This is a genomic window from Variovorax sp. CF313 (assembly GCF_000282635.1).
GTDB lineage: Bacteria > Pseudomonadota > Gammaproteobacteria > Burkholderiales > Burkholderiaceae_C > Variovorax.
The window spans coordinates 1-50762 of record NZ_AKIW01000093.1; the positions used below are offsets into that span (position 1 = coordinate 1).

General features: G+C 65.5%; 45 protein-coding genes, 1 tRNA gene and 1 riboswitch. Of the genes, 16 read left to right on the plus strand and 30 right to left on the minus strand.

Annotation, left to right across the window (positions count from 1 at the left end; all coding sequences use genetic code 11):
• Window positions 1-83: 83 nt before the first annotated feature.
• Complete coding sequence (locus PMI12_RS21945; protein ID WP_007836847.1) at window positions 84-1043, minus strand: tripartite tricarboxylate transporter substrate binding protein; 960 nt, start codon at window positions 1041-1043, stop codon at window positions 84-86.
• 136 nt (window positions 1044-1179) lie between these two features.
• Between PMI12_RS21945 and PMI12_RS21950 the strand changes: the two genes are divergently transcribed.
• The 4 genes from PMI12_RS21950 to PMI12_RS21965 are packed head-to-tail and all read left to right on the plus strand — an operon-like array spanning window position 1180 to window position 4601.
• Complete coding sequence (locus PMI12_RS21950) at window positions 1180-1863, plus strand: response regulator transcription factor (RefSeq protein ID WP_007836848.1); 684 nt, start codon at window positions 1180-1182, stop codon at window positions 1861-1863.
• The gene (locus PMI12_RS21955) at window positions 1860-3290 is read left to right on the plus strand and encodes a sensor histidine kinase (protein WP_007836849.1); all 1431 of its coding nucleotides are present in this window, start codon (window positions 1860-1862) and stop codon (window positions 3288-3290) included. Before PMI12_RS21950 ends, PMI12_RS21955 begins: the two co-directional genes overlap by 4 nt.
• Before the next feature lie 19 nt (window positions 3291-3309).
• Window positions 3310-3747, plus strand: a complete 438-nt coding sequence (locus PMI12_RS21960) for an RNA-binding S4 domain-containing protein (protein ID WP_007836851.1) — start codon at window positions 3310-3312, stop codon at window positions 3745-3747.
• A 47-nt stretch (window positions 3748-3794) separates the two neighbouring features.
• Window positions 3795-4601, plus strand: coding sequence for a PPK2 family polyphosphate kinase (locus tag PMI12_RS21965; protein ID WP_007836853.1), 807 nt, complete (start codon window positions 3795-3797; stop codon window positions 4599-4601).
• 31 nt (window positions 4602-4632) lie between these two features.
• Here the strand turns inward: PMI12_RS21965 and PMI12_RS21970 are convergent, their stop codons facing one another.
• Entirely contained in the window at window positions 4633-5301 is a 669-nt protein-coding gene (locus tag PMI12_RS21970; protein WP_007836854.1) for a hypothetical protein, read from the minus strand.
• Window positions 5302-5476: 175 nt separating this feature from the next.
• Between PMI12_RS21970 and PMI12_RS21975 the strand changes: the two genes are divergently transcribed.
• Window positions 5477-7420, plus strand: a complete 1944-nt coding sequence (locus PMI12_RS21975; RefSeq protein WP_007836857.1) for a sensor histidine kinase — start codon at window positions 5477-5479, stop codon at window positions 7418-7420.
• 34 nt (window positions 7421-7454) lie between these two features.
• On the opposite strand, the gene PMI12_RS21980 is transcribed toward PMI12_RS21975, so the two are convergent.
• The 6 genes from PMI12_RS21980 to PMI12_RS22005 all read right to left on the minus strand — a co-directional run bounded on the left by PMI12_RS21980 (window position 7455) and on the right by PMI12_RS22005 (window position 14667).
• Entirely contained in the window at window positions 7455-7802 is a 348-nt protein-coding gene (locus PMI12_RS21980) for a hypothetical protein (RefSeq protein ID WP_007836859.1), read from the minus strand.
• A 164-nt stretch (window positions 7803-7966) separates the two neighbouring features.
• A complete protein-coding gene (locus PMI12_RS21985; RefSeq protein ID WP_007836861.1) occupies window positions 7967-8872 on the minus strand; it encodes a LysR family transcriptional regulator in 906 nt (301 codons plus the stop codon).
• 65 nt (window positions 8873-8937) lie between these two features.
• On the minus strand, window positions 8938-9744 hold the full coding sequence (locus PMI12_RS21990) for an oxidoreductase (RefSeq protein WP_007836863.1): 807 nt from the start codon (window positions 9742-9744) through the stop codon (window positions 8938-8940).
• A 39-nt stretch (window positions 9745-9783) separates the two neighbouring features.
• Window positions 9784-12861 (minus strand): efflux RND transporter permease subunit, encoded by a 3078-nt coding sequence (locus tag PMI12_RS21995; protein ID WP_007836866.1) that lies wholly within the window; start codon window positions 12859-12861, stop codon window positions 9784-9786.
• Window positions 12858-13967, minus strand: a complete 1110-nt coding sequence (locus tag PMI12_RS22000; protein ID WP_007836868.1) for an efflux RND transporter periplasmic adaptor subunit — start codon at window positions 13965-13967, stop codon at window positions 12858-12860. The genes PMI12_RS21995 and PMI12_RS22000 overlap by 4 nt, the downstream gene beginning before the upstream one ends.
• An 82-nt stretch (window positions 13968-14049) precedes the next feature.
• A complete protein-coding gene (locus PMI12_RS22005; RefSeq protein ID WP_007836870.1) occupies window positions 14050-14667 on the minus strand; it encodes a TetR/AcrR family transcriptional regulator in 618 nt (205 codons plus the stop codon).
• A 104-nt stretch (window positions 14668-14771) separates the two neighbouring features.
• Here PMI12_RS22005 and PMI12_RS22010 point away from each other — a divergent pair, with 104 nt between their 5' ends.
• The gene (locus PMI12_RS22010; RefSeq protein WP_007836871.1) at window positions 14772-16232 is read left to right on the plus strand and encodes an efflux transporter outer membrane subunit; all 1461 of its coding nucleotides are present in this window, start codon (window positions 14772-14774) and stop codon (window positions 16230-16232) included.
• 10 nt (window positions 16233-16242) lie between these two features.
• On the opposite strand, the gene PMI12_RS22015 is transcribed toward PMI12_RS22010, so the two are convergent.
• Window positions 16243-16938: a Crp/Fnr family transcriptional regulator gene (locus PMI12_RS22015; protein WP_007836872.1), complete on the minus strand. Its 696-nt coding sequence runs from the start codon at window positions 16936-16938 to the stop codon at window positions 16243-16245.
• Window positions 16939-17039: 101 nt separating this feature from the next.
• Here PMI12_RS22015 and PMI12_RS22020 point away from each other — a divergent pair, with 101 nt between their 5' ends.
• Window positions 17040-18626: a tannase/feruloyl esterase family alpha/beta hydrolase gene (locus PMI12_RS22020; protein ID WP_007836873.1), complete on the plus strand. Its 1587-nt coding sequence runs from the start codon at window positions 17040-17042 to the stop codon at window positions 18624-18626.
• Between the two features lie 169 nt (window positions 18627-18795).
• Here PMI12_RS22020 and PMI12_RS22025 read toward each other — a convergent pair whose 3' ends face one another.
• From PMI12_RS22025 to PMI12_RS22065, 10 genes are all read right to left on the minus strand, one after another.
• A complete protein-coding gene (locus tag PMI12_RS22025; RefSeq protein ID WP_042674005.1) occupies window positions 18796-19371 on the minus strand; it encodes a recombinase family protein in 576 nt (191 codons plus the stop codon).
• 84 nt (window positions 19372-19455) lie between these two features.
• Entirely contained in the window at window positions 19456-19851 is a 396-nt protein-coding gene (locus tag PMI12_RS22030) for a hypothetical protein (protein ID WP_157632266.1), read from the minus strand.
• 41 nt (window positions 19852-19892) lie between these two features.
• Entirely contained in the window at window positions 19893-20771 is an 879-nt protein-coding gene (locus tag PMI12_RS22035; RefSeq protein ID WP_007836875.1) for a rolling circle replication-associated protein, read from the minus strand.
• A gap of 604 nt (window positions 20772-21375) precedes the next feature.
• Window positions 21376-22617: a zonula occludens toxin gene (locus PMI12_RS22040; protein WP_007836878.1), complete on the minus strand. Its 1242-nt coding sequence runs from the start codon at window positions 22615-22617 to the stop codon at window positions 21376-21378.
• Window positions 22614-22922 (minus strand): DUF2523 domain-containing protein, encoded by a 309-nt coding sequence (locus tag PMI12_RS22045; RefSeq protein ID WP_007836880.1) that lies wholly within the window; start codon window positions 22920-22922, stop codon window positions 22614-22616. The genes PMI12_RS22040 and PMI12_RS22045 overlap by 4 nt, the downstream gene beginning before the upstream one ends.
• Window positions 22923-22925: 3 nt before the next feature.
• Window positions 22926-24284 (minus strand): virulence factor TspB C-terminal domain-related protein, encoded by a 1359-nt coding sequence (locus PMI12_RS28935; protein ID WP_157632267.1) that lies wholly within the window; start codon window positions 24282-24284, stop codon window positions 22926-22928.
• Window positions 24285-24513: 229 nt separating this feature from the next.
• Window positions 24514-24717 (minus strand): major capsid protein, encoded by a 204-nt coding sequence (locus PMI12_RS22055; protein ID WP_007836884.1) that lies wholly within the window; start codon window positions 24715-24717, stop codon window positions 24514-24516.
• Window positions 24718-24729: 12 nt separating this feature from the next.
• Complete coding sequence (locus PMI12_RS28940; protein WP_157632268.1) at window positions 24730-24927, minus strand: hypothetical protein; 198 nt, start codon at window positions 24925-24927, stop codon at window positions 24730-24732.
• Entirely contained in the window at window positions 24920-25189 is a 270-nt protein-coding gene (locus PMI12_RS22060) for a hypothetical protein (RefSeq protein WP_007836886.1), read from the minus strand. Before PMI12_RS22060 ends, PMI12_RS28940 begins: the two co-directional genes overlap by 8 nt.
• Before the next feature lie 2 nt (window positions 25190-25191).
• Window positions 25192-25512: a hypothetical protein gene (locus PMI12_RS22065; protein ID WP_007836887.1), complete on the minus strand. Its 321-nt coding sequence runs from the start codon at window positions 25510-25512 to the stop codon at window positions 25192-25194.
• Between the two features lie 882 nt (window positions 25513-26394).
• On the opposite strand from PMI12_RS22065, the gene PMI12_RS28945 reads away from it, so the two are divergent.
• Complete coding sequence (locus PMI12_RS28945; RefSeq protein WP_157632269.1) at window positions 26395-26742, plus strand: hypothetical protein; 348 nt, start codon at window positions 26395-26397, stop codon at window positions 26740-26742.
• Here the strand turns inward: PMI12_RS28945 and PMI12_RS22080 are convergent.
• From PMI12_RS22080 to cysS, 6 genes are all read right to left on the minus strand, one after another.
• A tRNA-Ser gene (locus PMI12_RS22080) sits at window positions 26710-26802 on the minus strand. The genes PMI12_RS28945 and PMI12_RS22080 overlap by 33 nt on opposite strands.
• Window positions 26803-26829: 27 nt before the next feature.
• Complete coding sequence (locus PMI12_RS22085) at window positions 26830-28098, minus strand: aspartate kinase (protein WP_007836888.1); 1269 nt, start codon at window positions 28096-28098, stop codon at window positions 26830-26832.
• Window positions 28099-28153: 55 nt separating this feature from the next.
• Window positions 28154-29131, minus strand: a complete 978-nt coding sequence (gene tilS, locus PMI12_RS22090; RefSeq protein WP_007836890.1) for a tRNA lysidine(34) synthetase TilS — start codon at window positions 29129-29131, stop codon at window positions 28154-28156.
• A 15-nt stretch (window positions 29132-29146) separates the two neighbouring features.
• On the minus strand, window positions 29147-30127 hold the full coding sequence (locus PMI12_RS22095; RefSeq protein ID WP_007836892.1) for an acetyl-CoA carboxylase carboxyltransferase subunit alpha: 981 nt from the start codon (window positions 30125-30127) through the stop codon (window positions 29147-29149).
• Window positions 30128-30143: 16 nt separating this feature from the next.
• Window positions 30144-30794, minus strand: a complete 651-nt coding sequence (locus PMI12_RS22100; protein WP_007836894.1) for a DNA-3-methyladenine glycosylase family protein — start codon at window positions 30792-30794, stop codon at window positions 30144-30146.
• A gap of 17 nt (window positions 30795-30811) precedes the next feature.
• Window positions 30812-32188, minus strand: a complete 1377-nt coding sequence (gene cysS / locus PMI12_RS22105; RefSeq protein ID WP_007836896.1) for a cysteine--tRNA ligase — start codon at window positions 32186-32188, stop codon at window positions 30812-30814.
• Between the two features lie 203 nt (window positions 32189-32391).
• On the opposite strand from cysS, the gene PMI12_RS22110 reads away from it, so the two are divergent.
• From PMI12_RS22110 to PMI12_RS22130, 5 genes are all read left to right on the plus strand, one after another.
• A complete protein-coding gene (locus PMI12_RS22110) occupies window positions 32392-32982 on the plus strand; it encodes a tetratricopeptide repeat protein (protein WP_007836897.1) in 591 nt (196 codons plus the stop codon).
• Window positions 32983-33058: 76 nt separating this feature from the next.
• Window positions 33059-33655 carry a peptidylprolyl isomerase gene (locus PMI12_RS22115; RefSeq protein ID WP_007836898.1) on the plus strand — a complete coding sequence of 199 codons (597 nt, stop codon included), beginning with the start codon at window positions 33059-33061 and terminating at the stop codon, window positions 33653-33655.
• A 26-nt stretch (window positions 33656-33681) separates the two neighbouring features.
• Complete coding sequence (locus tag PMI12_RS22120) at window positions 33682-34194, plus strand: peptidylprolyl isomerase (RefSeq protein WP_007836899.1); 513 nt, start codon at window positions 33682-33684, stop codon at window positions 34192-34194.
• Window positions 34191-34979 (plus strand): UDP-2,3-diacylglucosamine diphosphatase, encoded by a 789-nt coding sequence (locus PMI12_RS22125; RefSeq protein ID WP_007836900.1) that lies wholly within the window; start codon window positions 34191-34193, stop codon window positions 34977-34979. Before PMI12_RS22120 ends, PMI12_RS22125 begins: the two co-directional genes overlap by 4 nt.
• Before the next feature lie 14 nt (window positions 34980-34993).
• Window positions 34994-35785, plus strand: a complete 792-nt coding sequence (locus PMI12_RS22130; protein WP_007836901.1) for a zinc-dependent peptidase — start codon at window positions 34994-34996, stop codon at window positions 35783-35785.
• Between the two features lie 88 nt (window positions 35786-35873).
• On the opposite strand, the gene PMI12_RS22135 is transcribed toward PMI12_RS22130, so the two are convergent.
• Window positions 35874-38735: a DUF349 domain-containing protein gene (locus PMI12_RS22135; RefSeq protein WP_007836903.1), complete on the minus strand. Its 2862-nt coding sequence runs from the start codon at window positions 38733-38735 to the stop codon at window positions 35874-35876.
• Between the two features lie 201 nt (window positions 38736-38936).
• Window positions 38937-42752: a DUF748 domain-containing protein gene (locus PMI12_RS22140; RefSeq protein WP_007836905.1), complete on the minus strand. Its 3816-nt coding sequence runs from the start codon at window positions 42750-42752 to the stop codon at window positions 38937-38939.
• A 599-nt stretch (window positions 42753-43351) separates the two neighbouring features.
• On the opposite strand from PMI12_RS22140, the gene PMI12_RS22145 reads away from it, so the two are divergent.
• From PMI12_RS22145 to nrdR, 3 genes are all read left to right on the plus strand, one after another.
• A complete protein-coding gene (locus tag PMI12_RS22145) occupies window positions 43352-44188 on the plus strand; it encodes a lytic transglycosylase domain-containing protein (RefSeq protein ID WP_007836916.1) in 837 nt (278 codons plus the stop codon).
• 28 nt (window positions 44189-44216) lie between these two features.
• Window positions 44217-44340, plus strand: a riboswitch (ZMP/ZTP riboswitch).
• A gap of 41 nt (window positions 44341-44381) precedes the next feature.
• A complete protein-coding gene (gene glyA / locus PMI12_RS22150; protein ID WP_007836917.1) occupies window positions 44382-45626 on the plus strand; it encodes a serine hydroxymethyltransferase in 1245 nt (414 codons plus the stop codon).
• Window positions 45627-45647: 21 nt separating this feature from the next.
• Window positions 45648-46091 carry a transcriptional regulator NrdR gene (gene nrdR / locus PMI12_RS22155; protein WP_007836918.1) on the plus strand — a complete coding sequence of 148 codons (444 nt, stop codon included), beginning with the start codon at window positions 45648-45650 and terminating at the stop codon, window positions 46089-46091.
• A 24-nt stretch (window positions 46092-46115) separates the two neighbouring features.
• Here the strand turns inward: nrdR and PMI12_RS22160 are convergent, their stop codons facing one another.
• The 3 genes from PMI12_RS22160 to PMI12_RS22170 are packed head-to-tail and all read right to left on the minus strand — an operon-like array spanning window position 46116 to window position 50648.
• Window positions 46116-46580 carry a type IV pilin protein gene (locus PMI12_RS22160; protein ID WP_007836919.1) on the minus strand — a complete coding sequence of 155 codons (465 nt, stop codon included), beginning with the start codon at window positions 46578-46580 and terminating at the stop codon, window positions 46116-46118.
• Window positions 46581-46600: 20 nt separating this feature from the next.
• Entirely contained in the window at window positions 46601-49990 is a 3390-nt protein-coding gene (locus PMI12_RS22165; protein WP_007836920.1) for a pilus assembly protein, read from the minus strand.
• 25 nt (window positions 49991-50015) lie between these two features.
• Window positions 50016-50648, minus strand: a complete 633-nt coding sequence (locus PMI12_RS22170) for a PilX N-terminal domain-containing pilus assembly protein (RefSeq protein WP_042674004.1) — start codon at window positions 50646-50648, stop codon at window positions 50016-50018.
• Window positions 50649-50762 lie beyond the last annotated feature (114 nt).

Below are 50762 nucleotides of genomic sequence, written 5' to 3' on the forward strand. Positions count from 1 at the left end.
CTTTGCCGGGCCTCAGGTGTTACCCCCGGCAGGGGGAAGGCGCGCGCGACACGAAGTGCGCGCAGCCTGGGGGTGAACCTTGTTCAGACCATGCCGGACTTCGCCATGATGGCCCGGAGGCTCGCGAAGTCGTCATCGACGAACTTGGCGAAGGCGTCGCCCGAGAGCACCGCCGGCGTCCAGTCGTTCTTCTTGAGCGACTCGGCCCACGACGGGCTCTTCATCGCGGCCAGCACCATGTCGGTCAGCGCCTTGCGCTGCTCGGCCGAGATGCCGGGCGCGCCGTACACGCCGCGCCAGTTGCCGATCTCGACGTCGATGCCCTGCTCCTTCAGCGTGGGCACATTGATGCCCGGCAGGCGCTGCGCGGAGGTGACGGCAATGGCCTTCATCTTGCCAGCGGCGATGTATTCGGCGAATTCGCTGTAGCCGCTGCCGCCGACGGTGACGTTGCCGCCCAGGACAGCGGCGGTGGCTTCACCGCCGCCACGGAAGGCGACGTAGTTGATCTTGGACGGATCGGCGCCCACCTTCTGCGCGATCATGGCCGCGGCGATGTGCTCGGTGGAGCCGCGCGAACCGCCGCCCCACTTGACGCTGCCCGGGTCCTTCTTGAGCTGGTCGACCACGTCCTTCATGCTCTTGAGCGGCGAGTTGGCCGGCAGCACGAACACGTTGTACTCGGTCGTCAGGCGGGCGATGGGCGTGGCCTGCGACAGGTTGACCGGCGGCTTGCCGGTGATGATGCCGCCCAGCATGACCGAGCCCATGACCATCAGCGCGTTGGCATCGCCCTTGGAGCCGTTCACGAACTGGGCCAGGCCCAGCGCGCCGGCGGCGCCGCCCTTGTTGTCGTAGGTGACGGTGTCGGCCACCTTGGCTTCGGTCATGGCCTTGCCCAGCGCGCGGCCGGTGGTGTCCCAGCCGCCGCCGGGGTTGGCGGGAATCATCATCTTGACGTTGGCGGCGGCCAGGGCCGACAGTGGCAGGGCACCGGTGGCGGCCAGCGCGGCCAATGACTTCAGAAAGGTGTCGCGACGCATGCGTGTCTCCTGGAATTGGAAGGAACTTGAAAGGAAGCTGACTTTTAGCTGAGCGCTATCATGCGCCGCCCCGCTGTCAGTTGGCTGTCCGCCAGACTGGGGAAAACACCAAAGTACCCATCCCTGCCGCCACCGTATGAAGCTGCTGCTGGTCGAAGACGATCCCTCGATGCAAATCACCCTGCAGCGCACCCTCGGGCGCCGCCGGATCGATGTGCGCGTCTGCGGCGACGGGGCCGAGGCCGTCGCCCAGTGGCGCGCCATCGAGCCCGACGTGGTCGCCCTCGACCTGAGCCTGCCCAACCTCGACGGCCTGCAGGTGCTGGCCCAGGCCCGCGCCGAAGGCTTGCGCACGCCGGTGCTGCTGCTGACCGCGCGCGGCACGGTCGGCGACCGCATCGTCGGCCTCAACGCCGGCGCCGACGACTACCTGCCCAAGCCCTTCGACCTCGACGAGCTGGAAGCCCGCATCCGCGCGCTGCGCCGGCGCAGCCACGGCGTCGCGGGGCAGGACGCCGGACTCAACCCGCAGGAGATCGGCGGGCTGCGCTTCGAGCCCGACAACGGCGCCATCTACAACCGCGCCGAGCTGCTCGAACTCACACCGCGCGAGCTGGCGCTGCTGAAGGCGCTGATGATGAAGCCGGGCCACGCCGTGACCAAGGAGCGCCTGTTCGAGCTGGTGTTTCCGGGCGAGGCCGACGTGCAGTACGAAGCCATCGAGGTGGTGGTGTACCGCCTGCGCAAGAAGCTCGTGGGCACCGGCGCCGTGCTGATGACCATGCGCGGGCTGGGCTACCTGCTGCGCCCGGAAACATGACCCGCGTTTCCTCGCTTCGCGCGCGGCTGCTGCTCGGCATCCTCGCGCCGATTGCGGTGTTCATCGTGATCAACAGCGTGAGCCTGTACCGCCAGAGCCTCGCGGCCGCCACCACGGCCTATGACCGCACATTGCTCGCGTCCGCCAAGACCATCGGCGAACAGCTCGACGTGGAGGGCTACGAAGACATGGCGCGGCTGCGGGCCATCGTGCCCTACTCCGCACTGGAGGCCTTCGAGGCCGACAACCGCAGCCGGCTGTTCTACCGAGTCTCGGCGCTCGACGGCAAGCTGATCTCGGGTTTTGCGGAACTGCCCTTCTGGCGCGGCCGCATTCCGGACCGCGGCGCGTATGCGGCGCTGGTCGACTTCTACGACGCGCAATTCCGCAACCAGCCGGTGCGGGTCGCCGTGCTGCTGCAGCCGGTGGCGAGCGCCACCGGCCGCGGCATGGCCGTGGTGCAGGTGGCCGAGACGCTGGAGCTGCGCGAAACCCTGGTGCGCAAGCTGCTGCTCGACATGCTGTGGCGCCAGCTGCTGCTGATGGGCGTGATCGCGCTGGTCACGGTGTTCGTCGTGCAGCGCGCCACGCGGCCGGTGCGCGAGCTGGGCGAAGCCATCGAGAAGCGCCCGGCCGACGACCTCTCGCCCATCGACGCGCCCGATGCCCCGCGCGAGCTGCGCCCGCTGATCGACGCCACCACGCAAGTGATGGGCCGGCTGCAGCGGCTGCTCGACCACCAGAAGCGCTTCGTGCGCGACAGCGCCCACCAGCTGCGCACGCCGCTGGCCGTGCTGAAGGCCCAGGTGCAGTCGGCGCGGCGCGGCGACGTCGCTCCCGAGCAGGCGTTCGGCGAGATCAGCCACACGGTGGAGCGTGCGACCACGCTTGCCAACCAGATGCTGTCGCTTGCCAAGGTGGAGCAGCTGCGCCAGCAGCCGGAATCGGTGACGCTCGACTTCGGCGAGGTAGCCCGGCAGATCGCGCTCGACCTGTCGCCGCTGGTGGCCGACAAGGCGCTCGACTTCGAGCTCGCCATCGACGAGCCAGTGCCGGTGCGCGCCCACCACTGGATGCTGCAGGAACTCACGCGCAACCTGCTGCACAACGCGATCAAGCAGAGCCCCGTGGGCGCTGCACTGTCGGTCTCGGTGCGCGCCGAGGGCGAGGACGCGGTGCTCACCGTGCGCGATTGCGGCCCCGGCATCTCGTCCGAGCTGCGGCAGCGCCTGTTCGCGCCCTTCTCCGCCGGCAGCGCGTCGAGCGGCTCGGGGCTGGGCCTGGCGATCTGCCGCGAGATCGTGCTGGCGCTCGGCGGACGCATCAGCCTCGACAACCGCAGCGAGCCGGACGCGCAGAGCGGGGCCGAACAGGTGATCGGGCTGGACGCGGTCGTGCATCTGCCGCTGTCGGGGCACAATTCCTGACACCCACTCTTCGACATCCATGGACCGTCTGCGCATCGACAAATGGCTCTGGGCCGCCCGCTTCTTCAAGACGCGCTCGCTGGCCGCGGAGGAAATCGGCAAGAACCGCGTGCAGGTGAACGGCGACGTCGCCAAGGCCTCGCGCGAAGTCAAGCCCGGCGACACCGTGGCCATGCGCATGGGCCCGCTGACGCGGACCGTGACGGTGCGCGGCCTCAGTGGCCAGCGCGGGCCGGCGCCGGTGGCGCAGCAGCTCTACGAGGAAACCGCCGAGAGCCTTGCGGCGCAGGCCGCCTTCCGGGAGCAGCGCCGCGCGGGCACCGAGCCGGCCCTGGCCATCGAACAGGGCCGCCCCACCAAGCGCGACCGGCGCGAACTCGACGGCGCCGCGCGCCAGCATGCCGAATGGGACGACCGCTGGAGCGCCTCCCTGCCCCCCGAAGACGACGAGCGCTGATCGATCGCGTACGCTGTCGGCTCTTTTTCTTCACGGAGTCCCGCTTCATGGCCAGCTTCAAGAAATACCGCGCCGGCGGCAAGTTCAGGCTCTCGCACATCGACCCCGACGACACGTCGTTCTGCCATGGGGACGAGGCCTTGCAGCGCGCGGAACTCGACGCACTGGCCGTCGAGCTCGACGAGTTGCAGGACGTGCTGCACGCCGAGGGGCGGCGCAAGCTGCTGCTGGTGCTGCAGGGCATGGACACCAGCGGCAAGGACGGCACCGTGCGCTGGGTGTTCTCGCGCACCTCGCCGCTGGGCGTGCGCGTGACGGCCTTCAAGGCACCGAACGACGAGGAACGCGCACACGACTACCTCTGGCGCTGCCATGCCGCCGTGCCGCGCATCGGCGAGATCATGGTGTGGAACCGCAGCCACTACGAAGACGTGCTGGTGCCCGTGGTCGAGGGCTGGATCGACAAGGCCGAGGCGAAACGCCGCTACGCTCAGATCAACGACTTCGAGCGGCTGCTCACCGAAACCGGCACGGTGATTGTCAAGTGCATGCTGCACATCGACAAGGACGAGCAACGGGAGCGCCTGCAGGCCCGGATCGATACGCTCGGCAAGCAATGGAAGTTCAGCATGGACGACCTCGCGGTGCGCACCAAGTGGAGCGCCTACCAGCAGGCCTACGAGACCGCGCTGGGCGCCACATCGACCGATCACGCGCCTTGGTACGTGGTGCCCGCCAACAGCAAGCGGCATCGCAACGTGATGATCGCGCAGCTGCTGGTGAAGACGATGCGGCAGATGAAGCTCAAGCCGCCGCCGCCGGACCCGGCGCTCAAGGGAATGATCGTCAAGTGAGCTTGCCGGCCCGGCGCGGGGCCGTCGAAGCTCAGGAGCGGCGGGTGGGTGCCTGCGCCAGCACGCGGCACTGGCCGAACTCGCAACGCACGGCCCAGGTTCCGCCGTTGTCGCAGGGCACGTTGTAGTTCTCGTAGCCGGGGCCCTTGGCCGTGAGCTCCGCGCGCGGCTGCAGGTTGCAGCGGCCGGCCTTGGCGAGCGTCTCGACGTTATAGGTGTCGACGCCGGTACGGCGGGGCTTCGCAATGACGCCCGGGGTAAAGGTGTTGCCGTAGAACGATTCGCGCACGTTGGGGTCGAGGTTGCGATAGCCGCGCTTGGCCATGCAATGCACGATGGCGACCTGCTGGTGCTCGGCGATCAGTTCTGCATCGGGGCGGCCGTTCCAGTCGATGACGGCGGCGGTGATGCCGGTGTAGGAGGCTGCGGCGACGATGCCCTGCCCGTACACCGTGATCAGCCCGACGCCCAGCGCACCCCACATGGCGTCGCCGGTTTCGCTGCGGGCCGTGATGCGGGTCGATGCCGTGCGGCATGCCGCCACGTCGTTGTCGTAGCGCGCCTTGTCCACGCCCTCCATGGCGACCATGGGCACATAGGAAGTGCCTGTGCCCGTTCCGGGTTCGGTGGGTGTGGGCGGTGCGCTGGCGCAACCGGCCAGGCTCACGGCGGCGAACACAATGCTCAGCAGCAGCTTCATGCAATCCCTCGTCTTCTTCGCGATAGTTGCGGGGATTTAACCATACATATAGTTACTCCTGAATCACCTTGTCGTGAATGCACGACGGCGCACGTCTCGAAGTTGGATTACAAAATGAGAAAATAGGTTACATCTCGTTCGCGTCGGTTCTGAACGCTGCCCATCCGAACTCCCCTTGACCTACCGTCCCGCGCCCTTCTTCGCCAACGTGGTGCTCGTCGTTTCGATGGCATTGCTGGGCGTCATTGGTGTCTTGCTGGCCGGAACGGTCGGCTCGCAGCAGTCCGATGCGCTGTTGCACCTCACGCGGGCCGACTGGCAGGTCGACGACGCGCCTGGCTTCAGCAATCCAGCGCCTCTTCAGGACAGCAGCGCCCTGCCGAACACCTGGAAGCAGGTCGAACTGCCCCTCGCCCTCCCCATCGCGCTGCTGCGACAGGCAGAGGCCACTTCCACAAGGACGACGCGAACGACCTGGATCAGGCTGTCCGTGCGCGGCCTGCCGCCCAACCCCGGGCCGCTTGCGCTGTATGGCATCCGGATCAAGACCGACGGCACCATCGCGGTCTACGCCGATGGCCATCTGGTCCACCGGGCGCAGCAGTCGGGTCCGCTATGGAACAGCACCCGCACACCGCTGTGGGTCCAGCTGGACGACGGCGCCGGCAGCAAGCCGCCCAGCGAGATCCTCCTGCGCCTGGAGCACACCCGGGGCGCCCAGGTGGCGCTGTCGTCGCTGTGGATCGGCCCCATCGACGCGCTGAGAGGCCGCTACGGCATGCGCCAGTGGCTGCAGCAGGAGCTGCCGGCACTGCTCAGTGCGGCCTTCATGGCCGTGGGCGTGTTCGCACTGTTCGTGTGGTTCAGGCGCCGCGACGAAACGGGCTACCTGCTGTTCTTCAACCTCTCGGCCACCTCTTTCATGCGGGGGCTGCATTTCTACGTAAGCCTGCCGATCGCGAACGACTGGTTCGCCTGGCTGACCGTCAACTCGCTTTTCTGGCTGGTGATGATCGTGCACTTCTTCCTGCGCCAATTGCACGGCCGGCAGCTCAAGGGGCTGACCTGCGGCGTGGTCGTGACAACCACCGCCATCGGCATCGCCACGATGCCCGGCCTGTCCATCGTGCAGAACACTCCCCGCGTGACGCCGCTGATCTACGCGGTCGCGGCACTGCTGGGCGCGGCGGTCTGCCTTGTGGGCGGCGTCAGCGCATGGCGCCGCTCCAACGAAGGCCGGCTGGTGGCGGTAGGGATCGGCATCTGCGTGCTGCTGGGCCTGACCGACTGGCTGCTGCAGAACAACTTCATCAGCCCCGAAGGCTGGTACATGGGGGCGTACACCAACGCCGTCACCTTCAGCGTATTCGGCGTGCTGATGTACCGCCGCTACATGCATGCCATCGGCGAAGTCGAGCAGCTCAACGCGAGCCTTGCGCAGCGCCTGCAGAAGCGCGAGGCCGAACTCGAGCTGAGCCACCAGCGGCTGCGCGAGGTCGAGCGCCTGCAGACCATCAGCGATGAGCGCCAGCGCCTGATGCAGGACATGCACGACGGGCTCGGCTCTTCGCTGATCAGCGCGATCCGCTCGGTCGAGAGCGGCGGCATGAGCGACGACAAGGTCTCGCAGATCCTCAAAAGCTGCCTGGACGACCTGAGGCTCGCGCTCGACTCCCTGGAGCCGGTCGAGGCCGACCTGCTGCTGCTGCTGGCCACGCTGCGCTACCGGCTGGAGCCGCGGCTCGAAGGCACCGGTGTTTCGCTGCGATGGGAAGTGCAGGAGTTGCCGGCCCTGGGCTGGCTCGATCCCTCGAGCGCGCTGCACATCCTGCGCATCGTGCAGGAAAGCATCTCGAACATCCTGCGGCACACGCGCGCTACGGAAATACGCGTTGGCACCTCGCTGGAGGGCGCGGGTGTGCAGGTGACGATCGAGGACAACGGTCAGGGCTTCGACGTCCAGAAGGTGATGGCCAATCCGTCCGCATCCGGACGGGGCCTGCAGAACCAGCGGCGGCGGGCGCAGGCGATCAAGGCCGTGGTCCGTTGGGAATCGAAGCCGACGGGAACGCGGTTCGTGCTGTGGCTGCCGCTGCAGCGGGAGCCACACGCGGCATGACGTTTCAGGACAACGGAATCCACTGACCACACTCCTACTTCGCCGCGTTCACCAGCTGCGGCCGACTCTGGTACTGGGAGGGAATGGCGTCCCTGTAGTAGGCCTTGCCGGTGAGATTCTGGTTGGCGGAATGGGCCTCCTTGACTGCTTCGGCATTGACGACATCCCGGGACTTCGAAGACCCGAGCGGTGCGATGACTCCGCTCGATGCCGATTCCCTGTAAAGATCTTCCTTCTGCGCGACGGTTGCGGCCTCTGCGTCGACGTCTGCCCGGGAGCGAACGCTGGAACTTTGAAGCACGCCGTCATAGGTTTCCGCCTGGGCGGCTGAAGCGAAAATAAGCGCAAGAATGGCGCCTTGAACAATTTGAATTTTCTTCATATCGGTCCTTGAGAGTTGAGTGTCGATCCTTGCTCGGCTCAAACTTTCATTGCTCTGAAATTTGTTGCCGCGTATGCGATTTTCTGGCGCCTTCCCGCCATCTTGATACGCGCATGCAGCAACGTCGTGTCTTCAAGGCGGAAACTTCGCTCCCTCGTCTTGGCTCAAGCTCTGTGCGGAGACCGCAGAGGATTGATCCGGTCCTCGAGAAAGCTCAGAAAGGCGCGCTGGACCGCGGTACTGTGTCGCCGCTGCAGATAGACCGCCGAGAGCCACATGTCGCTGCGAACGAACTCCGTCAATGCCGGGACGAGGCGACCGCTCTCGATGTACGGCCTCAGCATCACCGACGGCAGGTACAGGACGCCCGCGCCCCGCAACGCGGCCTGAATCAACGGCCCGGCTTCCGTCGCGTCCAGTCGGCCGCGCACCGCAACCTCCAATGGTTCTCCGTCCACTTGAAATCGCCACTTCGATAGGGGGTTCAGATGGATGCTTACCAGCGCATCGTGATTCGCAAGATCGCCGGGGTGCATTGGAATTCCCCGGTTTTTCCAGTACATCGGAGACGCGCACACCGCCAAATCCATCAGAAGCAACTTGCGGACGATGAGGTTCTCGTTCGCAGTCGGCCCGAAACGCAAGGCTATGTCGATCCCTTCCGCCGCCAGATCGACCTGGCGATTGGTCAGAACAAGGCTTACGCTGACCTCCGGATAGTGGCCCAGGAAAGTATTGACCAGCGCCGGAAGCTCCGTCTGATCGATACCATGCGGTGCGGAGATACGCAGGCGCCCGCTGGGCGTCAGCGCTCGTTCCTGGAGTTCCGCGCGCGTTATGTCGGCCAGCTCCAACATGGGCTTGCTTCTTTCGAGCAGCAACACGCCGGCATCTGTAAGACTGACAGCGTGGCTGTTCCTGTTCAGCAGCCGGACACCGAAACGCCCCTCGAGTGTCGCGATGTATTTGCTCACGGTTCCTCTCGACATCTCCAGATGCTCGGCGGCGCGCGAGAAGCTGCCTGAAACTGCAACCTCGCTGAAGGTTCGCAAAAGATCCAAGCTATCCAAAGCATCTCCTTTCTTGCAAGACTTTGCGTGGGATCGGCCGTTGGCCGATCCGCCTCGTCGATGCTTCAGGCGAGTCCGAGTTTCTTTCTCAAGCTCGCATCGACAGGACCAGCCGGCATGAAGCGGCGCAATTTGCTCAGCACGGATGCCTGGCCCGGTGGAGTCCAGCGCATGCGCCACGCGCCAAGCGCCGCTTCGACGATCGTGTTTGCCACGCCATCGGGTTCGGGTGCACCGTTGACGCTGCTGGCGATGGAGCGCGCTACGAGGTCGCGTTCGCGGCCATAGGCCGCGATCTTTGACTTTGCATGCGGCGAATTGATATCCAGGTTGGTCTTGGTGTAAGACGGCTCGACCAGCGTGACGCGCACGCCGAACTGGCGAACCTCATGGTCCAGCGTTTCGGACAGCCCCTCCACGGCATGCTTGGACGCCGAGTAGAGCCCCATGTACGGAGCTGGAAGAAAGCCGAGCACCGAACTGATGTTGACGATCCTTCCGCGATGCTGTGCCCGCATGTGCGGGAGCACGGCCTGGGCCGTGCGCAGGATGCCGAGCACATTGGTATCGAGCAGCGCTGCGGCCTCGGCCGTCGCGGTCTCCTCCACCGCGCCGATCATCGTCGTTCCCGCGCTGTTGACGAGCACGTCGATGCGCGCGATCCGGTCGATGATGGATCGGACCGCACCCTGGACAGAAGCTTCGTCGCGCACATCCATCTCGACAAGCTCGACGCCGGGCAATGCGGGCGCTTTCGCGAGGTTGCGCACGGTACCGAATACCTGGCAACCCCGCTCGGCAAACTTCTGTGCGGCGGCACGTCCGATGCCCGACGACACGCCGGTGACCACGACCACTGTTGAATTCGACATTGCAGTTCCTCGATACAGGTGAATGGGATGAAGAGCGGATCAGTGCGCAGGCCGGCTGCCGTGGCCGGGTCTGATCCTGAACCAGATGGAATACATGGCCGGCAGGAACACCAGCGTCAACACCGTTCCCGCCAAGGTGCCGCCGATCAGCGTGTAGGCGAGCGCTCCCCAGAACACCGAGTGCGTCAGGGGGATGAAGGCCAGGATCGCGGCGAGCGCCGTCAGGATCACCGGCCGTGCACGCTGCACGGTGGCTTCGACGACCGAACGGAAGGGGTCCAGCCCCTCCTGCTCATTGTGGTGAATCTGCCCGATCAGGATCAGCGTGTTGCGCATCAGGATGCCCGACAACGCGACAAGTCCGACGAGCGCATTGATGCCGAACGGCGCCCGGAAAAGAATCAGCATCGGCACCACGCCGATCAGGCCCAGCGGACTCGTCAGGAAGACCATGACCATCGCCGAGATGGAGCGCACCTGGAAGATGATGATGAGCAGCGTGATCGCCAGCATGATCGGGAACAACGGCAGCATGGCCTTGGTTGCCTTTTCCGACTCCTCGATGGAGCCGGCCTGATCGATGCGATAGCCGGGCGGCAGCTTGTCCACGAGGGGCTGAAGCTGATGGGTGATGGCCGTCGATACGTCCGGCGGCTGCAGGCCATCGGCGATGTCGCCATGCACGGTGATCGTCGGCATGCGGTCGCGCCGGCGCATGACCGGTTCTTCCATGCGTACGTCGACCTCGCCCACCTGCGACAGCGGGATGCGTTGCCCGTTGGCGCCGGACAGCGTGAAGTCCGCAATTCGCGCCGGGTCAAGGCGGGTGGCGCCGGCCGAACGGGCCACGACCTGCACCGTGCGGATGTCCTCGCGCACGGCGGTGACAGGCACGCCACTCAGGAAGAACTGCAGCTGCTGCGCCACCGCGCTGGAGGTCAGCCCCACGGCCTGCAACCGGTCCTGGTGCAAGGTGAAGTGCAGCGTGGGCGTGCGCGTACCCCAGTCTGTGTTGACCGTGCGCATCATCGGACTCGCATCCATGACCTGCTGCACCTCGGCCGCAATATTGCGCAGCTTGTCGGGGTCCGGGCCCGTGACCCGGTAGGCGACGGGGAACGGCGAATACGGGCCGAACACGAGCTGGGTGACGCGCACGCGCGCCTCGGAGGCAAGACCGTCGGCGATCGCCTGGCGCAGCCGGTGCTTCAAGGCATCACGCTCTTCCTGGCTGGCGGTGCGCACCACGATCTTGGCGAAGGACGGATCGGGCAGCTCCGGACCCATCGCGAAGTAGAAGCGCGGCGCGCCCTGCCCGATGTAGGCCGTGACGATTTGCGCTTCTTTCTGCCTGGCCAACCATGCCTCCACCCTCGCCGCGGCGTCGCTGGTCTGCGTGATCGACGTGCCATAGGGCATTTGCACCTCGACCAGGACCTCGGGCCGGTCGGAGATGGGGAAGAACTGCTTCTTGACCAGTCCCATGCCGAGGATGGCCGCGACGAAGAGGCCCACCACCGCGCCGGCGACCAGCCACTTGCGCGCAATGACGCGCCCGAGCACCGCGCGCAGGCGGTTGTAGCGCGGCGTGTCGTAGATGGTGGCATGGCCGCCCTCGACCTTCTTGAAATCGGGCAGCAGCTTGACACCCAGGTAGGGCGTGAAAACCACGGCGACGACCCAGGACGCGATCAGCGCGATGCCGACGATCCAGAACATGTTGCTGGTGTATTCGCCCGCGGTCGATGGCGCGAAGCCGTTGGGCATGAAGCCGACGGCCGTGACCAGCGTGCCCGAGAGCATCGGCGCCGCGGTATGGCTCCAGGCATAGGCGGACGCGGCGACGCGGCTGTAGCCCTCCTCCATCTTCACCACCATCATCTCGATGGCGATGATCGCGTCGTCCACCAGCAGGCCCAGCGCCAGGATCAGCGACCCCAGCGTGATGCGGTCGAAGTTCTTGGCGGTAGCGGCCATCACCACGAAGACGATCGCCAATGTCAGCGGCACGGCCGCGGCCACCACCAGGCCCGCGCGCCAGCCCATGCTCAGGAAGCTCACCAGCATCACCACCAGCAGCGCGGCAAAGAACTTGACCATGAACTCATCAACCGAGGCGCTGATGTTGACGGCCTGGTCCGTGACCTTGCTCAGGCTCATGCCCAGCGGCTGCTCGGCGTTGATGGCACCGACCTCGTGATCCAGCGCCTTGCCCAGGTCGAGCCCGTTCCAGCCTTCGCGCATGACAACGCCCAGCAGAAGGGCAGGCTCGCCGCCGTTGCGGATCATGAAGGTCGCCGGGTCTTCATAGCCGCGCTTGACGGTGGCGATGTCCGACAGCTTCAGGGTGCGGCCCTGCGCCACGACTGGCGTGTCGCGGATCTTCTGCAGCTCGTCGAAAGACCCATCCAGGCGGATGAACACCTGGGGCCCCTTGGTTTCGACGGAGCCCGCCGGCGTCAGGGCATTCTGGCCATTGAGCGCGCCGAACACGTCCTGCGGACCGATACCCAAGGTTGCCAGGCGCTCGTGCGAGAACTCGACAAAGATGCGTTCGGATTGCTCGCCGGCGATGTTGACCTTCTTTACGCCCGGCACATGCAGGAGGCGCTGGCGCAGCGTCTCCGCGTCGCGCACCAGCAGGCGCTGCGCTTCGCCCTTGGCCTTGAGCGCGTACAGCGCGAAGGTGACGTCCGCATATTCGTCGTTGACCATCGGCCCGATCACGCCGGACGGAAGATTGCCCGCCTCGTCGCCGACCTTCTTGCGGGCCTGGTAGAACTGCTCCTGCACCTGCGAAGGCGGCGTGCTGTCGAGCAGGGTCAAGGTCGTGAAGGCCAGGCCGGGCCGGGTGTAGGTCTCGGAGCGGTCGTACCAGCGCAGCTCCTGCAGGCGCTTCTCGATCTTCTCGGCCACCTGGTCCTGCATTTCCTGTGCGGTGGCGCCGGGCCAGGCGGTGATGATGGTCATCACCTTGACGGTGAAGGCAGGGTCTTCCGCGCGGCCCAGCTTGAAGAATGAGACAAGACCCGCGAGCGAGATCAGGAAGATCAGGAACAGGGTGACCGAGCGCTCGCGCACTGCGAGCGCCGACAGGTTGAAGCGGCCTTCGCTCACGGACGGGCTCCCTCCGCCGCGGCGGCCTGGCCCGCCACACGCACCTGCTCGCCTTCGCGCAGCAGGTGCGCGCCGAGCGCAACGATCCGGTCGCCTTGCTTGAGCGAGCCGGCAACGCGCGCACCATCGTCATCGAGGTGCTCGACCACGACGGGCCGCCAGCTGACCTTCGCCGGTTCGCCGCTGATGACCCACACGCCCGGCCCCTTGCCCGCGTCGAACAGGGCGCCGATCGGCACCTGCAGGCCGCCTTGCGCGGCGGGAAGCCCGTCCGGGATCCGGATGGTGACCGTGGCCCCCAGCGGTGCATTGGCGAGCTCGCCCTTGAGCACATAACGCGCCTCGAAGGTGCGGGTCAGCCGGTCCGCGGCGTCCGAGAGTTGCCGCAGCGTGGTCGGCACCGTCACGCCCTCCTTGCCGAAGAGCGTGGCCTGCCCGGCGGAACCGACCGCCGGCCGCAGGGTTTCGGGCAACTGGACCACGGCTTCGCGCGGACCGGCGCGGGCCACGCGCACCACGGCCTGCCCAGCGCTCACGACCTGGCCGGGTTCGGCCAGCGTTTCCATGACGACGCCATCGCCGTCTGCCATGAGCTCGGTATAGCGGCTCGCGTTGCGGGCCACGTCGGCCTGGGCCTCGGCCGCGCTGAGCTGGGCTTTGGCGGCGTCCGCGGCCGCCTTGATCTGGTCGTAGGCCGAGGCCGAGATCGCGCCGGTGCCGCGCAGGTCGCGGTAGCGGGCTTCGTCCTCCGCCGTCTGCCGCGAGCGCGCCCGCGCGGCGGCGACCGCCTCCTGCTGCGCATGGGCCGCCAGGTTCAGATCGGCGGGGTCGATGCGCATCAGCAACTGACCGCGTTTGACGGCCTGCCCCGCGTCCACGAGCCGCTCCAGCACCTTGCCGGAGACGCGAAAACCCAGGTCGCTCTGGACCCGGGCGGCTACGGTGCCGGTGAAGGCGCGCGATGCAGCGCCGGCCCCCCGGACGGAGGTGACGCGCACCTGCGGCGCCTGCGTGCGTGGATCGGAGGGCGTTGTTTCGCCGCAAGCGACCAACGCCAACGGCAATGCGCAGATGACTGCAGAAGTGGCAAGGCGGCGCCAGAGCATGAGAGTCCCAGTGACGAAGTGATCGGGACCGTCATTCTGATACTAGTGACCAATTTAGTCAATGGTCACATCTCCTTTTTTCTCAAGGCGACAGGCTGCGCAGTACCAGGCCCGACAGTTGTGCCGGCGCTTCGGCCGTGTGGTCGAAGCTGTGCTGCAGAAGCAGCGGATTGATGTAGGGGTGCATGACGAGATAGATGGCCCCCGCCGCCTCGTCCAGTGGCGTCTTGCGCTCGAACTCCCCCATTTCACGGCCTTCACGCAGGATGTCGTGGAGCAACTGCCGAATGCGCTCTTCATGCGTGAGCGCCGACTGCCAGCGCTCGGTCGCCGCAGAAATCGCGATCTCGTAGAGCTTGCGATCCTGGGAGAACAGGCGAAGGCTGGCTTCGACCACCGACTTGAACATCCGGCGCAGCTTCTCGGGAGGGCGATCGGCGCCTTCGACGGCCGCCCGGATCTCGGCTTCGATCTCGCGCAGGCAGTTCGCACAGATCATCTCGCCGATGGCCTGCTTGGACTCGAAGAACTTGTAGATGTAAGCCTTGGAGAAACCAATGGCTTTGGCGAGGTCGGAAACAGTGGTCTTCTCGTAGCCATACCGGCTGAAGTGCTCCGTGGCCGCGAGAACGATCTGGTCCCGCACGTCGTGGTCGGCCGGGCCGCGTGCAGAAACGGAAGAAAGGGTGGCTTTGCTCATGCCCGAAGCTTAGCGCCTCCCCTGAAAATCAACAACGAGTGACCATATTGAATTATAGTCACTTCATTCATCACGCTTTTCTTGACCATCTTCCGGAAGAAGCCATGCTCCAACGCACCCTTGCCACGCTCTTCGTTGCCAGCCTCGCTGCAGGATGCGCAGTCGGCCCCGACTATGTCCGGCCTGAGGCGCCCTTGCCCGAACGGTACATGGGCCAAGCCGCCGTCGATCGACGCCCTGCCACCTCCAATGCCGATCTCACCGCTTGGTGGATGGGTTTCGGCGACCCGCAACTGGCCCGGTTCGTCGCGCTGGCGCTGGCGCAGAACCTTGACCTCGCGCAGGCGTCCGCGCGCGTGGCCCAGGCTCGCGCAGGACTCGGGGCGGCGAATGCTGCCTTGCTGCCGTCAGCAAATGTCAGCGGTCAGGCGGCCAGGGCCTACCAGTCAGTTGAAACGCCCCAGGGACAGGTGTTGAACTCGAGGCCCGGTTTCGATCGTTACGGCAGCGCCTACGAGGCCAATCTCGGTGCGAGCTGGGAACTGGACGTGTTCGGCGGCCTGCGCCGTGGACGCGAGGCGGCGCAGGCGGACTACCGGGCTTCGGAAGCAGGCGCGGCCGCCACCCGGTTGGCGGTGGCGGCACAGACCGCCGATATCTACATCAGCATCCGGGGGCTGCAGACCCGGCTCGACGTGGCGCGCCGGCAGGTGCGCACGCAGCAGGACTTGCTCTCCACGGTCAACCTTCTCTATGGCAAAGGGCTGGCGGCTGAACTTCAGGTGCGGCAGGCCGAAGGTGCACTTGCCCAGGTTGGAGCCTCCGTCCCGGTCCTGGAGGCGGGCCTGGACGCGGCCATGAACGCGCTGGATGTGATGCTGGGCTCGCCGCCGGGTACGCATCGGGCGGAACTGGCCGAGGCCAGTGCCATACCGGTCGCCCCGCAGATCAGGGACGCGGGATCGCCGGGCGAATTGCTCAGGCGACGGCCCGACCTGATCGCGGCCGAGCGCCGCCTCGCCGCATCGAACGCCCGGATCGGGGTCGCCGTCGCGGAGTACTACCCCAAGTTCTCGCTGAGCGGGCTGATCGGCAGTGCGACGTCGGTGTCCGGCGGTCACCTGTTCACCGGCAGTGCCAGCCAGGCCGCCGGGGTGCTGGGCCTGCGCTGGCGCCTGTTCGACTTTGGCCGCATCGACGCGCAGATCGACCTCGCCAAGGGACAGGATGCGGAGATGCTCGCCGCGTACCGGCTGGCCGTGCTGCGCGCCACCGAGGACGTGGAAAACGCCTTCTCGGCGCTGGTCAAGCGCGAGGAGCAGGCCAGCACGCTCGCGCAGGGCGTGGATTCGCTCGGCCGCGCGCGAGGCGCTTCATTCGCGGCCTACCAGAAAGGCGTGGTCAGCCTGATCGAAGTGCTGCAGGCAGACGAGAACCTGCTGCGCGCCTCCGATGCACGGGCCCAGGCGCAAACCGAATCGGCACGCGCCGCGGTGACTGCCTTCAAGGCACTGGGCGGGGGTTGGCAACCCGGCAGCAAGTCCGAGGTGGCGGCCATCGAATAGCCCAAGGCCCTCACTCCGCGTGTTCGCGCGCATACAGCCGCAGGCCGTCGACATCCAGCACGTCGATGCTGCCGTAGCGGATGTGAAGCAGGCCCGCGTCCTCGAGTTCGTGCAGCGCGCGGTGGGCGATCTGGCGCGAGATGCCGGCCAGCCGGCCGATCTCTTCCTGCGATATGTGCAGCACAGGATTGGTCTGAGGGTTGAGCTGCGGGTTGAAGAGTTCGGCCAGGCAGTGTGCCACTCGCGAGTTGATGTCGTGCATCCGATAGCCTTCAGCGAGGGCGATGAACTGGCCAAGCCTTGCGTTGAGCTGGTTGATCATGAAATGGCAGAAGGTCAAGCTGTTGGCGACCAGGTAGTGGAAGGTCGAGCTCGGCATCAATGCAATGCGGCTGTCTCGCAGCGTCGCGACACCGTAGGGACGCGACTCTCCCTTCAGAACGGATCCTTCTCCGAGCCACCCTCCATCGGATACCCCGGTCAAAGTGGTGCTTCTGCCATCCGCCGAAAGAACATCCACCTTGACCATGCCTTCGACGACCCCGATCCAGTGCGTGGCCGGGCTCGATTTCTGACAGACGATTTCGCCGGCCGAATAGAAACGATCCTGCGTTTCCTGCTCGACGCGCTGAAGCTGTTCTTGCGACAAGCCCCGAGCCCAGGCAGCCGCTCGCAGCATGGCAATGGTCTGCACGTGCTTTGTCATTGGAAAGACTTTCTTCCTCGACCGTAGTGCCTAGCATGCGCTGCGCAGGCGATGGTCCGGGCCGCCTGAGTTTATGTGGCAGTACGAACAGGAGACAAATCATGAAAAACCCTCTCTCGATGGCGCGCTGCGCTCTTGCGTGCATCCCCATCATGCTGGCGGCTTGCGGCGGCGGCGGGAGCAACCTGCCGGTGTTGTTCCCCACGCCTGCGCCGACATCGACCCCGCCGCCAGCGCCCGCGCCAGCCCCAGTCGCGTCAGCGCAGGAGAAGTGCACGGCCTTCGCCGGCGCCTCGCTCGCCGGTGCGTCGCTGAAAGACGCCAAGCTCGTCGCCGCAACGGCGGACTCCGCGGAGTACTGCAAGGTCACGGGCACTCTTCATGGCACGCTCAACTTCGAGGTGCACCTCCCCACCGCGTGGAACAACAAGCTCCTGTATGCCGGCGGTGGTGGCTGGGACGGCAGCATCAACATCACGCCCATCTCGCCCAGCGGGTCCACCGCAGGCTACGTGCTCGTGGCCTCGGACGGAGGGCGCCAGGGAGACGCCTTGGACGCCTCGGTCTTCCTGAACAATTCCACGGCACAAGCGGACTTCGGCTATCTCTCGATCCACTCGGTCAATGAGGTCACCAAGGAGATCGTTCGCCAGCGCTACGGCTCGGATGCCACGTTCAGCTACTTCGAAGGCTGCTCCAATGGCGGCAGAGAGGCGCTGATCCAGGCCACGCGCTTCCCGAACGACTTCGACGGCATCGTCGTGCGTGCGCCGGCCTACTCTTTCACCGAACTGTTCCAGGCCTTCGTTGCGAACGGAAAGGCTCTCGCGGCACCGGGTGGACAGCTCAGCGATGCAAAGGCCTCGCTTATCGGCAAGACCGTCACCGCGCAGTGCGATGCGCTTGACGGCATTGCGGACGGCATCGTGAGCAACCAGGCCGCCTGCACCTTCGACCCGGCGGTGTTGCGCTGCACGGCAGGAGATGCGGAAACCTGCCTGACCGACCAGCAGATAGCGACGGCCAACACGATCTATTCCGAACTCAAGCGTGCGGACAGCACGAGCGTCTATCCCGGCTGGGGCCCCGGCGGCGAGAACCTGGGCTGGCCCCTGTGGGTGACCGGCTCCGCCATCGGCGGCACCGGCCTCCAGTTCATGTTCGGCAGCGGCTTGGTGAAGTACTGGGTCACGGGCGACCCGGCCTTCAACGTGCTGGGCTTCGATCCGGAGCTCTACTCTGCGGGACTGCGCCTCGCGGCCACAACACTCGATGCGACGCCCGACCTCCGCTCCTTCTTTGGACAGGGCGGCAAGATGATCCTTGCTCACGGAACGAATGACTGGGCGATCAGCTACAAGGGCTCGATCAAGTACTTCAACGATGTCGCGACCGCGGTTGGTGGCGCGTCCACGCGGGATGCCTCGATGGAGTTCTTCCTCCAGCCGGGCGTCCAGCATTGCTCTGGCGGGGTCGGCCCTGACACCGTCGATCTTGTGGACGCTGTCGTGAAATGGCGAGAAGGTGGTGCCAAGCCTTCCGCGCAGAGCATCGTGGCGAAGAAGCTCGATCCGGCGACCAAGGCCGCCACGCTGGCGCGCCCCTTGTGCCAGTACCCGACCTTCCCGAAATACAAGGGCAGCGGCGACGCGAACTCAGCCGACAGCTACAGCTGCCAAGGTTCTTGAGGACTGAGGAAAGCCGCGAGACTTGGCTCCGTCGGAAAACGAAGACGAACAACGCGCCGGCGAGAGCTTCAGGGCGATGCTCGCCGCTTTCCCGGAGCATGAAAAAAGCCCCGCCGATCACACGATCAACGGGGCTTCATCAACTTGGCGGAACCGGAAGGTTTCGCCCCTAGTTCAAGCTCGAATGTCCAGGCTTTTTCGCTCGATACACAGCGCGCTTCACAACCGAATCAGAGACCTCGAACATCACAGCAAGCGCATGCATCGTGTACTCACCAGCGCCATACAACCGCACAACCTCGGCTTCGTCCTCTGACGATAGCGCTCGCGTTCGCCCCGGCAGATTCCCACGGTCACGCGCCGCACGCTGGCCCGCGATTGACCTCTCCCGAATGATGCCGCGCTCCAGCTGTGCAACGGCACCCAGGATCTGAATAACGAACGACCCCATCGCAGTAGTCGTATCGAGCGGCTCAGTCAGGCTCTTCACCAGTGCGCCAGCAATCCGAATCTCCTCCAAGATCGCCAGTAGATCGGGCAACGACCGCGCTACACGATCCAGCTTGTAGACCATGAAAACATCGCCCGGCCGAAGCTCCCGCAGACACCGCCTCAACTCCACTCGCTCACCAACGCTAGACGTCTTCTCCTGAAAGATGACCTCAGCACCAGCAGCCCGCAATGCATCGATCTGCAAATGCGTCTCTTGCTCGCGAGTCGAAACCCGCGCATACCCAATCAGCATAAACACCCCTACGAGGCGGGATCAAAAGCGCGACCTCCCTCCGTTAGAAACGCCCAATCCCCACGCGCTTAGGCCCGTGCGCTGCTACTCGCGGTAAGTACCCTCGAACTGGGTTTTTGCCCTCATGTACGCGTTCGCACATTCCATCGTTGAGCGATCCGCCTGACACGCTGGCGAAGGCTGATAGAACTTCTTCCACGCAGCATCCTTCGCAGCACGAGCGCGCTCACGTTCAACCCCAGCAGCCGCAGCAGCACGCTCCATTTCTGCATCGCGAGCACGCTGTGCTGCCTCCTCATCAGCCCGTTGCTGTGCCGCCGCCGCATCACGCTTTCGCTGGTCTCGAATCGACTGCTTCAACGCCTCGTTCGCCTCCATCACCGCATATCGAGCAGCCACAACATGCAGACCCTCCCACGCAAATATGGCCGCGAGACTCCCAATGAAAACGCCAACCGCAATTTTTAGAATCAGCTCCATCACACCCCCCCAATAAAGCAAGGAGTGATTTGTAACCGAATTCAGTGCAGCAACGGCGGCGGCCCCGACTCTTTGCAGAACCACAGCCGGTCATTGAACCGATTCGCCCGCAGTGCGATGGTCGTATCACCGGGCAGGTATTCGTAGCAGAGGCCGACCAGCTCCGCATAGCTGCACTCGACGTCCATCGTATGGACCTCGCCGATCTGCACACCATCGCTGCGGCTGTAGCGATTCGACTCTTCCGGCGCGTCAGCGTAGTCCTTGGTGATGTACTTCGAGACGTACGCCGCCATCTTCGCGAGGGTCCACTTCCGGTGCCACTTGCCACGTTTCTTTCCGCCGACGAAGCACAGGCCGTTGTCCGTGCCGACGATGGAACGCCAGACCTTCGTGCCTAGCTCGAATGCCTTGATGCGGACACCCTCGTACAGCGGATTCTTCGGCAGCTTGTGCGTGGCCATGTGGACATGCATCGAGCCGCGATCCTGTTTTTCGAAGGCGGCGCAGTAGCGGAACTGACCACCGAGCGCACGCTTCATGCGACGCACCCATTCCTTGAAATGCCGCTTGCACAGTTCGCGATCCGGTTGGTTCTCGCGATACGTGAGGGTCAGAAGCTCATTGAAGCCCTCGGTGATGATGACCCTGCGGCAAGTCGTTTTGGCGCGCCTAGCGGCCGATGCGAGGGCCTTCTGACGACGTTCCTCAATGAGCTCGGCATCCTCGACCGGATCGACGGGCCGGATCGGCGTCCAGCCATCGCGCTTGAAGCCGAAATCGTGGACCTCGCGCCACATGACGTAGGGCGCAGCGCTGCGCTCCATGACGCCATTGGCCTCCCAGGTGCGGATCGTCCACTTGTCGGGGACGACTACCCCTTCGAACCAAAGACCATTAACATATCGCTCCATTGGCATGGTTTCCTCCTAAGTTTCTCTGCCAACCAGACCCGGAACGTTGACGCGTTGCCGGGTCTTTTTTTGGTCAACTCAACGTCGACCAGATGATTCACTGACTGCAGGGCCGCAATGACACGGCCCCGTACACAACCCTGACGGACATACCAGCGCACGCATCGGCAGTTGATTCAACTCCTCGAGCCGTTGAATCGCCTGTCCCAACAACCACGCGGCCGTGGCATCCCGGGACCAAGGCCTCGCCGAGTACCAGCCACCGCCTTTGCCCTTGAGAAAAGCAACCTCATCGATGCGGGCCAAAAGAGCCTCAGAGACAGCTACGGAAAAGCGCGGCATTTGTGTTGTGTTCCAAAGTGTTTTAAGAACAAGTTAGCGGCGGGCTCCGCCCGCCGCTCCGGCCAGCGTCGCAAGCTCCTCGGCCTGCGCTGCGCGCGTCCCCTGCCGCCCATCAAGCGCCACGCACAACCCAACGACGCAAGCCATCTGGCCGGCCAGAGACAAGGCAGGGGCACGTAACACACGCGGCACCAGAGACGAGATGCCTCCGCCACAAGGGCTACGGCGTTTTGCTTTGCAGTAGCGCGAGCGCTGGCGCAGGGGCACGTTATTGGCCCCCTGCCTGAAACGACCACTTCGAGCCCGGCTGTACATGCGGCTGCTGCGCGGACAAGCCCACAGGCGCTACAGCGGCCGTTGGCGTTGGACGCGGGCCATCTATCAACGTGAGGCCGGAAGGCGCCTCAGCGCGATCCTGACGCACCTGAGGCACATCCGCAGCCCGAGCGACCACAGCCGTTGTCGCGGCTTTCTCGCCCTCGGGCAGGAAGGCAAAGAACGAGCCATGCGCCACGAGCTGGCGACACATCGACAGATCTACCGGATACGGCGTGGCGTCCTGCGTGTAACACTTGCAGCCGAAGGGCTCGCCCAACCGTGTCTTCGGAATCTCAATGCATGCCGCAGGGACCGGGACGCGCCGCGGCTCGGTGAGCTTGTCGTAGGCCGGAGCGGTGTGCATCAGCGAAGGAATGCGCGGGCGATAGTCCGCGATGTATTCGCTGGCCGTGCGGACCCGACCGCTGGCAACCTGTTGACCAGATCCAGCCTGGGCAGGCGCAGCAACTGCAGCCGCTTCCTTGGGCGCAGTGGACTTGCGCAGGAACTGGAATGTCAGGTAGATGCACACCGGAATGACCACCAAGGTCGCCAGGAAGATCCACACCTGACGCGGGATCTTGATCTTCGCTGTATGCAGCTCGGCGGACTTGTACCAGCCGAACACGTCCTTCGGCAGGGCCTTCATGCTGACGGTGCCGGCCTTGCCCGCGCCGGGTTTCTCCGGACGATCGCACACAGCGAGGTAGTCGATGTGGCTGATCAGCGAGGAACCGAAGTTGCGCTTCAGGTGCCGGTGCCAGCCCGGGCTGGCGATGATCTTGCGTATGAACGGATCGATGTTGCCCGGGTGCTGGGTGAGCAGAAAGAAATCGAAACCGCGCCTGCGATGCTCGCCCAGCATCCTGACGTGCTCGGGCACTTTGGCGCCAGAGCTGCGATCCGGGAAGTCGTTGTGGCATTCGTCGAAAAAGAAGATCGCGCCATCGGGCACGGTCTGCCATTTGTCGGCCTCGATCTTGATCCAGCCGAACTCTTTCTGCTTTTCCTCGGTGAGGTCGAAGCGACCGTTCCAGTAGACGGGACGATTCTCTTTGACCTGCATCTCGCGCACGGCCTTGAGCGTAAACGCGGTCTTGCCGGTGCCGTTGGCGCCGGTCGTGAGATAAATGAACCCGAGCTTCGGAACCGTCAGCAGCGGGCGCCAGAACGAGAGCAAGGCGCTGATCATTTCTTGGTCCAGGACTTGAGCGTGCCGCCTGCCGCTGCCTGCATGCCCTTGCGTGCCATGCGCGACACGAGTGCGCCGAACAGCATCGAGACACACACACCGACTTTCATCAAGCCCAGCATTTGCACAGAAGCCGCAGGCAGACCGTGCAGGGCCGAAAGCATTTGCGACTTGAAAGCACCGATGCCGGCATTGACGCCCACAGTGGTGATGACACCGATACCGAGCGCCAAGAGCGCTTGACCAGCGAGCGAGGGCAGCATGGCCCTGAAGGCCGTCCAGATTGCAGCAATGAGCCAGGGCATAGGTCAGTCCTTGAACACGATGAAAGCACACGCAATCGCTGTCGCAGCTACCAAGGCGATGCCGAGCCACTCCATACCCTGGCACGCCTTCGAGACGGCGAGCACGAACGAGAAACTGCGACCAGCAACATTGATCGCGATGGTCTGATCCGCCGGGCAACCGCCACCGCCGAGTGCGTCGGTCATATCGGCACCACCGCTCAAATCGATCGATGAATTGCCGGGAAGGTCAGTGGTCTGGTCGCCGGTCTTTGCGGACTCGGTTGCGTACTGTTGAGAGGCCACACCCGTGGTGTCGAAGATCTGACAGTTACGCTTGTACTGTTCCAACGCCATCGCATTGAGAACCGCATCGTCGCTGACCGCCTTGAAACCAGTGGCACATGTCCCGCCGAAACTCGTCGGCGTCCCGTCGCCCTGACCCTCGCACACCTTCGAACCCTTGTTCGCGTTGCAGAAGCCAGTCTGAGAATCAGTGGTCGTTGTCGTCGAGCAAGCAGGCGTCCCGCCACCGGCAGGCGTATTGCACACAGTGCTGTCAGTGGTGCACTTACCACCCTCGCACTTCGTCGTACCCGTCGTCCCAGTGGTGCTGCCATCCGGGTTTTTTACGGTCTTACCATCCGTGCCCTGAACCGGCGTATCGGACCCCCGCTGCGCACAGATGCGCGAGCCGTTGAAATCGCCGGCGATCTGCCCGGGCGGACAAGGAGACGGAGCCGCCTCACCGGGCGGAGGATTCACCGGCGGATTTTTATCGGGGGTAGGTGTAGAACCAGCAGGATCGCTCCCACTACCACCGGTACCAGTGCAAGACGACGCCCTGTTGCCCGTGTAAACCGCCTCGCCCTGCGAATACCACTTGCCGGACTTGGGCGGATCCTCCCAGCTCAACGCCTTGTACGCTGTCGCTGTGCACTTCCCATCGCCGATATCGTTCCAGCCATCGCAGAACGTGAAGCTGTCAACCACGCCGTTCCAATTCTTTGAACCCGCAGACTTGCCAGCGAGCGCAACACACGGGTCAGGTGGAAGCTCACAAGCCGTATGCGCCGCATTCTCAACATAGCCCGTATTGCACTGACAACCACCAGAGACAGCCGCACTGTTTGCCGGGCACACGTTGCCATTAGCTTGCTGGTACACCGGCGAGAAACGCTCAAGAGTCCCACCACCCACTGAAGCCCTGAGCGTGAAAAGATACTTCACCCCATTCGCACTTGGCTGGCCCACCGTGCAAGCTGTCACCACGCCTGATTCGAAATTGGCTGTATTGACCTGCAGTGAATGCGCCAATGCCACCGCACACGCCTCATTCAACGTCGGCCGCCAATCCTCGGGACGCGGCGATGTTTCATTCATCAACGCCGCACCGTAGGAGTACGCGGGCAACGGAGGAACCACTGCAAAGGCCCCGGCGCACCAGCAACCAAGCAAGGCAGCAACTACGCGGAGAACATGAGCCATGTCGCCCCCAACAACGCGATGACAACGTAGATGCCCAGCTGATCCATGAAAGCCCTTTACTAACCGGCAACCGTGCCGCTTTGGAAAGGGCTCAGGGGCGTCCCCCTGAGCACACAGGCGATGCTTAGTGCACGCCCTTGCGGATCCAGCCGAACGCGGCCACGGCGACCACGACACCCAGGATGGCCACACCAACCAAGCCCACGGGCGTGGCTTGCGCGCCAATGTCGGTGACCGCCGCGGTCACGTCCACGGCAGCGGCATGCGACAGGTTGCCCAGCAGGGCGAGGGGAGAGGCCACGAGGGCGAAGCGAGCGAACTTGTTCATGAGAACTTCCTTTCAGTTGTTGTCCGAAGCGGACGTTTGAATTTGGCGTTTGATCAGACCGATGGCCCAACCCAACGCCCATACCCCGATCACTGCGACCGAGATTGCGAGGCCGTCTTCCATCGTGAGCTGGAAGGGCGGCAAAGAGAGTTCGTGCACCACGGTGACGGTGCACGAAGAAGAACATTCGATGACGGTGGGATCAGCCACGCCGTGCGGCCTCTCGCGCGTTGCGTTCGCAGATGCGATCCACCGAGAGCAGCAGCCGGACCCGCATGTCTTCCATGCGCTTGGCACGCACCGCGAAGGGCTCGCGCAACGACCGCATACGGATCGCACGGCCAACAAGCCGCACAACCTCCGCCACCAGCACAAAGGCCAAGGCACCCATGAAGCCGAGGCCGGCCGCAGCCAAGCAGAGCCACGCCATGGCCTGCTTCAGATCATCCGGGTCTACGACGATGAGCGGCATAGTCACTGCTTGGCAGGCTGCTGCGGCATACGACCCTGCGCGGGCACAAAGCCCGTGAGCATCGACACGATGTCGCCCTTTGAATCACCGAAGTCAGGCACCCGCAGGGAGAACGTCGCAGCGAACAAGCCGACCTTCATTTGTTCACGCAACTCTGGCATCACCTGATCGCTGCGCAGCGTGCCCACGGTGACGACGCCGCCCTTTTCATCGCGGAGCACGCAGCGGGCTGCGAAGTGGTTGTAGTCCTTGCCCGTGCGCTTGCTGGTGCGGACTTCGTTCTCAATGGCGAGAACTTCGAGAATGGAACTGAATTGAGACATGTGGTGCTCCTAGATAGCCGCGTGTAGCGGCAAGACACTGGCGACGTGCCAGCCGGAAGCCCTCGACAGAAGGGCTACGAGCTGGCGGGTCAGAACAGCCTCCCTTGGAGCCAGAATTCGCGACGGCGAATAAGGGACCAGCGTTGAGCGGAGGTCATTGCGGCTTACCCCGCAGCACCAACATGCACACTGCGTCAGAGCCAGCCTCGGTCAAAACGCACTGCCCACCTTCGGTGCGAGACAAGAGGCCCAGATCCACCAAGGCCCTCACCGTGCCACCACGCCTCAAGCGCTCATCACCCAACGACCCCGCGTAAGGCGTAAGCCCAACTGCTACCAGCAACAGCATGTGCTCCATAAGCGGCGAGAGCTTCGCGGAGGTCATGAGCACTCCCTCGACAAGCTGAAGCCATCGGCATACACCCAACCGCCACAGACCATGGCCTTGTGCGAACCAGCAGGAGGCCAATGCGGGGCGTCCAACGCACAGCCGTCGGTCTGCCAATCCAACGCCCACTCGCCATCCCAGCCACCATGAAGCAAGCGCCCGGGCACAGCACGAAGCGGAGTGAACACACCGTCATAAACCGGAGGGGTGTCCACCCCCACCCCGGGCTCAGCGGGAGCCGCCAGACTCGGCACCGAGCCGTTAGCCGAAGCAGGTGGGGGAGGACAGACGGACGACTGCGCGAAGGCAGCGAAAGACACTTGCGAGAGAGACATGGCGGCTCCTTTGAATCGAGAGCCGCCGCTTCTGGCAGTAGCCCTAACGGGCGCGGCTCCTTGATAATTACCAGAGCCGATAGCACCACTACCAACTTTGGTAGTGAAATATGCCAGAAACTGCTACCAAAGGTGAGAACAGTGTCTTTGATTTTTTCTATGGACCGCGCGATCGAGATTGCCGGATCACAAAACAAGCTCGCAGCGCAACTGGGCATCCCAGGACCGAACCTGTCAGAAATGCGGACGGGAAAACGCCCCTGCCCCATCGGCATCCGTGCACGCATCGCCAGCATCGCAGGCCACGATACGACACGCGCCATCCTCGAAGGACTCGCGGACAAACTCGACCCAACCGACGAATATGAGAAACAAGCGCTGCTGCAATTGAGCGCGTTGATCAACGCCTTCCCAGAAGAAGACGAGCATGAAAAAAGCCCTGTTAATCCGAAGATCAACAGGGCTTCATCAGCTTGGCGGAACCGGAGGGATTCGAACCCTCGATGAGGCTCTACACCCCATACTCCCTTAGCAGGGGAGCACCTTCGGCCACTCGGTCACAGTTCCTGAAAGAAGCCGAGATTATGCCACTACTTAGGCGCTCGGCTGATCCAGATCGAAGGCTTTGTGCAGTGCGCGCACTGCCAATTCCATATATTTTTCGTCGATCACAACCGAAGTCTTGATTTCGCTGGTCGAGATCATCTGGATGTTGATGCCCTCCTCGCTCAGCACGCGGAACATCTTGCTCGCCACGCCTACGTGGCTGCGCATGCCGATGCCCACGATGCTGACCTTGCAGATCTTGGTGTCGCCCACGATCTCGGTCGCGCCCAGCGAGGGCATGACCTTCGACTGCAGCAGGTCGACCGTCTTCGCGTATTCGTTGCGATGCACGGTGAAGCTGAAATCGGTCTTGCCGTCCTTGCTGAGGTTCTGGATGATCACATCGACTTCGATGTTGGCGTCCGCCACGGCACCGAGGATGTGATATGCGATGCCGGGCTTGTCGGGCACGCCGAGCACCGAGATCTTGGCTTCGTCGCGGTTGAATGCGATGCCGGATACGACGGCTTGTTCCATGTTTTCGTCTTCCTCGAAAGTGATCAGCGTGCCGGACTTGGCCTCTTCATTGATGTCGATGTCCCACGGCGTGAAGCTCGAGAGCACACGCAGCGGCACCTTGTACTTGCCGGCGAATTCCACCGAGCGGATCTGCAGCACCTTGGAGCCCAGGCTCGCCATCTCGAGCATCTCTTCGAAGCTCACGGTCGTCAGGCGGCGCGCATCGGGCTCGACGCGCGGATCGGTCGTGTAGACACCGTCCACGTCGGTATAGATCAGGCATTCGTGCGCCTTCATGGCCGCGGCAATGGCCACGGCCGAGGTGTCGCTGCCGCCACGGCCCAGCGTGGTGATGTTGCCGTCGTCGTCCACGCCCTGGAAGCCGGTGATGACCACCACCTTGCCGGCGTTCAGGTCGGCCATGACGCGCTCGTCGTCGATGCTCTCGATGCGGGCCTTGGTGTACGAGTTGTCGGTGCGCACCGACACCTGCCAGCCCGCGTAGCTCACGGACTCGACGCCTTCGGCCTGCAGCGCGATGGCCAGCAGCGCCGACGACGCCTGCTCGCCGGTCGAGGCCAGCATGTCGAGCTCGCGGCTGTGGGCCACGCCGGGTTTACTGGGCGCCAGTTCCTTGGCCAGGCCGAGCAGGCGGTTGGTCTCGCCGCTCATGGCGCTCGGAACCACGATCATCTGGTGGCCTGCGCGCGCCCACTTGGCGACGCGCTTGGCGACATTCTTGATGCGCTCGGTCGAGCCCATCGACGTACCGCCGTATTTGTGAACGATCAATGCCATGGGTGAAATCAGAGAAAGGGAAAGGGCCGCTTGAAAGGCGGCGCCCTGCAAGCTGTCAGAGCAAAGTCTTCGGCGAGGGCGAAACATTGTACCAATGCAGGCAATCGCCCTGCCGCTCGACGAAACCGGCGGCCACCTTGAGGTGGATGCGGTGGCCGCGCGTGGCGCAGGCGCGGACCTGGTCGAGCAGCTGGTCGAGCTGCGCGGCGCTGGGCGCGCAGCCGTGCGACTGCATCAGCCAGTGGCGCAGCACGTTGGCCTGGCGGGCGCGCGACAGCGTCTGCAGCGTCGCAATGCGCGGCGGGCTGCCCACGGTTTCCAGGTCTTGCGCCGCCAGTTCGGCCAGCAGCTGCTGCGCCTGTGCGGCATGGCCAATGCTGCGCGCGAACGTCGTACGGAACTGCGGAAAGGCCTGCTCCAGCGCCGGCAGCAGCACGGAGCGAATCCGGTTGCGGGTGTAGCGTGCGTCGCCGTTGGTCGGATCTTCGATCCATGGCAGGCCTCTACCGGCCAGCCATTCGCGGATGTCGGCGCCGGCAACGGCAAGCAGCGGCCGATGGATGTCGAGCCCGTTGCGTCGCGCCTGCGCTGGCATGGCAGCGAGCCCCGGGAGCCCCGCGCCGCGTGACAACGCCAGCAGCAGGGTTTCGACCTGGTCGTCGGCGTGATGCCCCAGCGCCACACATTTGACAGCCGCCCTCGCCCCATCCGCGCGTGCCATCTCGGCGAACGCCGCGTAGCGGGCGCGGCGGGCGACATCTTCCGGACTGTCGCCGGGCGCATGCCGCGCATCGACGCGATGGACGACCAGCGGCACGCCCAGGCGTTCGCACACCGCCCGGCAATGCCGCTCGAAATCGTCGGCCGCAGCCTGCAGCCCGTGATGCACATGAAAGGCGATCACCTGCCCCGGCCAGCGCGATGCGCTGGCAGCCAGCAAGGCGGTTGAATCCGCGCCGCCGCTGAAGCCCACCGCCAGCGGCCAATGCGCCGGCTCGAACGCGGCGACGGCGCGTTCGAAAGCTGAGTTCATGACAGCGCCCGCGCGTTATCTGACGCTGTCGGCCTTGGTGTCGTTGAAGCGGCCGTAGCTCTGCAGGCGCTCGTAGCGGCGATCCAGCAGTTCCTTGGTCTTCAGGTCGCTGACCTGGCGGAACGCGTCGTTGAGCGCGCGCTTCAGGAAAGCCGCCATCTGCCGATGGTCGCGATGCGCGCCGCCGACGGGCTCGTTCACGATCTTGTCGACCAGGCCCAGCGCCTTGAGGCGGTGCGCGGTGATGCCCAGCGCATCGGCCGCTTCCTGCGCCTTGTCGCTGGTCTTCCACAGGATGGAAGCGCAGCCTTCGGGGCTGATCACCGAATAGATCGAATACTGCAGCATCACCAACTGGTCGCCGACCGAAATGGCCAGCGCGCCGCCGGAGCCGCCTTCGCCGATGATGGTGACGATGATCGGCACCTCGAGCTGCGCCATCTCGAAGATGTTGCGGCCGATGGCTTCCGACTGGCCGCGTTCCTCGGCGTCGATGCCGGGGTAGGCGCCGGGCGTGTCCACGAAGGTGAACACCGGCAGCTTGAACTTCTCGGCCATCTTCATCAGGCGCAAGGCCTTGCGGTAGCCCTCTGGCTTGCTCATGCCGAAGTTGCGCGCGGTGCGCTCCTTCGTGTCGCGGCCCTTCTGGTGGCCAAGCACCATGCAGGGCACGCCGTTGAAGCGTGCAAGGCCGCCCACGATCGACAGGTCGTCGGAGAAGTGCCGGTCGCCGTGCAGTTCGACGAAGTCGGTGAAGATCTCGTTGACGTAGTCGAGCGTGTACGGGCGCTCCGGATGCCGGGCGATCTTGGTGATCTGCCAGGGCGTCAGGTCGCTGTAGATGTCCTTGGTGAGCTGCTGGCTTTTCTTGCCGAGCTGATCGATTTCTTCAGAGATGTCGACCGCGGATTCGGTCTGCACATAGCGCAATTCTTCGATCTTGGTTTCGAGTTCAGCAATGGGCTGCTCGAAGTCGAGGAAGGTTCGTTTCGCCAACGTCTTCTCCTGTTGTTCAATACGCGACTGGAACCGGGTCCAGCGATCGCCAAATATACCAAGTCGCCACGCTGCAATATGGCGCCCAGGCCACGGCGACGTCGCGGGCATCGCTGCGGCTCACAGGATCGCCGGAAAAATAATTGACGCTGATGCCGTTGAGCAGCCCCAGGTCGTCCACGGGCAGCACGTTCGGGCGCATCAGGTGAAAGATGAGGAACATCTCGGCCGTCCAGCGGCCGATGCCGCGGATGGCCACCAGCTCCTCGATGATGAGCTCGTCCGACATGTCCTTCCACGCGTCGACGTGGACCATGCCCGAATCGAAATGCAGGGCCAGGTCGACGAGGTACTCGATCTTGCGCGCCGACAGCCCTGCCCCGCGCATGTCGTCGACCTTGAGCTTGAGCACGTTGGCCGGCGTGAGCTTGCGCGGCAGCGCGGCGAACTTGTCCCAGACCGACTGCGCGGCCTTCACCGAGATCTGCTGGCCCACCACGCTGCGCGCGAGGGTGGTGAACGCGTCGCCGCGCGACTCGAGGCAGGCATCGCCGAACTTCGGAATGAGCCGCTTCATGACGCGGTCTTTCCGGGAAAGGTGCTTGCATGCCTCCTCCCAATAGTCCGGCGTATAGATCTGGACGCTGGTCTTCCTGGTGGCGGGCATGGGGTTCGTCGTTCCGTTCACTGCGCAGCCGCCCAGGTCGTGCCTGTGGGCGAATCCTTGAGCACGATGCCCTGCTCGAGGAGTTCCTGGCGGATGCGATCGGCTTCGGCGAAATTCTTCGCGGCCTTGGCTGCGGCGCGCGCTTCGATCCTGCCCTGGATGGTGGCCTCGTCGAGCGTGGCGCCCGCGCGCAGGAAGGCCTTCGGGTCGTCCTGCAGGATCTGCACGCAGCCACCCAATGCCTTCAGCAATCCGGCCTGGGCGGCCGATTGCGTGCGGTTCACTTCGCCCGCCAGGTCGAACAGCACCGCCACGGCTTCGGGCGTTGCGAAGTCTTCGTCCATCGCGGCCTTGAAACGCGCGGCGTACGGGTCGGTCCAGTCGATCTTCACGTCGGCCGGCGCCACGAGATCGAGCGCCGTGTACAGCCGCTTGAGCGAGGCGCGCGCATCGTCGAGGTGGACGTCGCTGTAGTTGAGCGGGCGCCGGTAGTGCGCGCGCAGCACGAAGAAGCGGATGGTCTCCGCGTCGTACTTCTTGAGCACATCGCGGATCAGGAAGAAGTTGCCAAGGCTCTTGGACATCTTCTCGTTGTCGGTCACGATGAAACCGTTGTGCATCCAGAAGTTGGCCAGCGGCTTGCCGTTGGCACCCTCGCTCTGCGCGATTTCGTTCTCGTGGTGCGGAAACTGCAGGTCTTCGCCGCCACCGTGGATGTCGAGCGTCTCGCCGAGCAGTTCGCAGGCCATGGCCGAGCACTCGATGTGCCAGCCCGGACGGCCGGCGCCGAATTCGCTGGCCCACTTCACCTCGTCGGGCTCGGTGGCCTTGGCGCTCTTCCAGAGCACCGGGTCGAGCGGATCGTCCTTGCCGTCGAGCACGGCCACGCGCTCGCCCGCATGCAGCTCGTCGATCGACTTGCCGCTGAGCTTGCCGTAGCCCGGGAACTTGCGCACCGCATAGTTCACGTCGCCGTTCTCGGCACGGTAGGCCAGGCCCTTCCTCTCGAGCGTGCCGATCATCGACAGCATCTGCGGGATGTAGTCGGTGGCGCGGGGTTCGTGGGTGGGGCGTTCGATGCCCAGCGCGTCGGCGTCTTCGTGCAGCGCGTCGATCATGCGATCGGTCAGCGCGCGGATGCTCTCGCCGTTTTCAACGGCGCGGCGGATGATCTTGTCGTCGATGTCGGTGATGTTGCGCACATAGGTGACATCGAAGCCGCTCACCTTGAGCCAGCGCTGCACCACGTCGAAGGCGATCATCGAGCGGGCGTGGCCGAGATGGCAGTAGTCGTAGACCGTCATGCCGCAAACGTACATGCGCACCTGTCCCGGTTGCAATGGGGAGAATTCCTCCAATTCACGCGACAGCGTGTTGTAGATGCGCAGACTCATGAGGCTCGGAAAGCGTCGTTTCGCGCACGTGCGGCACGGGCGAAAGACGGTGTTTTTCAGGGGTGACGGGGGCTGTGTCGCGAGGGGTTGGACATGGCCCCTCGGCTACAATCCGACCTAGTATAAACGTCTGCTGCCGAGCGGCGTGCGGGTGTTCCCCAAGCCCGCTGAGCCCGCATCTCCCCCATTTCCGCCGAGGCTTCATGAAGCACGCCGCATTCTCCAGACTCTCCATTGCCTTCGCACTGCTGTTCAGCCTGTGGGGCTCCGCAGCGCACGCCAACGAATACGACGACGTGAACCTGATGCTGCGCCAGGGCAAGTCGAACGAGGCGCTCGCCAAGGCCGACACCTACATCGCCGGCAAGCCGCGCGACCCGCAGATGCGCTTCCTGCGCGGCGTGATCCTCACCGAACAGAACAAGCAGGCCGAGGCCATCGCCGCCTTCACGCAACTCACGCAGGACTTCCCCGAGTTGTCCGAGCCCTACAACAACCTGGCCGCGCTGTACGCGTCGCAAAGCAAGTTCGACCAGGCGCGCGCCGCGCTGGAGCAGGCCATCAAGCTCAACCCGAACTACGCCACGGCGCACGAGAACCTCGGCGACGTGTATGCCCGTCTCGCTGCCCAGGAATACGTGCGTGCGCAACAGTTCGCCAGCACCAATGCGAGCGTTGCGCCCAAGCTCGTGCTGATACGCCAGATCTTCACGCCGAAGGCCGAAGCCGAGGCCGCCCCCCTGCCCGCACCGCCGGCGGTCATTCGCAAACCGGTCGGCCGCACCAGCAAGTAATCGCCACCGCCGGCATGGGCGCCGCAACGGTGCCTGCCGTGCGGCCCCGTTTCCTCATCCGCACACGGAGCCTCATTTGACGATCCAGTCCCTCTCCCGCTTCAGCCGCCGCAGCGCACTCGCGCTGGCCACCGCCCTCGCGTTCGCAGCCACGGCCCATGCACAGACTGCCGCGGCGCCGCACGTCAAGCTGGCCACCTCGGCTGGCGACATCGTGGTCGAGCTCGATGCGGCCAAGGCACCCAAGTCGGTCGAGAATTTCCTGCAGTACGTCAAGGACAAGCACTACGACGGCACGGTGTTCCACCGCGTGATCGATGGGTTCATGATCCAGGGCGGCGGCTTCACGGCCGACCTGCAGCAAAAGCCCACGCGCGCCCCCATTCCGCTGGAAGCGAGCAACGGCCTGAAGAACGACAAATACACGATCGCCATGGCCCGCACCGGCAATCCGAATTCCGCGACCTCGCAGTTCTTCATCAACGTGAAGAACAACGACTCGCTCAACGCGCCCAACCCCGACGGCTACGGCTACACCGTGTTCGGCAAGGTCGTCGCCGGCACCGACGTGGTCGACAAGATCCGCGCGGTGGCCACCGGCAACAAGGGCGGCATGCAGAACGTGCCGCTCGAAGCCGTCACCATCAAGTCCGCCACGCTGGTGGCGAAGTAATTCATTTCCCAAGCAGGAGTCCCCTCATGAGCAATCCCCAAGTCGAACTGCACATCAAGAACTACGGCGTGATCACGCTCGAACTTGACGCCGCCAAGGCGCCGAAGTCGGTCGAGAACTTCCTCTCGTACGTGAAGAAGGGCCACTACGACAACACGGTGTTCCACCGCGTGATCCCCGGCTTCATGGTGCAAGGCGGCGGCTTCGAGCCCGGCATGCAGCAAAAGCCCACCGGCGCCGAGATCGAGAACGAAGCCAACAACGGCCTGAAGAACGCCAACTACACCGTGGCGATGGCCCGCACCAGCGCGCCCCACTCGGCCACCGCGCAGTTCTTCATCAACGTGGCCGACAACGGCTTCCTGAACCACACCGCACCTTCGGCCCAGGGCTGGGGCTATGCCGTGTTCGGCAAGGTCATCAACGGCACCGACGTGGTCGACAAGATCAAGGCCGTGAAGACAGGCCGCAAGGGCTTCCACGACGACGTTCCGCTCGAAGACGTGGTGATCGAGAAGGCCGTCGTCATCGCCGAGTGACTGTGAGCCCGGCGGCGGCCGCAACAACGGTGTTCAAGGAACTGGTGGCGCCGCCTGCGTGGCGCACGGTCGACCTGATTTCCGACCTGCATCTGCAGGCCGGCGAGCCCGCCACCTTCGAAGCCTGGCAGGGTTACCTGCAGACCACGCCGGCCGATGCGCTGATCATCCTCGGCGACCTGTTCGAAGTATGGGTCGGCGACGACTCGCTCGACTCCGCTGGTTTCGAGGCACAGTGCGCCGAGCTGCTGTGCCGCGCCGCGCAACGGCTGCCGGTGTTCTTCATGCACGGCAACCGCGACTTCCTCGTCGGCCCCGCGTTCGCTGCGCGATGCGGCTTCACGCTGCTCGACGATCCCACGGTGCTCGTGCTGCACGGCCAACGATGGCTGCTGAGCCACGGCGACATCCTCTGCCTCGAGGACACCGAGTACCTCAAGTTTCGCGCGCAGGTTCGCACGCCCGAGTGGCAGGCCGCATTCCTGGCCAGGCCGCTGGAAGAGCGCCGCGCGCTCGCACGTTCCATGCGCGTGCAGAGCGAAGACCGCAAGCGCAACCCCTCGGCCATCTGGGCCGACGTCGACACCGCCGCCGCGCGCAACTGGCTGCAGCAGGCGAACGCCCACACGCTGGTGCACGGCCACACGCACCGCCCTGCCGATCACAACCTGGGCGACGGCCTGCACCGCGTCGTGCTGAGCGACTGGGATGTGGCAGCGCATCCGCCGCGCGCGCAGCTGCTGTGCCTGTCCACCGCCGGCGCGCAGCGCGTCGATCTGCGCTAGCCGCGCCGCCGCCAATGTTCAAGTGGCTGCGCCGCCTGCGCGCCCTGCCCCCGATTCCCGAAGCCGCCTGGCAATCCGCGCTCAGGCGCTACGCCTTTCTCGGCGCCCTGCCCGCCGCCGACCGGCAACGCCTGCGCACGCTGACGGCCGAGTTCCTGCGCGACAAGGAATTCCACGGCGCCAAGGGCTTCACCATCACCAATGAAGTCGCGCTGGCCATCGCGGCCCAGGCCGTGCTGCCGGTGCTGCATCTCAAGGGCGGGCTGAACTGGTACGACGACTTCGTCGGCATCGTCGTGCACCGCTCCGAGGTGGTGGCGCGCCGCAAGGTTGTCGACGAGGCCCAGGTGGTGCACGAGTACGGCGAAGTCGTCGCCGGCGAAGCCATGGACCGCGGCCCCGTCATGCTGAGCTGGGACGATGTGCTGGCAAGCAGCATCACCAGCGAGCGCGGCTACAACGTCGTGATCCACGAGTTCGCCCACAAGATCGACATGCGCAGCGGCGACGCCAACGGCTGCCCGCCGCTGCCCACCGGCTTTGCGGGCCAGCGCAGCGCGCGCGCAGCCCGCACGGCGTGGCTTGCCGTGCTGCAGCCTGCCTACGAGGATTTTCGCGAGCAAACCATCAAGGCAGAGCGCTTCGGCGGCGAGCCGCCATGGCTCGACGCCTATGGCGCCACCTCGATCAGCGAGTTCTTCGCGGTGGCGTGCGAGGCCTACTTCGTGAACCGGCCGAACTTCGCCCGGGACTTCCCGGGCGTGCTCGCGCTTTTCGATGAATTCTTCATCGGCGGGAAGGCCTGAACGACTCGGCGTTCGATTCGCTGCCCCAAAAGAAAAAGGCGCCCGGCGAAGGGCGCCTTTTTCGTGGCCGCGACTTTCGGCCGGCTGCTTACTTGCGCAGCAGCGCCTTCAGTGCGTTCTGCAAACGTCGCGCGCTGGAGGCATCGTGCGCAGCAGCCAGAACCTTGCCGGCATCCTGGCCCCAGGTCTGTGCCGGCGCCGGATCGCCACGCTTCGTGAGCAGCTTGAGCTGCAACGCGCGGCGCGCGTCGAGTTGCTCGGCCGGCGTCGGCACTTCAGCCGCCATTTCGAGGCGCAGCAGCGCTTCGGCGGCATCGGGCGCGGCGGCCGTCGGCGCGGAGCCGATGGCTTGCGACCAGCCGCTGCGCACAGCGGGCGTGACTGCGCGGCCCAGCTCCTGAATGCTCGGCAGGCGGCTGGCGTCGCGCTGTTCCCATGCGCCGAGCACCTGCGTCAGCGCTTCGCCATGCGCCTGCGCGGCGAGCTTGCGCAGCGCCATATCGGCGCGTTCGAGTGCTTCGCGTTGCGCGCGGAAGGCTGCATCGCCCAGACGCGGGCCACGGTCTTCGAAACGCGGCGGACGGTCGCCGAAACGGCCCGCAGGTGCGCCGCGATCGCCGCGTGCGTCCGAGCGCGGAGCACCGCGCTCGCCTGAGCGGCCCGGACCACCAGCGCCTGGCCGACCGCCTTCGCGCCGGTCGCCGAACCGGCCACCTGCGCCACGGGCTGCGGGAGCCGCTTCGGCCTTCTTGCTGCTGGGGCGGTCGTCGCCGCGCATCGCCACGACGGGCTTGGGCGCGGGCTTCGGTGCCGCGGCCGGCGCTTCGACAGCGGCGGCTTCGCCGGCGTCATGCGCCGGGCCATCGGCGCGTGCCGAGGCATCGGCACCGTCAGCGGGCGCCACGAGATCGACCGAAGCGGCAGGCGCCTGGCTTGCGTGCGTACCGGGCGAGGCTTCCGCATCGCTCGGGCTCGGCGCCTGCTCCGCGCTTTCGCCGAATTCAGCGGCGGCCTGACCCGGAGCCTCGATCTCGGTCGCACCAACCGACGGACCGTCGCTCGCGGCAGCGGCCTGCTCGGCCTTCGATGCGGGCGGCGGTACTTCACCGCGCATCGCGGCTTCCAGCCGGGCAATGGCGGCGCGGATCTTCTGCACGTCGCCGCCAGCATTGGCTGCGTCGAGTGCCTTGGACGCGTCAAGCACATGGCGGTCGTGCTCGCTCATTGCGGACGACGCCTTTTCGCGCTCGGCCGTCTTGCGGTTGAAGGCTTCGTCGATGGGCGCGCGGAATGCGTCCCACATTTTCTGTTCGTGGCGGCGGTCGAGCGGCACGCTCTGCGCCTCGGCCTGCCAGCGCTGCTGCAGCGCCTTGACGGCATCGATGCGCAGCACCGGCTGGGCGCCGAGTTCGATCGCCTCGGCGATCATCGCCTGGCGGCGTTCGACGCTGGCCTTCTGCGCGGCCTCGAACGGAGCGCGGGCCGCGCCAAAGGCTTCGTTCCACTGCGACTGCAGCTCGGCGAACACCTTCTCGCCCACGTGGCCGCCGTCCCGCCAACGGTCGGCGAACTGGTGCAGCGCGCGGTTGTGCGCCTTCAGGTCGGTGGCGCCGGCATGTTCGGCAGCCCAGGCCTTGACTTCTTCGATCAGCGCGACGCGGTGCGCGCGGTGCTCGGCCGCATCGGCGCGGACCTTCTCGAGCCAGGCCTCGACCACCTTGTGGGCTTCGTTGCAGGCTTCGTCGAAGCGCTTCCAGAGCGCGTGGTTGGGCACGCCGCCCTGGTCGGCCTGCTTCCACTGATCGCGCAGGGCGCGCAGGGTTTCCTGCATCTTGCGGCCGCCGAGGGCCTGGCCCTCGGGACGCTTGAGCAGGCCTTCGGCCTTGGCGACGAGGTCTTCGCGCACCTTGTCGGCACTCCAGCGCTGCCACCCTTCGAGTTCGCCAGCGGCCACCAGCGCGGCATGCACGCGGGCTTCGAGCGGCGCCTCGACCAGCTTGCCGTGTTCCTTGAGCACGGCGCGCAGCGCAGCAGCCGCACCGGCGCTGGCCTTGCCATGGCCTTCGGCGGTTTCCTGCTCGAGCTTGGCAAGCGCGGCCTGCACCGCTTCCTGCGCAGCGGCGCGCACGGCCGGGTCGACCTTGGGCGCAGCGGGGCGAGCAGGGGCGGCAGGCTTTGGCGCCACGACCTCGCCGCGCGCAGCGCGCAATTCATCGGCCCACACGGGCACGGGCGGCAGCGGTGCGGCAGCATCGGCCGCGGCCGCGACGGCCTGGGCCAGCGCGCTGTGGAACGCATCGGACACCACCAGCAGTTGCGACTTCGACGATTCGAGCTGCGGCGCGAACTTGGCGTCGAGGCTGGTCCAGTTGGCGTCGGCCGTGATCTCGCCCGCCTGCTGCTGCCAGTGGGTCACGTCGGCGCGCAGCGATTCCTCGGCCGCCTGGGCATCCTGCCAGCCCTTGGTGGACAGCACCTCGAAGCGCTGCGCCAGCAGCACGGCGGCTTCGCGGTGCACCTGGGCACGGTGCTGCAGGTCTTCGATGCCCTTGACGCGTTCGGCCAGCCTGGCTTTTAGACCAGCCAGCGGTTCGCGCGACAGCGGCGCGCCGGCCTTGGCGGCGTCGCGCTGCCAGGCCAGTGCATCGGCGATGTTGAGCTTGGACTGGCCCAGCAGCGCCTCGGCCTTTTGCGCCCATTCGGCGGCAATGGCTTCCTGGCCCTTGGCGCGCTTGAGTTCGTCGAGCTTTTCGCGCAGCAGGCGCGCGGCGCCCTTGTCGCGACCGCTCAGCTCCTTGAAGACCTCCTGCATCAGCTCGGGCGCGGGGTTGCCCGCGAGCCAGTCGCGGATGCGCGCGGCGCGCTCTCCGGAGGTCGGCGCGGTGAAGGCGCCGCCGGTGAGCGTGTCGAGGGCCTGAAGGTCGTGTGGCTTGGAAGAAGTAGAGGTCACTGCGCGAAATCGTTGTCTTGGTAGAGAAAGCGAAGGCGCCGGCAAAGGCCGGCGCACATCGATATTTTCACCCACTTGCGGTTGGCCGCTGAATTCCGTCCTGAAACGGTAGCGAACACGGGTCGTGGGCGGGAGGCGAATGAACTACATATATAGCAAGCTGAAGAAAAAAACCAAGTCCCGCGGACGGATCGCCGCGCCTCACCTCATGGTCAGGCTGAGCTCGGCGCCCGGCTTCCAGTCGCCGCCGCTGGCACTGGTGCGCACGGCGCCCAGGAACAGACGCTCGCTCGGCAGCTTCTTCGCGAGCAGGTAGTCGCGCACGGCCGCGCCGCGTTCGACCGCGAGCTGGCGCATCGACTCTTCGTCGACCGGCACGCTGGCGAACAGCAGCTTCTCCATGTCCGGAACCGGAAGGTCTTTCGCCAGGCCGACGAGGTTGCGCGGCTTGGTGATGTCGGCGCGCTTGTACACGGAGGTCAGCAGCCCGGGGTATTCGGCATCGGTGACGGGCGGCACCTCGGTGCCGGTCTCCCCGCCGCGCACTGCGACCCGGCGCTTCTCGGCGTAGGCGAGCTGGCGCACGCGCTGGCGCTGGTAGGCGTCGCGCTCCTTCTCGAGGCTGGAGGTGCCGACCACCGTCATCTGCAGCGTGGGCCGGTCGGTCAGCGCCTTGGCGACCTTGTCGAGGCCCTCCTTGGCGGTGGCGCCGAGTTCCGAACTGCCGGGCTCGAAAGTAATGGCGCTCGATTCGTCGCTGCCGCCGCCGAGGCCGCCTGTAAGCAGGCGGAACGGTGCCGTCGCGGCCTTGGCGATCAGGTTGACCACGGCCTTCCAGATCAACGGGCCGACGCTGAACTGCGGATCGTTGAGCGACCCGCTGAGTGGCAGGTCGACGTCGATCACGCCGTTGCGGTCGGCCAGCAGCGCCACGGCCAGCTTGACCGGCAGGCTGCTGGTGGAGCCTGCGACTTCGTCGCCGAACTGCAGCTGGTTGAGCACCAGCTTGTTGGTGGCCGTCAGCTGCCCGTCCGGCGCGACCTTGTAGTTGACGTCCATGCTCATCTTGCCGCGCTCGATGCCGTGGCCGGCGTAGCGCACCGAGTACGGCGACAGCGGAGCGAGATCGAGGTCGCGCATCTTGGCGGTGATGTCGAGTTCGAGCGGCTTGGCCAGCGGATTGAGCTTGCCGGTGATTTCCAGCGCCGCGGTCTGCTGCGCCTTGCCGCGCAGTTCCAGGTCGGCCAGCGCGGGGCGGCCGCCCTCGCCCTTGGGCGGGTTCGACGAGAACGAACTGAGCTTGCCTGTCAGCTCGCTGAGGTCGGCCGAGTAGTTGGGCTTGACGAACAGGTCGGTGAAGTCGATCTTGCCGTTGACCAGGCTCATCGGGCCGAAGTTGATGATGGGTGCGGGGCCCGCATCGGCCGCCGGAGCGGGCCCCGCTGCGGTCGCCACCGGCTTGGCGGATGGAGGTGCGCCGCCGACCATCTCCTCGGCCGACACCGGCGCGCCCCCCGCGGGTTTCTGCACGGGTGCCCGGGCCGTGGTGGTGGAGGTTCCGCCCGGGCCCTTGCGGGTACTGGCCTCGCCGGCCGCCGCCGCAGCCGCGTTCGCCTCGGCCTCGCCCTTCTTGGTCAGGCTCGACAGGTTGAGCCGGCCGGTCGGGTCGACGATCACGCGGGCGAAGAAGTCGGTCAGCGTGGTTTCGCGCACGTCCACGTTCGGCGGGGCGTTGGGCGCCATGCTGACCTGCAGGCCGCGCAGGCTCAAGGTCTTCCAGCTCAGCAACTGGTTGGTGTTGCGATCGAAACCGGGCGACTGCGTGAGGGAGACACTGTTGGCGCGGAAGTCGTCGAGCGCGGTGTCGCCCGCCAGCTTCAGGCTCATGCCCGCCGGCGACGTGGCATAGCGCACCGTGCCGCGGTAGCTCGCGAAGGCGCGCCGGATATCGACGTTGAGCGCGTCCGCGTAGTAGGCCTTGAAGGTATGCGCGGGGAACGACGCCACCTCGAGCCGGCCCTCGGCCGCGAGCGGCTTGAGCACCACGTTGCCCTTGTAGTCGAAGCGGCCCGGCTCGGAGCGACCGGAGCCGATGCGGCCCGAGACTTCCAGCGGCGACGCCGTGCTGGTTTCGGGCGCGATCTTCTGGGCCTGAAGCTTGAAGGCAGTGACTTCCACGGCCACCGGGGTGGCGCCGGCCTTGTCCGCATAGGAAAGCGCACCGTTGTCGATCGCCAGCGTGCCGATGGTCAGCGCCCAGGGCTTGGTGTTGGCGCCCGGTTTCGGCGTCTCTGCGCCTGCGGGCTTGGGCGCGGCGACCTTGGCTTCGGCCTCCTTGGCGCCGCCGCCGGCCGGCGTCTTGAGCCAGCGTTCGAACATCCAGCGCTTTTCGCTGTCGCGCTCGACGCGCACCTTGGGGTTGGTCGCGGTGAACGAGGCCACGTTCAATGTGTGCTTCGTCATGTCGGCCTCGGCATCGACCAGCTCGAAGCGGCCGACGCTCGCCAGCGCGGTCTTGGCCTGGGTCAGCGCGAGACCGTCGGCGGACAGGCGGCGCGCCTTGAACTTCAGGTCGGGCTGGGCCCAGGCGACGTCGATCTGCCCGCTGAGCTTGCCGTCCAGCGTGGGCTCCAGGCTTTGTGCCAGATAGGGTGCGGCCAGCGACAGCGGCAGCGCGTCGACCTCGGTCTGCACGTCCGCCACCTTGTCGGTGGCGGTGCCCTTGAACTTGAGCGAGGCGCCGGCGATGGCCGTGCTGCCGTTGAATGCGGCCGGCTTTTCCATCGGCCAGGTGACGCCCGTGACGTCGATGCCCAGGTCGATCAGGTCGACGGCCGCGGCCGGATTGGTCGTTTCATCGCGCCAGCCGATGCGCCCGCCGTCCAGCGCCAGCTTGTCGACCTGCACTTTCAAGGCCGGCTTTGGCACCGCCTTGCCGGCCGGAGCACTCGCCGTAGCGGCCGGCAGCGGCGCCGCCTTCTCGGCCGCGCCAGTGGATGGATCGGTGGCCAGCAGATTGAGCTTGCCGGCCGCGTCGCGCGCCACCGCCAGTTGCGGTTTGACCAGCGCGACTTCGCTCAGGTGGAACACCGATTCCAGCGGGCGCACGTCGGCCAGCGCCAGCTTGAGCGAGTCGAAGGCCAGCAGGTCGCGGCCGCGCGCATCGGCCACCTTGGCGGTGTGCGCCTCGACCGTGCCGGTGATCCTCAGGCCGGTGGTCTCCGCTTGTTCGAAGCCGATCTTCAGGTCGGCGTCGAGGCTGCCCGCCTGCAGGCGCACCGGCAGGCCGCCGGGGATGTAGCCGAGGTACGGCACCAGGTCGAGCCCCTTGAACTGCACATGGGCGTCGGTCTTGCGGTTGTCGGCGAAGGGCGTGGTGAAGGCGGCCGAGTCGAACTTTCCACCATTGAGCGCGAAGGCCAGCTTGGGCTCGGTGTTGATGTCGCGCTTGGAATCGAGGTTGCTCAGGAACGGCACCTTGAGCACGAAGTCGCGCAGTTCGTGCTTGCGCTTGACCGTCTGGTCGTCGAAATCGACCGAGCCGCCATTGATCGCGATGTTGTAGATGGCAAAGCGCGCGGGCTTGGCGTTCGGATCGCGCGGCGGGCCGGCCGAGAGCTTGGCCAGGACGTCGTCGATGTCGTATTTGCCGTCGGTCAGGTGCGTGAGCAGGACGGCTGGGCCGTCGATCGTGACTGCGTCGATCACCGGCGCAAGGCGCAGGAGCGACTGCAGTTCGGCATCGGCGTAGATGCGGTTGATGGCCACCTGCGGCTTGCTGCCGTCGGCGGTGGCAATGCGCAGATCGCTCAGCGTGAGTTCGAGCGTCCAGGGTTTGAAATCGATCTTTCCTACTGTTACCTGGCGCCCGAGCTTCTCGCTCGCGATCTTCTGGAGCTGGCTTTTGGCAATCGGCGGCACTGCCAGCCAGGCGATGGCCCAGAAGGCCAGCAGAACCAGCACCGCGACGACCCCACGCCGCGCCCATTTGTTTTGTTTGATCGAAGCAAAGTCCATCAAGGGAGTGTGCCGCAAACGGATGGCCAATCCAGAAGCAAGAAAGCCCGGCAACGCGACGGAATTGTCTTGTTGCCGGGCTTGATGGCGGGCCCAAAACCCATGCCATCGATTCGCGCGACCGGAAGTCAATGGTTCCTGCCGTGCTGGCAGCAAGAGATTGCCACCATGGATCCTCGGCCGCTGAGCCCTTGACTTGCACCTCGGGCTGCCGGACCTCGGAAAACACCTGAAAACTCAGGCCCGTCCAGATTAGGCGTCACACCCTCGGATTGCAAACGCGTTTTGCCAAGGGGTTTCCCGTAAACCTAAACACCTCTTGTCAGTCGATTTTTTAACCGCGTATTAGCATAAAGAAACAATTTCTTATGCTTGACCGGGTATTTAGCCACGCTAGAATCCGCCCTGCTCCGACTGCCCGATGCAGCAGAGCCTCCCTGAATCCGCTGCCGAATTCCCCCGGCTTGATCAGGTCGCCGCGCCCTCAACCCCCTTCACTCCATGCGCGGAGCCTGATTCGTACCAATCCAAGCGCCGTTGCCTTTCATCCATCGCCTTCCCAGGCGCTGCGAGCAGGTGCCGCACAGAAAGGAAGAGCGATGAACAAGGCGTTCCATGCCACAGCCCGCGGGCTACGGACCTTCGTGTCCGACGTGGCAGACGGCTTTTTTGAAATCACCCACAACGGGTTTGCACTGGTCGGCCTCGCCATCGTGTTCGCGGCCCTCGCCCTCGTGGCGCGGCCCGACCTGCGCCAGACCGGCGAGGAGCAACTGATGGGTTGGCTGCAGTCGCGCAAGCCCGCGCCTGAAGCCACCGACCTGGAGCCGACCGCCATCGAGCGCACAACCGCCGCGAGCCCCGCCGACCTGCCCAAGCAGCAGGCCGCCGTGGCTTACTGGTTGAGCAAGAAGTACCGCGTGGCCGCCGAGCCGTTGAGCGTGCTCGTGGCCGAGGCCTACGGCATCGGCAAGCGCACCAAGATCGATCCGACCCTGATCCTCGCGATCATGGCCGTCGAATCCAGCTTCAATCCGTTCGCCCAGAGCCAGGTCGGCGCGCAAGGCCTGATGCAGGTCATGACCCGCGTGCACGGCGACAAGTACGAAAGTGCGGGCGGCACGCTCACCGCCTTCGATCCGGTGACCAACATGCGTGTCGGCGTGAAGGTGCTGCAGGAATGCATCACCCGCGCCGGTTCGCTCGAAGGCGGCCTGCGCTACTACGTGGGCGCGGCCAATCTCGAGGACGACGGCGGCTACGCCAGCAAGGTGATGGCCGAGCACGAGCGCCTGCGGCAGGTGGCCAACGGCCGCTCGCCGTCGACTGCCACGCCGCCAAGCGTGCGTGCTCAGCCGATCCCCGTGGTAGTGCCGGCCAAGCCTGAGGAAGGCAGAGAGCCGGCCAAGGTCGCCCTGCTCTCCTCCGTTTCCTGAGCTTCGCGGGCCGGGTGTGAGCTACACTCGGCCGGTACGCGACTGGCGATAGGCGCAGCATCCGAACAAGGTGCCACGCGCTGACGTGGAACACCACTGGGAAGCGTACCGCCTGCACCACAGGCGTTCAGCCGTTCGCCTGGGCAGCCCTTGTTTGGTTGAAGAACAAGGACCTCGTCTTCAAAGGACTGCCATGTACCAACGCAATATCCTGGTCGAACAGACCGATCCCGAAATCTGGGCTGCGATCCAAGCGGAAAACGCGCGCCAGGAACACCACATCGAGCTGATCGCCAGCGAGAACTACGCCTCGCCGGCCGTCATGGCCGCCCAGGGCTCGCAGCTCACCAACAAGTACGCCGAAGGCTACCCGGGCAAGCGCTACTACGGCGGCTGCGAGCACGTCGACGTGGCCGAGCAACTGGCCATCGACCGCATCAAGCAGATCTTCGGCGCCGACGCCGCCAACGTGCAGCCGCATTGCGGCGCCTCGGCCAACGAAGCCGTGATGCTGGCCTTCCTGAAGCCCGGCGACACCATCATGGGCATGAGCCTGGCCGAAGGCGGCCACCTGACGCACGGCATGCCGCTGAACATGAGCGGCAAGTGGTTCAACGTGGTGAGCTACGGCCTGGACGCCAACGAAGCCATCGACTACGACGCGATGGAACGCAAGGCGCACGAGCACATGCCCAAGCTGATCATCGCGGGCGCCTCGGCCTATTCGCTGCGCATCGATTTCGAGCGCTTCGCCAAGGTGGCCAAGGACGTCGGCGCGATCTTCATGGTCGACATCGCCCACTACGCCGGCCTCGTGGCCGCGGGCGTGTATCCCAACCCGGTGCCGCACGCCGACGTCGTCACCTCGACCACCCACAAGAGCCTGCGCGGCCCGCGCGGCGGCATCATTTTGATGAAGTCTCAGCACGAGAAAGCCATCAACAGCGCGATTTTCCCGGGCCTGCAAGGCGGCCCGCTGATGCACGTGATCGCCGCCAAGGCCGTCGCGTTCAAGGAAGCCATGGCGCCCGAGTTCAAGGCCTACCAGCAACAGGTGGTCAGGAATGCCCAGATCGTGGCCGACACCCTCACCGAGCGCGGCCTGCGCATCGTGAGCGGACGCACCGAGAGCCACGTCATGCTGGTCGACCTGCGCGCCAAGGGCATCACCGGCAAGGAAGCCGAAGCCGTGCTGGGCGCCGCCCACATGACGATCAACAAGAACGCGATCCCCAACGACCCGGAAAAGCCGATGGTCACCAGCGGCGTGCGCATCGGCACCCCCGCCATGACCACGCGCGGCTTCAAGGACGAAGAGGCCCGCATCACCGCGAACCTGGTGGCCGACGTGCTCGAGAACCCGCGCGATGCGGCGAACATCGACGCGGTGCGCGCCAAGGTGCACGCGCTGACGAGCCGCTTCCCCGTCTACCGCTGATCACCCGGAAGACCTGACCGCATGAAATGCCCTTTTTGCGGTCATCTTGAAACGCAGGTCGTCGAGACCCGCGTTTCGGAAGACGCCGACTTCGTGCGCAGGCGCCGCCAATGCAGCGCCTGCGACAAGCGCTTCACCACCTACGAGCGGCCCGACGTCAACTTCCCCGTTGTGGTCAAGAAGGACGGCAGCCGCGCCGACTTCGACTCGACCAAGGTGCGCGCCTCGATGATGCTGGCGCTGCGCAAGCGCCCGGTGAGCATCGAGCAGATCGACAACGCCCTGCTGCGCATCGAGCAGAAGCTGCTGGCCAGCGGCCTGCGCGAAATCGACTCGACCAAGGTCGGCGAGCTCGTGATGCGCGAACTCAAGAAGCTCGACAAGGTTGCCTACGTGCGCTTCGCCTCGGTGTACCGCAGCTTCGAGGACGTGGACGAGTTCAGGCAGTTGCTGCGCGACATCTGAGGCGCCCCGCGCGCGGCGGCCGCCTCAGCGGTTCCAGCAGGCTTGTACCTGCGCATTCGAGGCGCTGGTCTGGCCAGCCGCCAGCTTGACGCCCTGATGGTTCACCGTGAGCGTTCCGCACTCGTCGGCGGTCGATGCGCCGTGCGGCACGGCTTGCAGCGTGTAGGTGGTCGCGGTTCTCGCGGCATAGCCGATGGCGTAGTTCGCCGTGCCGGACGACGGCGCCTGGTCGAGCCCGGCCGGCAGCGCAACGGTTGCCGGGGGATATTGACCGTTGGCCGTCAGGTAGCGCTCGGTCCATTGCGCGGCCTGCAGCAGTTGCTGCTTGGCATCGGCCCGCTTCGCCCGCAGCACATAGCGCCCGTAGCTCGGGTAGGCAATCGCGGCGAGGATGGCAATCACCGCCGTCACGATCATGAGTTCGACCAGCGTGAAGCCGCGCGAGCGGAGCCGGCCTTTGTGGGTCTGCGCTTCGGGATATTTGTTCATGGGTGGGGTCCGCTGCGCCGTCAATTCCACGAGATCAGGTTGCGCCAGCCGAAGCGCCGCACGGCTTGCGGCAGGTCGGCTTCGTTGCAGCCGCCGGCTGCATTGCAGATCACGTGCTTGCCTTTTTCATCGGCCTTCTGAGGTCGCAGGACGAGGTCGTCCCGGCCTGAACGGTTCCGGAAGCCGAGGTAGGCACCTGCCGTGCCGGTGGACCCGTTGTAGGCGATGCCGTCGGGGATGGCGCCGCTGAAGAAATCGATCACCATCGACCAGCCGTCGTCACCGGTGCCCGGCGCGCAGTCGAGCGAATTGCTGGCGGAGCCGGGAATGGTGGTCGAGAACAGGCCTGCGCTGCCGCTCAGCGCATCGCCTGGATAGACCATGCGCTCCCCGGTGGCGCCGAACTGGAGATACCAGCCGCGCTTGGCGCTCGCACCGCTGTAGCTCACGCTTTGGCTCGAAGCGGTTCGATATTCGGCATCGCCTTCCTTGACCGTATCGACGCCGATGGTCTGCGCCACCAAGTCGGTCAGCGCCGCGGTGCCCGTGCTGCCGTTGGCGCGGTCCCAGACGCCGTACAGGTGCTGCGTGGCGGTGCTGCTTTCGTCGCCGGAGACAAACAACCGGCCGGTGCCGAACATCACCATGTAGCCGCCGCGCGGATGGTCGACGACCAGCGGCGCGGCAGTGATCGGCTGCGTGGCGCCAGCGGCGAACAACGGCACGCCGTCCAGGCTCGATGCGGCAGCCGCCGAGCCCATGGTGGCCTTCCACTTGGTGCTGTCGGCATCGCTCAGGTCGAACTTCCAGAGGTTGCCGAGCAGGTCGCCGGCGTAGACATAGTCGACCTTGCCGTCGCCATTGCGGTCCACCACCTGCGGCGCCGAGAGCCCATTGCCGGCGCCCGCGGCCTGCGCGGCGGGAGCCGGGATCTTCAGCACCGACTTGTCGCCGTCGAGATACTGGATCCACAGCATCGCCTTCTCGCTCGTGCTGTTGTAGCCATTGCCCAGGATCACGGCCCTGCGGCCGTTGTTGAGCGACGCCACCTGCAGCGCGCGCTTGGAAAAGGAATCGAGCGCGGGTTGCTGGAACTGGTGGCCGAGGTCGTCGTCGGCGAGCGCGGTCGTGTCGATCAGGGCCACATCTGCGGCGTTGGTCTCGCCGATGTTCTCGGGCTTGGTGACGTCGAGCACGAAATAACCCTTGCCGCCCGCCCCCAGCGTGCCCACGAGGAAGGATTTCCACAGCGCGGCCTTCTCGGTATCGGTGGCCGTGGCGTTGACGGCCGAACCCATGTAGATGTCGGCCACGAACGGACTGCCGTCGACGTAGTACCTGTGCGAGTAGGTGGGTTCGCTGAGCTTCTTGAGTTGGGGCGCCGCCGCCGAGCCGTAGAGGCCCTCGGGTACATAGGCGAACGCTTCTTCGCCGGTGCCGGCGAAGAAGGCGTGCAGCATGCCGTCGTTGGCGCCGACGTAGACCATCGGCGCGCGGGCGATGGTCGAAGCGAATTTGGCATAGCCGTCCTGGGTGAAGCCGCTCCGGGGCTGCCCCGCGTACATGAGGCTGGAGCCCACGATGTCGCCCAGCACGTGGCCACGCTTGCGCAGGTTCAGGCCGGTACCCTCGTTCCTGCGATCGCCGCGCAGGAAGTCGAGGACTCCCCGGCCGAGCGTTTCGCTCGCGGTGTCGGTGCCGGTGCTGCCCTTGAGCGCCGCCTTCTGCGCATCGCTCAGGCTGGCCCATCGGAACGGCACGCCGGAACCGATGGTCGCGGCATGGGTTGGCGCCGCCGCGGTGGTGCCGGAGAAGCTCAGCACCTTGCGATTGCTGTCGTGCGCGCCCGCCACGGCCATGCGTGCATCGAGCAGTTCGCGCGCTGACCACGCGGGCGTGGCGGCCGGCTTGCCGTTGCTGCCGAACGGCGTGGCCGTCAACTTGCCCGACCAGTCGGCCGTATCGTAGCCGGCCTGGTAGGCCGCCGTGGCTGTCGAGGTCCTGGAGCTGCTGGCCGCAATCGAGGTCAGCGGGGTGCTGGTGTTGAACAGGATCTGCGCCAGGATGGACCTGAAGGCATCGCCGAGTGCCTGCGCGTTCGAGGCCGGCGTGAAGGTGCCTCGGCTGTTGAGCGCGGCGTGCCAGAGGTCCATGCGAACGGCGGCGGCGTTGGATGTCTTTTCATGCCAGTAGCCAACGGCACTGCCGGAGTTCCAGTTCATGAAGCCGTTGTAGCCGTCGGCCGTGGAGGTGGTTGCCAAGGTGTTCGCCAATGGGTCGGACCAGGTCATCGAGCCGTCCACCAAGCTGGCATAGTCTCCACTGTAGGTGGGCTGCGACGCGCCCGTCGTAATGGCCGGCGCACCCGTCCACGACGAGGCAGCGCCAAAGCCGATGGTGTGGGTGGTCAGGTGCTGCCAGGTGGCGGGATCGTTCTTGGGGTTCCAGTACTCGGGGACTGTCGCCGTTCCTACGGTCGCGCTGCCAGGCTCGGCAACGACCTTCTTGAGGTTGTCCGAGATGCCGGACTGCAGGTCGCTGGCCCAGTAGTGAAAGGCCATGTCGGCCAGTGTGGGCCGATATTCCGCCGTCGGCCTCCAGCCGCCGTTCGCGTCCTTCACCCAGTTGAGGCCGCTGTTCACCGCGCCTGCGTCGTCCTTGTAGGGAGCCCGTGGCACATAGGCCACGGCATCGGGCAAGGCGCGGCTGGTTCCATCCGCATTGCCGATGGCCGGCATGCTGAGTGCCGCCGGATCCGGGTTGAAGCCGAACAAGTTGTAGTCGCCGTCCGTCATGAAGATGTGGAAGGACTTGCGGCAGCTCGACTGCGTCGCGCCCTCCACGCCCGGGTCATCCGAATAGGGACTGAATCGGCCTGTCGTCTTCATGTATTCGCCGGCGCGGGTCATCATGGCGTGCAAGGGCGTTCCGCCACCCGCGGCCAGGGCATCGACCCAGGTCATGAAATTGGCGCGCTGCGTGTCGTCCAGCGAACGCATCAGATTCGCATTGGCGCGGCCGTTGACGAGGCAATTGCCGGCCCGATAGATGCCAGCCGCGGTGTCGCCGAAGAAACCGACGCAGCTGTTGTCCTTGTTGTTGTTCATCGCCTGCCAAGAGAGGCGGATCCGGTCGTTGGGGATGTTGGACGCCGAGAAGTTGTCCCTGAGCGCGGTCTTCAGCGCTTCCATCCGGGTGGGCGTTCCGGCTGGCGGTGCCCAGCTTCCGTCCGACGCCTGCGACGACCACGCCATGCTGCCCGAGTTGTCGACCGACACGATCACGTTGGGCGCCGGTTCCTTGATCGCGGTGTTGCGCGGCTCTTGCGCCAGCGGGTATTGCACGGCGTGGCCGGCGGACTGCGCCAGCATCAGCCCGCACAGCACGGTGTTCCTGGAAAACAGATTCATGTTCATAGTCCTTCCCTCGCCGTGCTCAGTTGACTTTCCTGACCGCATCCGGGTCGAAAGACTCCTGCAAGACAACCCGCGTGCCGCCGGCCGTGCTCGCAGTGCGCGCGCCGGTGGAAACCGCAGTGATCCGGTACAGCGGCTCGCCGCCGCGCGGTCGGTCGATCACCTCGATCCAGTACCTGGCGCTGGCCAGTGCCGGGCTGCCGGCATCCGGTGCACCCGTGAATCGCCCATAGGTGGCGTGCTGGTCCACATACGCGGAACGGGCCCAGAACTGGTAGGCCTCGCTGCCTGAAGCGGCATTCACGGAATCGGCCCCGGCGAAATAGCAGATGCCCCGTTCGCAGCTGTTGGCGCCCCTTCCCACGTAGGCGGTCACCCAGCCCGTGTCCCGGTCTGGGAAGACGCGACCGTCCGCGGCCTTGCGGCAGGGCGACACTGCGAGCGCGGAGCACTTCACGTAAGTCTGGGTCGCGGCATCGAACGCCAGTTGCCGGATGTCACGCTCCGCATCCAGCAGCGCGGCTTCGGCGGCCTCGAAGGCGCGCTGGTATTCGCGCTGGTTGCCCGCCATCGATTCGAGCAGTTGGGCCATTCGCGCGCCTCCCACCGCCAGCAGCGCCGAGAGCAGCAGCATGATGAGCACGATGAACAGCGAGAACCCCCGGTGCCGCGCTGAGCATCTGCCAGAAACACCGCGGAACCGGCTTTGCCGGACCGCTGGTGCTGCCCCCCTGCAGGGGGTTGGCGAAGCGACACGAAGTGCGCG

Bases quoted from the DNA above. Each gene is read 5' to 3' on its own strand.
- nrdR (WP_007836918.1), top strand. From the start codon at position 45,648: ATGAAATGCCCTTTTTGCGGTCATCTTGAAACGCAGGTCGTCGAGACC.
- PMI12_RS22025 (WP_042674005.1), bottom strand. From the start codon at position 19,371: ATGCTGATTGGGTATGCGCGGGTTTCGACTCGCGAGCAAGAGACGCAT.
- PMI12_RS22130 (WP_007836901.1), top strand. From the start codon at position 34,994: ATGTTCAAGTGGCTGCGCCGCCTGCGCGCCCTGCCCCCGATTCCCGAA.
- PMI12_RS22020 (WP_007836873.1), top strand. From the start codon at position 17,040: ATGAAAAACCCTCTCTCGATGGCGCGCTGCGCTCTTGCGTGCATCCCC.
- PMI12_RS22035 (WP_007836875.1), bottom strand. From the start codon at position 20,771: ATGCCAATGGAGCGATATGTTAATGGTCTTTGGTTCGAAGGGGTAGTC.
- PMI12_RS28935 (WP_157632267.1), bottom strand. From the start codon at position 24,284: ATGAATGAAACATCGCCGCGTCCCGAGGATTGGCGGCCGACGTTGAAT.
- PMI12_RS22145 (WP_007836916.1), top strand. From the start codon at position 43,352: ATGAACAAGGCGTTCCATGCCACAGCCCGCGGGCTACGGACCTTCGTG.
- PMI12_RS22060 (WP_007836886.1), bottom strand. From the start codon at position 25,189: ATGCCGCTCATCGTCGTAGACCCGGATGATCTGAAGCAGGCCATGGCG.
- PMI12_RS22010 (WP_007836871.1), top strand. From the start codon at position 14,772: ATGCTCCAACGCACCCTTGCCACGCTCTTCGTTGCCAGCCTCGCTGCA.
- PMI12_RS22015 (WP_007836872.1), bottom strand. From the start codon at position 16,938: ATGACAAAGCACGTGCAGACCATTGCCATGCTGCGAGCGGCTGCCTGG.
- PMI12_RS22045 (WP_007836880.1), bottom strand. From the start codon at position 22,922: ATGCCCTGGCTCATTGCTGCAATCTGGACGGCCTTCAGGGCCATGCTG.
- cysS (WP_007836896.1), bottom strand. From the start codon at position 32,188: ATGAGTCTGCGCATCTACAACACGCTGTCGCGTGAATTGGAGGAATTC.
- PMI12_RS22160 (WP_007836919.1), bottom strand. From the start codon at position 46,580: ATGAACAAATATCCCGAAGCGCAGACCCACAAAGGCCGGCTCCGCTCG.
- PMI12_RS22100 (WP_007836894.1), bottom strand. From the start codon at position 30,794: ATGCCCGCCACCAGGAAGACCAGCGTCCAGATCTATACGCCGGACTAT.
- PMI12_RS22165 (WP_007836920.1), bottom strand. From the start codon at position 49,990: ATGAATCTGTTTTCCAGGAACACCGTGCTGTGCGGGCTGATGCTGGCG.
- PMI12_RS22065 (WP_007836887.1), bottom strand. From the start codon at position 25,512: ATGTCTCAATTCAGTTCCATTCTCGAAGTTCTCGCCATTGAGAACGAA.
- PMI12_RS22000 (WP_007836868.1), bottom strand. From the start codon at position 13,967: ATGCTCTGGCGCCGCCTTGCCACTTCTGCAGTCATCTGCGCATTGCCG.
- glyA (WP_007836917.1), top strand. From the start codon at position 44,382: ATGTACCAACGCAATATCCTGGTCGAACAGACCGATCCCGAAATCTGG.
- PMI12_RS22140 (WP_007836905.1), bottom strand. From the start codon at position 42,752: ATGGACTTTGCTTCGATCAAACAAAACAAATGGGCGCGGCGTGGGGTC.
- PMI12_RS21980 (WP_007836859.1), bottom strand. From the start codon at position 7,802: ATGAAGAAAATTCAAATTGTTCAAGGCGCCATTCTTGCGCTTATTTTC.
- PMI12_RS22055 (WP_007836884.1), bottom strand. From the start codon at position 24,717: ATGAACAAGTTCGCTCGCTTCGCCCTCGTGGCCTCTCCCCTCGCCCTG.
- PMI12_RS28945 (WP_157632269.1), top strand. From the start codon at position 26,395: ATGGACCGCGCGATCGAGATTGCCGGATCACAAAACAAGCTCGCAGCG.
- PMI12_RS21970 (WP_007836854.1), bottom strand. From the start codon at position 5,301: ATGAAGCTGCTGCTGAGCATTGTGTTCGCCGCCGTGAGCCTGGCCGGT.
- PMI12_RS21955 (WP_007836849.1), top strand. From the start codon at position 1,860: ATGACCCGCGTTTCCTCGCTTCGCGCGCGGCTGCTGCTCGGCATCCTC.
- PMI12_RS21960 (WP_007836851.1), top strand. From the start codon at position 3,310: ATGGACCGTCTGCGCATCGACAAATGGCTCTGGGCCGCCCGCTTCTTC.
- PMI12_RS21945 (WP_007836847.1), bottom strand. From the start codon at position 1,043: ATGCGTCGCGACACCTTTCTGAAGTCATTGGCCGCGCTGGCCGCCACC.
- tilS (WP_007836890.1), bottom strand. From the start codon at position 29,131: ATGAACTCAGCTTTCGAACGCGCCGTCGCCGCGTTCGAGCCGGCGCAT.
- PMI12_RS21965 (WP_007836853.1), top strand. From the start codon at position 3,795: ATGGCCAGCTTCAAGAAATACCGCGCCGGCGGCAAGTTCAGGCTCTCG.
- PMI12_RS21950 (WP_007836848.1), top strand. From the start codon at position 1,180: ATGAAGCTGCTGCTGGTCGAAGACGATCCCTCGATGCAAATCACCCTG.
- PMI12_RS22085 (WP_007836888.1), bottom strand. From the start codon at position 28,098: ATGGCATTGATCGTTCACAAATACGGCGGTACGTCGATGGGCTCGACC.
- PMI12_RS22005 (WP_007836870.1), bottom strand. From the start codon at position 14,667: ATGAGCAAAGCCACCCTTTCTTCCGTTTCTGCACGCGGCCCGGCCGAC.
- PMI12_RS21990 (WP_007836863.1), bottom strand. From the start codon at position 9,744: ATGTCGAATTCAACAGTGGTCGTGGTCACCGGCGTGTCGTCGGGCATC.
- PMI12_RS22110 (WP_007836897.1), top strand. From the start codon at position 32,392: ATGAAGCACGCCGCATTCTCCAGACTCTCCATTGCCTTCGCACTGCTG.
- PMI12_RS22030 (WP_157632266.1), bottom strand. From the start codon at position 19,851: ATGGAGCTGATTCTAAAAATTGCGGTTGGCGTTTTCATTGGGAGTCTC.
- PMI12_RS22040 (WP_007836878.1), bottom strand. From the start codon at position 22,617: ATGATCAGCGCCTTGCTCTCGTTCTGGCGCCCGCTGCTGACGGTTCCG.
- PMI12_RS22120 (WP_007836899.1), top strand. From the start codon at position 33,682: ATGAGCAATCCCCAAGTCGAACTGCACATCAAGAACTACGGCGTGATC.